Origin of the sequence: Corynebacterium sp. HMSC11D10, assembly GCF_001806995.1 — a bacterium.
GTDB classification, from domain to species: domain Bacteria; phylum Actinomycetota; class Actinomycetes; order Mycobacteriales; family Mycobacteriaceae; genus Corynebacterium; species Corynebacterium coyleae.
The window spans coordinates 65,080-118,927 of the sequence record NZ_KV787052.1 but is presented as its reverse complement, the minus strand read 5'-3'; the positions used below and the strand labels follow the sequence as shown (position 1 = coordinate 118,927).

The window sequence follows — 53,848 nt, the reverse complement described above, 5'->3', positions numbered from 1 at the left end:
AAGAAAGGTAGTGGACATGCTGGTCGTCTACTTCTCCTCCGCCACTGAGAACACGAAGCGGTTTGTGGAGAAGCTCGGCCTTCCTGCGAAGCGGATCCCCCTGCGCAGAACCGATCCGGAACTCGTCGTCGACGAGCCATACATCCTCATCTGTCCCACTTACGGAGGTGGGGTGAGCGTGAGTGGTGGTAATTCCAGGCCGGTGCCGGCGCAAGTGATCCGCTTCATGAACAATGAGGGCAATCGCACCTTGATGCGGGGTGTGATCGCCGCCGGAAACTCTAACTTTGGTGCGGATTACTGCCTTGCTGGGCCGGTGATCGCTGACAAGTGTAAGGTCCCGTACTTATACAGGTTTGAGCTCATGGGCTCGGCCGAAGATGTCGCGCATGTGCGCAACCAACTGATTGAAAACGCTGAACGATTGGGTTTGCGTGGGGGACCGGAGGTCGTCGATACGCAAGCGCACGTGCAGCAGGCTCCGGATGAGTCGGAGCGATTGGCAAAACTGCGCGAAAAATACGCCGGTAAATACAAAAGAACTACGAACTGAAAGGCCTCGAAGTGTCTACTCTGCCCCTCGGTAAGAATGTCCCGGAGCCGGCTCATGAAAAGGACCAGCTGGATTACCACGCGTTGAACGCGCTGCTGAATCTTTATGACGAGAACGGTCAGATTCAGTTTGATAAAGACCGTGAGGCTGCGAACCAGTTCTTCCTGCAGCACGTGAACCAGAACACGGTCTACTTCCACGATCTGGAAGAGAAGATCGATTACCTGGTTACGAACAAGTACTACGAGCCGGACACGATTGAGAAGTACGCGTGGGAGTTTATTAAGGACACGTTCAAGCGCGCCTACTCTTACAAGTTCCGCTTCAAGTCGTTCCTCGGCGCGTACAAGTACTACACCTCCTACACGCTGAAGACCTTTGACGGCCGCCGCTACCTGGAGCGTTTCGAGGATCGCGTGGCTATGACGGCGCTGTTCCTCGCCGATGGCAACCAGGATCTTGCATTCGCGCTTGTCGACGAAATCATGACCGGCCGTTTCCAGCCCGCCACCCCAACCTTCCTCAACGCAGGTAAGGCACAGCGCGGCGAACTTGTGTCCTGCTTCCTGCTGCGTATCGAGGACAACATGGAGTCCATCGGCCGCGCCATCAACTCCTCGCTGCAGCTGTCCAAGCGTGGCGGCGGTGTGGCGCTGCTGCTGTCGAACATTCGCGAGTCCGGTGCGCCGATTAAACACATTGAGAACCAGTCTTCCGGCGTCATCCCTGTGATGAAGCTTCTGGAGGACGCATTCTCCTACGCCAACCAGCTCGGTGCCCGCCAGGGTGCAGGTGCTGTGTATCTGAACGCGCACCACCCGGACATCATGCGGTTCTTGGACACCAAGCGTGAGAACGCCGACGAGAAGATCCGCATTAAGACGCTGTCGTTGGGTGTTGTCATTCCGGACATCACCTTCGAGCTGGCTAAGCGTAACGACGATATGTACCTGTTCTCCCCGTACGACGTCGAACGCGTCTACGGCGTGCCGTTCGCAGACATTTCTGTGACGGAGAAGTACGAAGAGATGGTCGAGGACCCGCGCATCCGCAAGTCCAAGATCAACGCTCGTAACTTCTTCCAGACCTTGGCGGAGATCCAGTTCGAGTCCGGCTACCCGTACATCATGTACGAAGACACCGCGAACCGTGCGAACCCGGTGAAGACCGGCCGCATCAACATGTCCAACCTGTGCTCGGAGATCCTGCAGGTTAACTCTCCGTCGGTGCTGAACGAGGACCTGACTTACGCGGAAGTCGGCCACGACATCTCCTGCAACCTGGGCTCGCTGAATATCGCAATGGCGATGGATTCCGAGGACTTCGGCCGCACGGTCGAAACGGCAATCCGTGCGCTGACAGCCGTGGCGGACAAGACCTCCATCGAGTCGGTGCCGCCGGTGCGCGACGGCAACGAGTCCTCCCACGCCATTGGTCTGGGGCAGATGAACCTGCACGGATACCTCGGCCGCGAGCACATTGAGTACGGCTCCGAGGAAGGCCTGGACTTCACCAACGCCTACTTTGCCGCGGTGATGTACGAGTGCATCCGCGCATCCCACAAGATTGCAGTGGAGAAGGGCAGCGCATTCAAGGACTTTGACAAGTCCGAGTACGCAACCGGTGAGTTCTTCGACCGCTACGATCCGGCTGATTTCGCACCGAAGACTGACAAGGTCAGGGCACTGTTTGAAAAGTCCAACATTGCTGTGCCGACGGCGGAGCAGTGGGCGCAGCTCAAGGCCGACGTGGCGCGTGACGGCATCTACAACCGTTACCTGCAGGCTGTGCCGCCGACCGGTTCGATTTCCTACATCAACAACTCGACCTCGTCGATCCACCCGATCGCATCCAAGATCGAGATCCGTAAGGAAGGCAAGATCGGCCGCGTCTACTACCCGGCGCCGCACATGAACAACGAGAACATCGAATACTTCAAGGACGCGTACGAGATCGGCTACGAAAAGATCATCGATACGTATGCAGTTGCCACGAAGTATGTGGATCAGGGCCTGTCGCTCACCCTGTTCTTCAAGGACACGGTGACCACTCGCGACATCAACCGCGCACAGATCTACGCATGGCGCAAGGGCATTAAGACCCTGTACTACATCCGCCTGCGTCAGATGGCGTTGGAAGGCACCGAGGTCGACGGTTGCGTCTCCTGCATGCTCTAAGCATGCGGGGGCTCGGGGGATAGGGGGTCCCGCCCGTAAAGGGCGGGAGCTGGGGGTTAAATTTCCATGAACTCGTTGACACCGCGCAGGAGTCGTCGAGAAGCATCTTCTGCACGATCCGGATCGTTGTTGGCGATCGCGTCAGCGAGCTCGATGTGAATCTTCATGGTGTTCATCTCCGGATCGTCCGGCATGATGCCGTACTCGGAGCGCCCCTTCATCACATCCATGATCGGCTGGGTCAACTGGACAAACATTTCGTTGCGTGACGCGGTAAGCAGCAACGAGTGGAAGCGGGCGTCGGCCTCTTGGAACTCCTCAGAGTTACCGGCGACCTGACCGGCGAGCTCCACGATGCGCTCGGCGAGGGCGCACAGCTCGCGTGCTTCCGCAGGGGTGGCATTCGTCGCGGCGAGGCGCGCGGCGGACGGCTCGATTGCGTCGCGAAGTTCGCGCAGGGAAGTGATTTGGGCGTGCCGTTGTTCGTCGCTACGCAAACGCCAAGAAATGATTTGGTGGTCGAACACATTCCACTCGGACTGGGGGAGCACCTTCAAGCCCACGCGGCGTGACGACGACACCAACCCCAACTGCTCAAGCGCACGCATCGCCTCGCGCGCGACCGTGCGAGAGATACCGAAACGCTCGGACAGATCATGAAGGGTGAACGTGTTGCCTTCCGGCTGGACACCCGAGACGATCTCTTCCCCTAACACATCCAGGATGGACGAGAGTAGGGGTTGCGTGGGTGAGCGCTTGTCGCTCGAAGTCACAGTGCCCTCCTTCAGGCAGCTAATTGTGTGTAATTCGTCAGTATCTTAGGCCATTGAGACGCTCATTCAATGCAATTTCAAGCCCGATTTCTCTTATGGGGGTCTCGGGTAGGATGGTCGCCATGACTGACGAATACGCGAGTTACCTTGAGTCTCACACCAAACCGGTGAAGGCGATTAACTGGAACAATGTGCCCGACGACAAGGATCTCGAGGTTTGGGATCGCTTGACGGGTAATTTCTGGCTGCCGGAGAAGATTCCGGTGTCCAATGACATTCCGAGCTGGAACACGCTGACTGAGGATGAAAAGGCCGCGACCATGCGTGTGTTCACCGGCCTGACGCTCCTGGACACAATCCAGGGCACGGTTGGTGCGGTGTCGTTGCTTCCGGATGCTACGTCGATGCACGAAGAGGCAGTGTTGACCAACATTGCCTTCATGGAGTCGGTGCACGCGAAGTCCTACTCCAACATTTTTATGACGCTTGCGGATACCCCTTCTATTAATGAGGCATTCCGTTGGTCTGAGGAAAACGAGTACCTGCAGCGCAAGGCGAAGATCATCCTGTCCTACTACGAGGGCGATGATCCGCTGAAGCGCAAGGTTGCTTCCGTGATGCTGGAATCGTTCCTGTTCTACTCGGGCTTCTACCTGCCGCTGAACTGGTCGGTGCACTCGAAGCTGACCAACACGGCCGACATTATCCGTCTGATCATTCGCGACGAGGCCGTGCACGGCTACTACATCGGCTACAAGTATCAGCTCGGTGTGCGCAACGAGTCCGAAGAGCGGAAGGAAGAGCTTAAGGATTACGCCTTCGATCTGCTGTACGACCTGTACGAGAATGAGAATCAGTACACCGAGGATATTTACGACCCGCTCGGCTGGACGGAGGACGTGAAGCGCTTCCTTCGCTACAACGCGAATAAGGCGCTGAACAACCTTGGTTATGAGGGTTTGTTCCCGGCGGATGAGACGAAGGTTTCGCCGGCAATTCTGGCGTCGCTGTCGCCGAATGCCGATGAGAACCACGACTTCTTCTCTGGTTCGGGTTCCTCCTACGTTATTGGTCGTGCGGAGGATACCCAGGACGACGACTGGGACTTCTAGGCGCACTTTGCTTGTCGACGACGCCTCGCCACCCGGCGAGGCGTCTCCCATTTGCAGACAACGCAGCAGGGTTGCCTGCATGGGTTCACCCCGCAAGGGGGAACAGTATTCGGAGAGGCTGGAAAAACAGTGTGCAGAACGTTATGCTGATCCGGTATCACTCGTGGCAGCTGTGCGTGATTCGAGGCAATTCGGGTCAAGTGCAGTTGTCGAAATCAGGAGGATTCAATGACCGCTGTGGCACCTAGGCTGGACAATCACGTCCCGCCGACACGCCCCGAGCCGACGGGCCATGCCCGCAAGGGTTCGCAATTTTATAAGCAACTCATCACGACCGACCACAAAGACCTCGGCATCATGTACATCATCATGTCGTTCGTGTGGTTCTTCGTGGCTGGCCTGATGGCCCTGCTGATTCGTCTGGAGCTCTTCAGCCCAGGCCTGCAGTTCCTGTCCAACGAGCAGTTCAACCAGCTGTTCACCATGCACGGCACCGTGATGCTTCTGGCATTCGGTACCCCAATCGTTTGGGGTTTTGCTAACTACGTTCTGCCGCTGCAGATCGGCGCCCCTGATGTGGCCTTCCCGCGTCTGAACGCATTCGGCTTCTGGGTCACCACCGTTGGTGTTATCGCCATGCTGGCCGGCTTCGTTACCCCGGGTGGCGCTGCTGACTTCGGCTGGACGATGTACATGCCGCTGGCTGACGCAACGCACACGCCGTCCGTTTCCGCCAACCTCTGGATTGTCGGTGTAGGCGCTACCGGTGTGGGCACCATTGCTTCCGCCGTGAACATGCTCACCACTGTGCTGACCATGCGTGCGCCGGGTATGACCATGTTCCGTATGCCGGTGTTCACCTGGACGGTGTTTGTTACCTCGATCATCGCGCTGATGATCTTCCCGCTGCTGACCGCAGCTGCAATGGGTGTGCTCTTCGACCGTCTCATCGGCGGCCACATCTACGACACCGCTAACGGCGGCACGATCCTGTGGCAGCACCTGTTCTGGTTCTTCGGCCACCCTGAGGTGTACGTCCTCGCACTGCCGTTCTTCGGCCTGGTGTCCGAGATCGTCCCGGTGTTCTCCCGTAAGCCGATCTTCGGCTACATCGGCCTGGTCTTCGCAACCCTGGCTATTGCAGGTCTGTCCATGGCTGTGTGGGCACACCACATGTTCGCCACCGGCGCTGTCCTGCTTCCGTTCTTCTCGTTCATGACCTTCCTGATTTCGGTTCCGACCGGTGTGAAGTTCTTCAACTGGCTCGGCACCATGTGGAACGGTCACCTGACGTTCGAGACCCCGATGCTGTGGGCAACGGGCTTCCTGTTCACCTTCCTCTTCGGTGGTCTGACCGGCATTATGCTGGCTGCTCCGCCGTTGGACTTCCAGCTGCACGACTCCTACTTCGTGGTTGCGCACTTCCACTACACCCTGTTTGGTACCGTGGTGTTCGCTTCCACCGCTGGCGTGTACTTCTGGTTCCCGAAGATGACCGGCCGCATGCTGGACGAGAAGCTGGGCAAGATTCACTTCTGGCTCGTTGTTATCGGCTTCAACCTGACCTTCATGGTTCAGCACTGGCTGGGCAACATGGGTATGCCGCGTCGTTACGCTGACTACCTCGACACCGATGGCTTCACCCTCCTGAACCAGGTGTCCACTGTTGGCTCCTTCATCCTGGGTATCGGCTTCCTGCCGTTCATCTGGAACGTGTTCAAGTCCTGGCGCTACGGCGAGATCGTCACCGTCGACGATCCGTGGGGCTACGGCAACTCCCTCGAGTGGGCAACCTCCTGCCCGCCGCCGCGCCATAACTTCACCTCCCTGCCGCGTATCCGCTCCGAGCGTCCTGCGTTCGAGCTGCACTACCCGCACATGGTGGAGACCCTGCGTCGTGAGGCCCACACTGGCCACCGCGAGGCATAACACCCCAGCCAAGTAGCAACGGACTACTGGCCTCCTGAACTCAGCCCCCGCTTCGGCGGGGGCTTTGTTGTGCCCACTACCCTGAACCAGGATGAATGCCGAGACAACCGAAATCACAAGCGCATACGAGCTGCTGCGGGAACGCGTCGCAGATGACTACCGCCAACGCAGCGAGGATCCAAACGACCCATCGACAGTGCAGGCGATGCAACTCGCCATCAATCTGCCCAAGCAGGATCCGCCCAGCCGCAACGCGGTGCTTGTTTGCGCCGCCCGCGCCGTCGTCGCCGTATGCCTCGACTCTCGTGCGGGCATCGATGGCTTCTGGCGCGACGGGGTAGAGCAGTGGTATTCACACCGCATCCGTAAGGTTGCCCGGAGGGCACGGAACAAGGCTTGGGATGACGTGCAGGCGTTACCTGGGGTGACAGTGGGATCGGTACGCGCGTTTGTTCCGTCTGCTGTAGGGGATGTGCCACATGCGATAGCCAAGTTGCAGATCAAGGGCACAGAACTCGAGGAGGGCGAAGACCTGCCGCTCGTCGAGGGTGCTCCGTTGATCGCAGTGGACAGTTCGCTTGCGATGTCCGCGGGCAAGGCGGCCGCACAGGTAGGACACGCCTCAATGTTGCTTGCTGCGGCGCAGGACCTCGAGTGGGTGCTGGACTGGGCCGAGCAGGGGTTCCCGCTAAACGTGCGTGAAGTGTCTGCTGATCAGTTCCGTGAGTACTGCGATCGGCCAGGTGCGGTCGCGGTGCGAGACGCGGGCTACACGGAGGTCGCGCCCGGTTCCACCACCGTGGTGGCTATCCCTTAGCCACCAACCTCTTCAACGCGCCGCGAACGACCTCGGGGTCGGTGGTATCCCAGAAGGCGGGGAGGCTGCGGCGGATAAACGAGCCGTAGCGCTTCGTCACTAAGCGATTGTCCAGCACTGCCACGACCCCGCGGTCATTGACGGAGCGCAGCAAGCGGCCGGCACCTTGCGCCATGAGCAGCGCCGCGTGGGTGGCGGAGACCTCCATGAAGCCCGACCGGCCGGCGGCATCGGCGGCGTTCGCTCGGGCCTGCAACAGGGGATCGTCGGGGCGGGGGAAGGGGATGCGATCGATGATGACCAGCGAGCACGAGCTCCCTGGAACGTCGACGCCCTGCCACAACGTCAGTGTGCCGAACAGACATGAGTTCTCTGACTTGGCAAAACTATCAACCAGTACACCGGTGGAGTCCTCGCCCTGCAACAAGATGTCGAAGGGGAGGCGGGCCCGCATGGCTTCGGCGGCCTGTTCGGCGGCTCGTCGAGAAGAAAACAGTGCCAGGGTGCGACCACCGGCGGCGGTGATAAGGTCCGCGATCTCATCGAGCGTTTCCTTCGCAAGCCCATCGCGGCCCGGGGTGGGCAGGTGCTTCGCGGTGTAGAGGATGCCCGACTTGGCGGGGTCGAACGGGGTGCCAGCGTCGAGCGAGTCCCAGGTGCCCTTCGGCAAGCCCCAGGCGCTGGCCATGGCGTTGAAGTTGCCGCCGACCGTCAACGTGGCAGAGGTAAGCACCACGGTGCGCTCCCCGAAAAGCCGTTCGTGGAGCAGCCCCGAGACCGACAGGGGCGCGACGGAGACGGAATCGCCGTGGCGGTCGGAGCGGGTGAGCCACACAACGTCGGTGTGCTTGGCCGGATCCGGCTCGTCGAACACACCGAGGATGCGCACGATCGCGTCGTGGAGATCCTCCAAGTGGTTGGTCAGGTTGCCACGCTCCGCAAACTTCTCCGGATCGTTCTGGGCCTCACCCTCGGGCGGTTCGCCGATGGACTGGCGGGTCTTCCACAACGCGTCGCGCAGAGCGACAAAACCACCACGTGCCGGGTCGGAAATGGTTTCCCACCGGCCGGGGGCTTCGAGGTCGATGGCGGCAGTGAAGTCGTCGATAACGTCCTCGAGTGTTTCGCGTTTCGCGCCAAGCTTGTCGGCACGGCGAGCTGCCATGGCGAGTGCGCGTGCGGAAATCTCCGCGGTAGCGACCGAGGTGATGCGTCCGTCGAGTTCGTGGGCCTCGTCGATAATCACAGCATCGTGCTGGGGGAGCACGTCCACATCGGCGAGGGCATCGATAGCCAGTAGTGCGTGGTTGGTGACCACGATGTCCACGTCCTTGGTGCGCTCCCGGGCGATCTCCGCGAAGCAGTCCTGGCCGTGCGGACAACGCGTCGCCCCCAAGCACTCACGGGAGGTCACCGAAACTTGGCGCCACGCCTGATCTGGCACACCAGGAACCAGATCGTCGCGGTCACCGGTCGGGGTGTCCTGTGCCCACTCGGCGACGCGCTTGACGTGTTTGCCCAGCCAGGTCAGATCCTCTTCCTCGATGAGGGTGTCGCTGGGGTCCTCCGCAAGCACCTTGTGCAAACAGACGTAGTTGTTACGGCCCTTTTGGATGGCAAAGGTTGGTCGCTGGGGCAGGAGAGGCTCAAGCGCGTCGGCAAGGCGCGGCAGGTCACGGTCGACCAGTTGGCGCTGCAGCGCGATCGTCGCAGTGGAGACCACAACGGTTGTGTCGTGCATCTGTGCATAACGGAGCGCAGGAACCAGGTACGCCAGGGACTTACCCGTACCAGTGCCTGCCTGAACGGCAAGGTGACGTTCGGAATCCAACGCACGAGTGACCGCGTCGGCCATCTTGACCTGGCCAGGCCGGCGCGAGCCGCCGAGCGACTCGATGGCAGCCGAAAGCAACTCACCTGTGCTGTGCGAAAGCGGTTCGTCTGCCACGGCCTACTCGGTGGGCTCCGGAAACCCGATAAAACGGGTCGGGATGGCAACCTCGCCGCGCGACAGAGCGAGGCCCTCCCAGGGCAGGGTGGTGCGTGCTTCGGCGTGCAGCTTTCGGCTGTCCTCGATGCTTGGCTGGTTGTCCAGGACCTCACCGTCGCGGATCATCGGCACGGTCAGCTCGCGGTAGTCCAGGTTCGGCTTGCGGGGGATTTCGGCGCCCATCGGGTGGATAATCTCGCCCACCGCAACGCCGGAGGAGCGGTACGCGCGAAGCGCAGACTTGCCGCCGCCGTAGGTGACCTTGCCGGAAGAACGCTTGGCCACGGGGTGGCCTTCGACCTCGACGAGCTTGTAGACCAGGCCAGCCGTAGGCGCGCCGGAGCCTGTCACCACAGAGGTGCCGACGCCGAAGCCATCGACTGGGTCGCCGCGCAGACCTGCGATGGCGAACTCATCCAAGTCGGAGGAGACGATGATCTTGGTGTTGAACGCACCTGCCTCGTCGAGTTGCTTGCGCACGCGGCGTGAGACGATGCCGAGATCACCAGAATCGATACGCACCGCGCCGAGTTCGGTGCCAGCAACCTCGAGCGCGTTGTCCACGCCCTTGGTGATGTCAAAGGTATCCACCAGCAGCGTGGTGTCCTTACCTAGGGACTTAATCTGGCCGGCAAAGGCGGCCTTTTCATCGGGCTGGCCGTTCTCGTCGACATGCAGCAGCGTCCACGAGTGGGCGGCAGTACCGGACGCCGGGATGCCGTGGCGTAGCGACGCCTCCATGTTGGAAGTTGCGTCAAAACCCGCGATGTAGGTCGCACGTGCAGCCGAAACGGCAGCCTCTTCGTGGGTACGGCGCGAACCCATCTCGATAATCGGCCGGCCGTCTGCCGCGGAGACCATACGCGACGCGGCGGAGGCAATCGCGGAGTCGGCATTCAGGATGGACAGGATGACAGTTTCCAAGATGACGCACTCGGCGAACGTGCCGCGCACCGTCATGATTGGGGAGTACGGGAAGTACAGATCGCCCTCCCGGTAGCCGTCCACCTGGCCGGAGAAGCGGAAGTTGCGGAGATATTCGCGTGCTGCATCGGAAAGGAAATCGGCGGTTGCGATCTGCTCTTCGGTGAAGCGGAAGCGGGTAATTGCGTCGAGGGCACGCGCGGTACCTGCGACGACGCCGTAGCGGCGCTCGTTGGGCATGCGGCGGCCAAAGACTTCGAAAACACACTCGCGTTCGGCTGTGCCATCTTGGATGGCGGCGTCGAGCATGGTGAGCTCGTACATGTCGGTTAAAAACGCGGTAGAGGGCAGCGGTTGGTTCATGGTGTGCAAGCGTACCCTCCCGTCCCCTCCCGTCCGACGGGGTAAGGTGGTTCACATGTTTGCTTCAGCTCGCAACGCTGCCGAACCGGCGCATATGAGTTCGCCGATGGCTACCCCGGAGCTCGACGAGGCCGTCGATGTCGAGGTGGCCACGAGCGAGAACCTGCCATGGTTGTGCATTGTGTGGGACGACCCGGTGAACCTGATGAGTTATGTCACCTATGTGTTCCAGACGGTGCTGGGCTACGACCGCAAGCGCGCCCAGGAGCTGATGATGCAGGTCCACACTGAGGGCAAGGCTGTGGTCTCTTCTGGCGAGAAGGACAAGGTAGAAACCGACGTGAAGAAACTGCATACCGCCGGTCTGTGGGCGACGATGCAGCAGGCAGGGTAGGGGAGACGAATGCAGCCTTGGCGTAAGAAGAAGGGGTTGATGCGTTCAACCCCGAAGTACACGACCACGTTTGATCCGATGGAGCGTGAGGTCATTGGGGATCTCACGGCGACGGTGTCGGAGGCGTTGATTGCACGTGCGCAGTCGGCTCCGAAGGATGAGTTCGCGGAGATGATGGGGGTTTCCACCGGGCACACGGAGGCGCCACAGGATCCGAAGTTGGCTCGTTTGTTGCCCGACTTTGAGCGTGAGGGCGACGAGGAGTTCGAGGGCGACAACGGTTTGTTGCGCAGCTTGCATGAAAACGACATCATTCGTGCGAAGTTGATCAATCTGCAGGTGGTCAACGAGGCGCTCGGCCCCACTGGTGGCGTTGAGGTCACCATCGAGGAAGAAGACGCGCACAAGTTCATCGCTGCGGTCAACGACATGCGCCTCTACATTTCCGCTGACACTTCGGGTGGCGAGGGCGCTCAGCAGGAGCGCGCGATGCTCGTGGAGTGGCTCGCGTACTGTCAGGATTCTTTGCTCGACGCATTGATGGGCTAGCTCGAGCGCATGCGTATCGACGACCCCTTGGCCCGCATCGGCCACATCTCACTCGCGGACACTGGCGTGACCGCGATCCTCGCACCGCACGAGGCGGGCATGGTTGCCGCCGTCGACGTGCGCGGCGGTGGCCCTGGTACTCGTGAGACTGACTTGCTCGAGCCGCACAATACGGTTGAGCGCGTCCACGCGATCATGCTGTGCGGTGGGTCTGCGTTTGGGCTTGCTGCCGCCGATGGAGCGATGGCCGAGCTGGAACGCCGCGGTTGGGGCTTTCCGGTGTTCGGCGAAGACATGCCGGGCCCCCGGGTGCCGATCGTGCCTGCGGCGGTGATCTTCGACCTTGTCGTCGGCGACCCGGCACACCGCCCCACTGCGGCCGATGGTGCAGCCGCGATCACCGCCACCTTCGACGGTGGTGCAGGAGCGACCGGCAGTGTCGGTGCTGGCTGTGGCGCAACCGCTGGCGTGCTGCGGGGTGGGTTTGGCCAGGCCACGGTGAGCACGATGAGCACGGACGGCTACACGGTTGAGGCGTATGTGGTTGCCAATCCGGTTGGGATGGTCGTCGATAAGCACACCGGGCTCCTCTACGGCGATGGCGCGAAACCCGCGGTGGACCTGGAGCGGTTTAACGCGCTTGAGCGCCCCACACCGAAACTGAACACCACGATCGGTGTGATTGCCACGAATGCGCCGCTCACAAAGCCACAACTCAAGCGCGTGGCAATGACCGGACACGACGGCATCGCGCGAGCCATTCGCCCCGCGCACTCGCCACTCGACGGCGACACGTTGTTCGCAGTGTCCACCGCTCAACCTGGTGCGCAGCCGGTCAGCGATGTTGAAGCTTTCGGACGCATCGGAGAAGCCGGCGCCCAAGCAGTGCAGGCTGCAATCGTGGACGCTGTAGTAAACGCAACCGGTGACTTTGGTATCACCGCCTGGCGCGACATCGCACGCGCCTAGCGCAGGCAGCTAAGCTGCACCACGATGAACAATAACAACCACCACACCCCTGAAGGCTGGGGCTACGGACGCACCGAACAGCCCGGCTACGGCAAGCCGTTCCAGCGTCCGTTCTCCCACCCAGAGACCCAACCGCCCGCGTTCGGCGGCATGCCTGCGCCGGGTGTGCCACACAACCCCTATGCCAACCAGCGTCAGCCGTACGGCCAGCCGGGCATGGGGTTGCAGGGACAGGGTTACCCGGCGAGCAGGTCGCTCAAACGCAGGCAGCAGCGCAAATCCGGGCTGCGCTTTGCAGGTGGCTTCCTGGCCCTGATTTGGGCTGTGTTTATTCTCCAGCTCTTCTTCCCGTGGCTGCAGGGCTTTGGCATACACCCGCTGGACATCAACGGTCTGCCGATGATTTTCACCTCGCCGCTGCTGCACGCGAATCTGGAACACATCATTTCCAACTCGCTGCCGGGTGCGCTGTTTGCCTACCTCATCGGTTACTCCGGCAAGCGCGTGTTTTGGGAGGTGACAACGTTCGTTCTGCTCATCGGCGGACTCGGCACCTGGGTGTTCGGCGGTATTGGCACGAACCACATTGGTGCATCCGGCCTGGTGTATGGCTGGTTGGCGTACCTGTTGGTGCGTGGCTTTTTCAACCGCTCGATTGGTCAGATTCTTACCGGCTTAATCCTCGGCTTCTTCTACTCCGGTTTGATTTGGGGTGTGCTGCCGGGCACTGAGGGTGTCAGTTGGCAGGCGCACCTCTTCGGCGCGATCGGTGGCATTGTCGCCGGCATGATCATCACGTCTGACGATCCGCCGGAGCTCGCCGCGAAAAAGCATGCGAAGAAGCAGGCGAAGGCTGCGGAAAAGCAGGCGCGCAGGTGAGTAACCAGGTAAGCAACCAGGTAAGTAACAACGCGCCGATTGGGTTGTTCGACTCCGGTGTCGGCGGGCTGACCGTGGCGCGTGCGGTGATGGATCAGTTGCCGGGCGAATCCTTGATTTATATCGGCGATACCGCCAATAGCCCGTACGGTCCGCAGCCGATCGCGGATGTGCGCGCTCATTCGCAGCGCATTGCTGACGATCTGGTGGAACGTGGCTGCAAGATGCTTGTCATTGCGTGTAACACCGCCACCGCCGCGTTTCTCCATGATGCCCGCGAGCGCTACAACATCCCTGTCCTCGAAGTGATCCAGCCTGCAGTACGCCGTGCGATGGCGACCACCCGAAACAACAAGATCGGCGTCATTGGCACCGAAGGCACCGTCACCTCTGGTGCGTACCAGGACTTCTTCGCGGTCAACCCGAATGTGGATGTCACCGCTGTTGCCTGCCCTGATTTCGTCCCCCTCGTGGAGCAGGGCGTGACCTCCGGCAAGCATGTGCTCGAGGTCGCCCGCGGCTATGTGGAGCCGCTGCGCGAAGCAGGCGTGGACACGCTTGTGCTCGGCTGTACGCACTATCCGCTGCTTTCCGGCGTGATCCAGCTTGCCGTTGGCGATGATGTCACGCTCGTGTCCTCAGCGGAGGAAACCTCGAAGGATGTGTTGCGCGTGCTCACGGAGAGCGATTTGCTTAGCGACGACACCACCGCCCCAATCCGCATCTTCGAATCCACCGGAGATCCTGGCACATTCGATGAGCTCGCCCGCCGATTCCTCGGCCCTCAGGTGCATGCGGTGGGCAACAGACTGTAAAACTCGCCGTGCGCTTCGGCGATCCAGTGTGAAATTAGGGCGCATTCATGGCACAGTGTTTCCATGAAGTTGACCATCCTTGGGTGCTCCGGAAGCCTTGCCGCGCCGGGGAACCCCGCCTCCTCCTACGTCATTTCGGTGCCGGGTGAAACCGATGTGGTGATGGACTTTGGTCCGGGGGCGCTCGCCGCGATGCAGGAACGGTTCGATCCTGCTGCGGCCCACGTGATCTTCAGCCACCTGCACGCTGATCATTGCTCGGATTTCCCGTCGCTGTTGGTGTGGCGCCGATACCACCCGGAGGCACCGGCGAAGCAGCGCCACCGCCTTATCGGGCCTTCATACGCGGTTGAGCACTTTGGCCGCATGAGTGCCGATGGTCCGGATGATGTCGACGATTGCACCGACACGTTCGAGTTCACCACCTGGCGCACCCGCGAGCCGGAGACGTTGAGTGGTCTGACGGTCACGCCGTTTGAAGTGATCCACCCGGCCCAGGAGTCGCATGCGCTGCGCGTGGAGGACGCTGACGGCAAGGTGCTGACGTTCTCGGGAGACTCGAGCTACACGCCGTCGCTTATCGACGCCGCCCGTGGCGCCGACCTGTTCCTCTGCGAAGCAGCCTGGGGTGCGTCGTCGGAAGGCAAAGCCGAAGGCATGCACATGTCTGGCAAGGAGGCGGGACGCCTCGCCCGCGAAGCCGGGGTGAAGACGCTGGTGCTGGTGCACATTCAACCGTGGACTGACCCGCACAGTGTGCTTGAGGCAGCCCGTACTGAGTTTGATGGCGAGATTCTGCTGGGGCAGGCCGGCGCCGTCTACGAGGTGTAAGGGTCGGGCCTTACTGCGTTACCCCTTTTAAGGGGTGGAAGGTGACCTAGGGGGTCGGGTGCGCTAAATTGGCCACCACAACGACCGGTTCCGCTAGGCTACATCTTGAGTAGTCAGTCCAGGGCCGGTTTTCAAAATCTTGGGGGTAGGGGATCGTGGTATCCACGAAACCGTTTCAGAACTATGAAGACTTGCTCACGCTATTGGGCGAACGGGGGATGCGAATTGCAGATCTTGCGTCTGCGGAAGAGTCGCTGCGAAACATCGGTTATTACCGTTTGAGCGGATACTGGTACCCGTTTAGAGAGCCATTCCCGAATCAACAAAAACTTCACGGATACGAACTCACACGCAAGAATGAATTCCGTGAGGGAACGAATTTCGACGACATCATTCGACTCGTGAGGTTCGATACCCGATTGCGTAAGGCAGCCTTGAGTGCGTTGGAGCCCGTGGAGATTTGGCTCCGTAACGCCATTGCACACACGATTGGTAGCGTGCACCCGCTGCTTCATCTTCATCTTGACGACCCGTCAATGCTTGACCTGCAGATGCAGCCTCCCATTAAGGAACCGAACCAGGTAGAGCGGTATGCAAAGTGGTTGGACCGCTTTGACGCATCTATTGGTTACTCCAAAGAGGATTTCGTACACCACTACCGGGATCGCAACGAAGATCTTCCAATTTGGGCTGCAGTGCAGACCTTCGAATGGGGAACGCTGCACAATCTGTACGATCTGCTTCCAAAGTGGATGCGCGAGCAGATCGCTGCTGATACCGGGCTCACGTTCAAGGAGCTCGGGTCATGGCAGCGATCGCTGGCTTATTTGCGAAATACGTGTGCACATTACGCGAGACTGTATAACCGTGTAGACGATGCACCGCTTGTGCCAAGAAAACCAAGTTCCACACTCAGCTGGATTCGGGCGTATCCGGAATCGTTGCGAGACCGGACATTCTTCAAATTGTCCATGTTGCAGTACCTGCACGGTGTGATCGAAGGAGAGCCACATTTCGGGCTCACCAAAATTGCTCACGAATTCCTGATGGCCAATTTCCCGGGACACGATCTTTCGACGCACTCACACTCGTTGCCCATCCTCACCGCAATGGGGTGCCCTCCGAACGTGATTAATAAATCGCCTTGGGTCTAGTTGGCTTGCAGGGACGCGACGCCCGCCTGCGTTACGCTTGGGGCTATGACTGATTTTTCGCGTTTTGACGGTCGCGCCGTCGACGAGCTTCGCCCTGTCCGTATCACTCGCGGTTTTACTTCGAACCCTGCTGGCAGCGTGCTGGTGGAGTTCGGTAACACCCGCGTGATGTGCACCGCTTCGGTGGAGGAGGGCGTTCCCCGTTTTAAGAAGGATTCCGGCGAAGGCTGGCTGACCGCCGAGTACTCCATGCTTCCTTCCGCGACGCACGAGCGTATGCCGCGTGAATCGATGCGTGGCAAGGTAAAGGGCCGCACGCACGAGATTTCGCGCCTGGTGGGTCGTTCCCTGCGCGCTGCGGTGGATCTTTCTGAACTCGGTGAGAACACCATCCAGCTCGACTGCGACGTGCTCCAGGCCGACGGTGGTACCCGTACCGCGTCGATCACTGGCGCGTACGTGGCACTTGCGGACGCGATCGCTGTGCTCAAGGAGCGCGGCGTGGTGCCGGGTGAGCCGCTGCTGAAGCCGGTAGCGGCGATCTCTGCTGGCATCATCGACGGCCACGTCTGCCTTGACCTGCCGTACGAGGAGGACTCCCGCGCGGAGGTGGACCTCAACGTGGTGATGCAGGAGGGTGGCAACTTCGTCGAGATCCAGGGCACCGGCGAGCACGGCCTGTTCGGCCGCGAGCAGCTCGGCGAGATGCTCGACGTGGCAGCCAAGGGCTGTGAGGAGCTTTTCGCAGCCCAGAAGGCGGCGTTGGGATGGTAAGAGTCCTCGTCGCTTCCCGTAACCCGGGCAAGGTCCGCGAACTCGACCAGGTGCTGCGCGAGCTGGCCATCGAGGGAGTGGAGCTTGTGTCGCTTGATAACGCCCCCGCCTACCCCGACCCTGTCGAGGACGGCCTGTCCTTTGAGGAAAACGCAGTGCTGAAGGCCCGGGCTGGTGCTGCCGCGACTGGTCTTCCGTGCGTCGCTGACGACTCCGGCCTAAGCGTCGAAGCCCTCAACGGCATGCCGGGCATCCTGTCCGCTCGCTGGTCCGGTAACTACGGCGACGACGCTGGTAACAACGCTCTGCTGCTCAAGCAGATGGAGGATATTAACCAGCGCCGCGCAGCGTTTGTGTCCTGCTGCGCGCTTGCCACCCCAGAAGGCGACGTGCACGTCGCGGAGGGACGCTGGGAAGGGGAACTGCTTCGCGAGCCCCGCGGCGACAACGGTTTCGGCTACGACCCGCTCTTCGCGCCGGATGACGCGCCGGGGCGTTCCTCGGCGGAACTGACCTCGGAGGAGAAGAACGCACGGTCCCACAGGGGCAAGGCGTTGCGGGAGTTGGCAAAGCACATCGCAGCGCTGGAGTGACGAATTTCGTTACAGTGGCGGTATGAAGAAAACAATCGCATTCGCAGCAACTGTTCTCGCTTCCAGCGCGCTTCTGACCGCGTGCGGGCAGGACGGTGACTTCGACGGCACCTGGTCGGGCGACGTCACCGCAACCCAGGAGGGGACCGGTGGTGGTCATGCCACCGTGACCATTGACGGTAAGGATTGCTCCTGGGAGCTGACCGAAACCGACGGTGAGACTAACGAAGCGAACTGCCTGCGCGACGATAAAGAGTTCAAGCTGGAAGATCCGCTGACGCACCAGGATCTGGAGTACGACGCTGAGCGTGCTGGCGACACGTTGACGCTGTCGCCACAAAACGATCAGGCAGAAAAGGTCGGCGTCATGGTGCTAACAAAAACCGACGACGAATAAGTTTCGCCGCCGGTTTCATCCCCCGAAGTTCCAGTTCGCCGGCGTTAGGCGAGCTGGAACTTTTCTTTAACTTCCTTGCGGCGCTTCTCTTCCACAAAGAAGGACATAAACGGCACAACGCCGGAGATAGCGGTTGCCACCCAGGTGCCGCCGGACCAGCGGGCCTTGGAGCCGAGATTCAGCGACGTCATCAAGAATGCGACGAAAGCAAAGCCGTGTACGCGCGCGACCCAGGACAAGTAGTCGACGTTCATGTCGAAGCCGTACTGCATGATCATGCGGGCAATCAGTAGAAGCAGCAGGACGCCGGTGACCCACGCCGCGATGGAGAACCACAGCAATGCCTGCTTGACGCGGCGCTGGCGCTCCGGGTGGATGCGCTCTGGCTGTGCTGCTGGCTGAGTTTGCTCGGTCATGCGTGTTCACCTTTACCTTCCGGGTGGGTTTCGCGGCGCGGTGCCACAAGTTTGTTGTATTCGTCGACGTCGATCTCCGGACGTGCGGGCAGGAAGTCCTCGTCGATTTCCGTGACGGGCTTGTGCTTGCCGTAGCGGGCGAGATCGGCCTCGTACAGGTCATCCATGGTCAGTCCTGCGTTCTCGGCGTCAATCTTGTCGTTTTCCATGCGCATACCTACGCGGTAGGCGTAGATGAAGAACAGTGCGAAGCATGGCCACTGCAGGGCGTAGCCCAGGTTCTGGAGAGTGCCGGTGCCGGATTGGTAGCGTTCCCACTGCCACCGGGCGAGCAGCAGGCACGTCACTGCGGCTGCGATGAGGAGCAGGATGTGCCACCATCGCACGCGGAGACGCTCACGCTGCGGAATCGGGGTGGTCCCGTCCGCGTCCGTGTGTTCCAACTTTTCGCTCACGAGTGGTGATCTTACCCGGTAAAACCATGGTGCCAAACTAAAGTTTGATACCGCGGTTTCTGTGGATGGGGGCGCGGCGTGTAATATCCGTTCTCGACGCGCCCGTGGCGGAATTGGCAGACGCGCTGGATTTAGGTTCCAGTGCCTTATGGCGTGAGAGTTCAAGTCTCTCCGGGCGCACCAGAACAAAACGCAGGTCAAACTACATAACCACCCGCAAATCAGGGGCTTGTGGCTGCAATTTGGCTACATCCGAAAAAAGATCACCCATACGCGCAGCCACCTCATCAAGATCCCCATCGAACAACTCCGCATACGTATCGAGCGTCAATGCCGCCGACTTATGGCCGAGCTGACGCTGCACCGTCTTCACAGACGCCCCCGACTGCACCATCAGCGACGCCGCAACATGCCGCAAACCGTGGAACGTAATCCGCTCCGGCAGCTCGCCACGCGCCACAAGACGGTTCACCGCCTGGGCGAAAAAATCATGCTTGCCAAGCGAGCCCCACAACCCACCGTTCGCCTTCGTGAAAATGAACTCGTCCGCTGCCAACCCCTCCGCAAGCGCGACCAGATCATCCATCACAAACCGCGGCACCGCAATCACCCGCGCCTCATGCCCCTTCAACGGCCCGACACTGATCTCCCCGCCGGAATCCTTCACCGCCCGCTGCAGTCGGATGCGTGACTGCTCCACCATGAGGTCTCGTGGCTGAATGCCCACCGTTTCGCCCCATCGGGTGCCGCACGTCGCCGCCAGCGCCACCGCCGTCTTCATCTGGGAGCACTCATCTACCAGGGTCCACACTTGCTCCGGCGTGTAGTACACCTTCTTAGCCTCGGGCTTGCGTGGCAGTTTCACCCCGCGGGCAGGGTTGACCATCAGCGCACCGTCTTCCACCGCCAGGTCAAGAATGCCGGCGAGAATGCCGAAAGCGCGCCGGGTTGTCGACGGTGTGGCCTTGTGCTCACCAAGCCACGCTTGCACCTCGGACTTACGTATCGATCCCACCCGCCTGTGTCCCCACACCGGCTCGACATGGTTCCTCCAGGACGGCTTCATCACCGCCAAGCTGCCAGGCTCAAGGTGCTGCTTCGACGCCCACCAGGCAGGCCAGAGATCAGCCACGGTGGTGTTACCCCGGTTGGGGTCGATCCAGCTTCCGTCCGCAACGGAGACCGCGTTTTTGTCTGCCCAGGTTTGGGCGTCTGATTTGCGGGTGAAGCCGCGTTTGGAGCGGACCTTGCCGGCGGGGTCGCGGTACTGCACCCGCCACTTTTTGCCGGATTTTGTGGTGTATGGCGAGACACTTGCCATGCTGATAGTCTCCTAATCGGTTCAACGGGAAAACCGCCACCCCCGGGCGGGTTGGACCACCCCCCCCAAATAAGGCGCCCCAGCGTCGAAGCTCCCCAGCTCCCGTGGGGCGCACCCCATTCACGCAGTTCTCTTTTCTAGATCAGCTCGCCAAGTGTCGAGGAGGGAAACAGTGACACCCAGGTCGGCCGCGATCGCACCAGCCTGGCCGTCGTACATCATCTCAAGCTCTCGATACTCGCGCGGATCGATGAGTAGCTCGGCGGCGTAGAGGTCCGCGCGGTGCTCGTAGCGCGGGTGGTGGCCGGCAGGGGCGCCATGCGCGGCATGCCCGAGCTCATGGGCGAGCGTGTGGACGCGGTTGCGTGGGCCCAGGGTGGGGCGCACCACGATCAACTGCTCGTCGGGGAACCACCCGCCGAGGTCGCCGGGGCGAAGCCGGCGCCCGCGGTCGTCCTCGACGCGTAGACCCAGGCGCTCGGCGTGCTCGAGCAGTTTAAGCTCCAGGTCCGTAATCGTCATCACCTTCCTCCGGCTCCACTTCGCGACGATTCGCAGCGTAGGGCAGCGAGTCGACATCACCGTCGCGAGTGTTCGAACGCCGCGCCGCTAGATCATCTTGGCCCAGTGCAGATTGCGCGAGGCCCAATTTTTCGCTCGGGCTCAACGTGTCCTCAGCGAGGCGGTAGATCAGTTGCTCCTGGGTTGCTGTCGATAGTGAGGTGCCGTCGCTGTCCATGAAGTCGAAGACGTCGTCCCGGGTGAGGTGGCCGAGTTCTACGAGCAGTTCGACGGGGTTGATGGCGAGGGCACGCGCTACCTGAATTGCATCGGCCGCGTCGAGACCTCGGTTCATCCGGTCGTTGGCAGCGTTTCGCGAGATGTGGAGGGCGTCGGCGATTTCCTGGGCGATAACGCGTCGGCCGGCCATGCTTCCGAGGATGTTCTTTACGTCTGCTGGGGTTGTCATGAACTTCACCTTAATGCACAAAAAACTTGTCAGCAAATGGGGAGAACCTGCATATATGACATGCCGGGTGCCCCTTTTTAAATCCTCCTCTTGTCATTTTCCGATGATATGACATACGATGTTGTCATTCCGAGCACGAAAGGAGGGAAAGTGACAATGTTCCTTATCAGTTTGGACGAGTTGGACCGCATCAAGCGACTGAATCATCTCTACACAGCAGTCGACCTTGCGGACCGCACAGGACTGTCCCGGAACACCTGGAATACAGCGATGAAAACGCGCCGGCCTACGCCCCAAGTTCTCGAGGCTCTCGCCCGACTTGGCGCCGACCCCACGCGCGTCCTCGTTCGTGCAGACGAATACATCGCCGCTTAGCGGCACCCAAAGACTTTTCCGCTCCCGGCAGCAGTCAGGCCGGTGAGCACGTTGATTGAAAACTCGATAGTGAAGCACCAAAACCTTTATGGAGGAGGTCCCCACCGCTCACCAGCGGGTGATGTGGGGCCAATGATGCCGATGGTAAGGCGTCTAGTCCGAAGAGATACAGGCCCAGTCGACTTGTCCTGGGCAAGACACGTCTCGTGTCAGGCACCCACCTCATCGGTGGAGGTACCGGTCGGACGATAAACACCAGCCCCGCTAGCTCAACGGAAGAGCGGCCGAGTCCTAATCGGCAGGTTCCAGGTTCGAATCCCGGGCGGGGCACCAGGGGTGGGTGGTGTCCGCAAGAGGTTCGCCGTTCTCTACCTCTTGCACCCGCGCATTCAAGGCAGCATCTGCAGGCTCGGCGTATGACCTGCGGCACTACTCGCCTGCACCATCCACCCCGCCAAAACTGTCCACCAGAGAGGAACCCACCTATGGACCCCATCACTGCCCAGCTGACCATTCACCAGATTCTCGACGTGATCTGGCCAATCCTGCCACCACAGATCTTGGAGCAACTCGCCTATGTCTAAACACACAATCGACGGGCTCACCATCGAAGCCAAGCCAACAGGCATCCACCTAAGCACGAACGATGCGCACGAAATCGTGATCCCCCACAACTCCGTGCGCATCGTCATCGCAGCTATCGAGACTGCAGCCGGCTAGAACACCACAGCGGCTGCCGGCTCACCTGACGGGAACTGCTCACCGCGCAGCGCAAACTGCACATGCTCGCTCAAGTTCAACGTCACAGCCCCGTGATTTGACTGCACCGTCACCAAGCCTGGGTACTTACCTGCACGAAGCCGAGTTACGACCTGGACAGAGCTCTCATCTTCTGCCAGGTAGTACTTCTCGCCTCCGTACTCAATTCGGTAATTCATTCCTGTTCACCTCCTTCCTGGGGCCGGTAGCCCCGAAGAATGAGTGAACCACGACAAAGGCCCCCGCTGTGCTGCAACCACAAGCGGGGGCCTGTTTTTTGGCCTCAAGAAAGGAAACCACCCATGAGTCTACGCACCATCATCTGCCGCCGAAAAGACCGGCACCACAAACCCCGCCCGTTCTGGATGTGGTGGGGCCGATGAACCACCGCATCACCACCAAGGAACTGCTCGACATGGTCGAAGCAGCCACCGGCACCCGCAAACTCGTGCTGACCGTGCCGGAGTTCGCCCAACTCGCCGGGCGTGATTACGACGAAATCCGCAAACGCGCCGGGCAGGACATTCCCGCGGAGCGTGACGGCGACCGCGGACGCTGGCGAATCCCCATCCAAGCCCTCAAACCATTCCTGGAAGGAAGGTGCGCAGCATGACCGACATCTTCAAAACGACACTCGCTACTCCACAGGTCGCCCGGTGGCAACACGAAGGCGTCGAGTGCGCCATCCACTACGTGCCGAAGTACGACATCAGGAACGGCTACTGCTTCATTCCTGACGGCCACCCCCTCGAACAGTCCGACGTCTGGGACGACCCGTTTACCTTCGACACACTGCTCGACGTCCACGGTGGCGTCACCTTCGGGCCTGAGAAAGCCGAGGGTGGGCACGTGGTCGGTTTCGACACCAATCACTTCCGCGACTACTCCGCGATCTCCAACCCGTACGGGCGCCGGTGGTCCATCGATGACGTCATCGAGGAGACGAACCGCATGGCCGCGCAGATCGCGAGAGCAGGGGAGCGTGCCGCATGACGGATATTGCTTCCGCTGTCGGTGTCCTGGACCAGGAGGTCGAGTACACGCACCGGCAGGCCGCGCTTGACGTCGTCGGCTTCCTGCTGATGGTCACCGTGCTGCTGATCGTTGGGGGGTGCCTGCTGTGACGCACCTAGCTGTTTGGCTGCTGCTCCTGCTGTGGCTGGTGCAGTTCATCGCGTGGCGCCGCGAAGTCGTCGCCCGCGAAAACCTCGAACTGCGCCTGCAGAAACTGCACGCCTACTACTCGATCACCGCGCACCCCGCGCTACGCAACCGCCCCGCACCCGACTGGGTGAAAGACCTCGAAGGAGACACCGATGAGCCTCACCAACGATGAAATGACCGCCAAGTTCAACGAGATCATCGACGACACGAAGAACCTCGCTGAACTGCTGATGGCCGCTTACAACTCGATGCGCAAGGAAATGCTCGACCACGGAGCACCGCGCGAACTCGCCGAAGACGCCGCAGAAACCCACGTGCGCACCATCCTGAAGGAAATGCTGAAGGACAACCAACGATGAGCAACGAGAAACTGGCCCGCCAGTGGGCGGAGTCCCGTAATCCGAACAGTCTGTCGGAAGACGCCCGTGCAGCCCGCGAATACATCCTGGCTACCACCACGAAGCCGACGATGGCGGACGTGGAGTGGGACGATAAACACTTCCTAGCCGGTGCAACTCTTGACACGGAAGAGAGCGCGGAAGAAATGGTCATGTGTGGCTTCACCCGTGACGGAGAGATTTACGTTGTGGAGCCGAACCCGGGGCGCGGTAAGCGCGGCTACTGGCCTATGCCGGGTGACCTCACCCCGAACGGCAAACGGTACGAGCTGGTGGAGGTCACGGAACACCCCGAGCACCTGGTCGACGAAGATGACTTCAAAGACGCACCGGAGGGCACGATCGTCGCCTCCGACGGCTACCTATCGACCCCGCTGGTCAAGCGCTACGGCAAGTGGTGCCGCGACCGTATCGAGTTCACCGCAGAAGAGCTCGATGCAGTTGCCGATCAGCTCCGCGTGTTGCGGTGGGGGTGGGGCGAGTGACTGACTGGACCAAACCACAACACTTCACCCTCGAATCGTTCTTCCGCCCCGGAAGAAAACACTGGCGCGTCAAAAAAGGAGGGTTCGGATTCTGGGAGGTCTACGGACCGCACATGATCTGGCCTGAAGCGCACTTCAGAACCATGGCGGAAGCCGTCGAATACGCGGACCGCCGCGCCCGCGAAAAGACTATCGTCCTGCCCCGGCCCGCGGTGAACGAGACGGACAAGATCGCGTTCGACTTCACAAAGTGGTCCGGCCTGGACTATCACCCCTGCATGGACGACGTCGCCATCTACCAAAGCGCGAAAGCATTCGACATGCACAACACGATCCCCCGCGCGCATTGGCGCCCGTTAGGTCTCGCGCTTCTCGCCCTCGCAGAAATGGAGGACCGTGATGGCTGCTGATCATGCCCGCATCGCGGAGCTCCTGGAGGACCTCGATGGCGCGACCACGCACCATGCGCGGTGGGTGGTGCTCGAAGCGCTCCGGGCGCACGCGGAGCCGATGGCCCGCGAACTACTCGCACCGGACGTACCCGCACCACTCACCGCAGCCAACGGAAACCCCGTATGGCGCGCCGACAACACCCTCATGGTCACCCGATACCCCGACGGTGAGATCGCCATGCTGCTCAACCCGAAGCAGGAAGCGCGCTACACCCCGCAAACCGCACGCACACAAGCAGCGCTACTGCTCGCCGCCGCCAACCACAAGGAGGCACAGCATGGTTGACCCCGACGCCCAGCGACTCCGGTGGGTGGAACGCCAGGCAGGCGTCTACGACAACGACGACGATCACGACGACGAAGAACAGGAGACCCCAGATTGGATCGCGACTTCCTCATAAAAACACTTCGCCGGTTCGTCACCGGCAAGAAAATCCCCACCGCCCAGCTCCAGCACCTGGAGGAGGGCGGTTTTATTTGCGCCACCGACGACGGCAAACACCACCTCACCAAACACGGCGCACTCACCATTGAAAGGAACCCGTAAATGGCTTGGATGACGAAAGACCTCGCCCTCGATCTCCTCGCGATCCTCATCGGCGCGACGGAGAACGCCTTCAACACGATCAAGGACGCGCCGGATGGTGATTGGCCGCCAGCAGTCGCGCAGCAGCCTGCCGATGCACCCGAGAAGCAGGCGTCGGCCGACGCCCCGGAGGAGCCGAAGCCGGATACCCCACCCGCAGCAGCACCGCATCAGCAAGAGACGCCCGCGCCGAACGCAAACGAACAGCTCGTGGAGGCGAAGAACCTGCTACAGGGCATCGTCGCTGCAGGGGGCCGCGAATGGGTCACCGGCACGCTCCTGCCGCAGTTCGGTGTCGCGAAGCTTTCCGACGTGCCGGCCGACAAGCTGCCGGAGCTCATTGAGACCGCGAAGCAGAAGAAGCAGAAGAAGCAGGAGGAAGGACAATGACCGAAGACCGTTACCTCAAGGCGTACGACCTCGACACACACAAGGACGTCACGTACGACCTCGAGACCTACAACCCCATCGAAAAAGCACCAGAAGGTGGATGGACGCACGAGGACCGCGATGCACTCCAGCGCGCGGCAAGCACGCGGAGTTACCTGATCTTCGCCCGCACGAAAAGCGACAAGGTCTGGAAGATTGAGCGTCCGCCGTTCAACGCGAAATCCATCCCGCTCAATGACCCACGCACACCACCGCACGGTGGGAAGCAGCGCCTCAAGTACGAGGAGCTCGAGTCCCTCGGCACCTGCTCAACCATCAACGACAACGACGACCAGGCGGACACCGTCGAAGCGACCGTGGCCAAGACCGAGCCGGTGGCGCATGCGGAGCGCGACCACGCACTTCTCTCCGCGTCCAGCGCCCACCGCTGGATCAACTGCACCCCCGCGCCCTACCTTGAGGCGCAGCACCCGGACAGCACATCCGACGCAGCAGCGGAGGGCACCGCAGCCCACGAACTCGCCGAACACAAACTCCGCCAGCACCTCGACCTGCCCACCACCCGGCCGGTGTCGGAGTGGGACAGCGAGGAGATGGACGACTACACCGACCAGTACGCCGACCACGTCATGGCCGAACTGCAACGCGCCCGCGAGGTAGACAAGGCAGCGTTCCTCGGCATCGAGGAGCGACTGGATTTCAGCCACATCGTGCCGGAAGGTTTCGGCACTGGAGACACGCTCATCGTCTCCGACGACACCCTCACCGTCGTGGACTTGAAATACGGAAAAGGCGTCGAAGTCAGCGCAGTCGGTAACCCGCAGATGCGCCTGTACGCACTCGGCGCACTCGCCACCTACGGCGCCATCTACGACGTCCAAACGGTGCGCACCGTGATCTTCCAGCCCCGCCTGGCGAACATCAGCACGGAGGAAATCAGCGTCGATGAACTCACCAAGTGGGCGGAGAACACCGTGCGCCCCGCCGCCGAGAAAGCCATCGCCGGCGAAGGCGAACTCCGCGCGGGGGAGTGGTGCCGGTTCTGCCGGCATGCCGCACAATGCCCCGAACGCGCACGCGAAATGTTCGCCCCAGTGCCCACCACTGCGGAGCACGTGCCGGCAGCCCCCGACCCGGACACCCTCACCGACAACCAGATCGCCACGATCGTCGCCCACTCCGGCGAACTCAAAAAGTGGCTCACCAAGGTCGAATCCTTCGCCCTGGCACAAGCCAACGAAGGTCGCGCCTACCCCGGTCTGAAACTGGTGGAGGGCAGGTCGGTGCGCAAGTACACCGACGAAGACGAAGTCGCCCGCGTCGTCGAAGCAGCGGGGGAGGACCCGCACAAGCCGCGCGAGGTCCTCGGCATCACCGCCATGACCAAACTCCTCGGCAAACAACGCTTCGAGGAGCTCCTCGGCGACTACGTCCACAAGCCGGAAGGCAAACCCGCCCTGGTGCCCGAGTCGGACAAGCGGCCAGCGCTCACACCCGTCAGCGCCGACACCGTCTTCGGACACATCGAAAAAGGAGCCTGAACCATGCCCATGTTCGAGGATGACCTGCCCCCGGGCAAGCAAATCCTGAGTGAGTCCGACCCAAGACGGGTTTCGCTCACCGACAAGCTACTCGCCGCAATCGCGGACGAGCTTCACCAGATCAACCAGCACATCGAATACCGAAATCTCTAGCCCTTTAGGAGGCACCCATCATGGCACTGACCGACCGCAACGTCACCGTCCGAGGCCGCCTGTCCTTCCCCGACCTGTTCAAGGCCCACAAAGCCAACGACCAGGCAGCCCCGAAATTCGGCGCCACCCTGCTCATCCCCAAGAGCGACACCGCCACCATCGCAGCCGTCCAAAAAGCCATCGATGCCGCAGTCGCAAAGGGCGTCAAAGACGGCAAGTTTAAGAACACCATCGACCCGTCCAAGACCAAGTCCCCGCCACTGCGCGACGGCGACAGCCTCACCGACTCCGGCGAGCCCCGCGGCTCCGAGTACGCCGGACACTGGTTCATCTCTGCGAAGTCCCCCGAGTCCCGCCCGCCGATGGTGGTCGACAAGCAGCGCCAGCCGATCTTCAACGAAGACGACATCTACCCAGGCTGCTACGTCTACATGGCCCTGGAGTTCTACCCGTACGAGAACACCGGAAACAAGGGCATCGCCCCAGCACTCATCGGCGTGATGTTCGACGCGGACGGGGAGCGCTTCGGCGACGCCCCGCTCGAGGCAGAGGACGTCTTCGGCATGGTCGCCGGCAACGGCGGTGCCGCAGCGTCGTCGGATGATGACTGGCTGTAAATGGGGCCGCGCAGCCCACACGAGGAGATCACCCGCGACCTGAAAGCAGCCCGGGCCCGCATCACCACCGCGCGCCGGGCGCTCGCAGGTCGCGACACCTACACGAAGAGCACCGGCACCAGCGGCCATGAGGACGGGCTGATCGAGATCAACGGGCAGCGCTACCTCCCCATGCGCCGTCTGCTCGGCTTGCCCGACCCGCCTGATTGGGGCCACCGCATGCTGCGCTACCACCTCGGCACCGCCTACCTCATCAAAGCAGCACAACACCCCGACTTCGACGTGAAGTACGTGCCGGACGAACTGCGCGGCATGCTGACCCACCCCATCTACGACCATCCGGCCACCAACCGGGAGCTCGTAGCGATCATCACCACCTACTCCACGAAGTAGACACCTATCGGCCCCTGCAGCATCACCGCGCGCAGAGGCCTCCCCAATCTTCCCCTCACAACTCAATACATCCCCGACCCCGGCAGAAAGCGAGGAGTGGCCCCCATGAAAAACCGCGAGCTGAAAATCAGTACCGCTCCGAGCAAAACATCTGCCCGGTGGACCAACACGCTCACAACCCTCCAAGACCTCACCGCCCGCGCCTACGACCCCGCAGTCGTGGACTGCACCGTCGCCGAATACGAAAAACTCCCAAAGGGGGAGCGGGACAAGCGCAAGGACGTCGGCGGATTCGTCGGCGGACACCTCAAAACCGGCCGGCGCCGCAAAGGCCACGTCCTCGCCCGCTCCCTGGTCACCCTCGACCTCGACAACCTCCCCGCCGACATCGACCTCGCCGAGGTGCTCGCGGACACCCTGCCGTACACATGGCTCGCCCACACCACACTCAGCCACACCACCGACAACCAACGCTGGCGCGTCTGGGTGTGGCTTACCCGCGACGTCACCGCCGACGAATACGGCGCCGTCGCCCGCCGCATCGCCCAAGACATCAACCCCGGACTCGACTGGTTCGACCCGTCCACCTTTGAGCCGGAGCGCCTGATGTACTGGCCGGCCACCCTCACCGACGGCGACTACCACGTCGAAGTCAGCTCCAAGAAGGACATCCTCAACCCCGATGATTTCCTCGCCCGCTTCGACGTATGGCAAGACGTCACCACCTGGCCCGGCATCACCCCCGACCAAGCCAAGGCATATCTGGACCGCGGGAAGCTCGACGACCCGCGCGACAAACCCGGCATGCTCGGCGCCTTCAACCGCGCGTACCCCATCACCCGCGCGATCGAAACGTTCCTGCCCGAGGTGTACAAGCCCGGCACCACGAAGGACCGCTACACCTACACCGGCGGCACATCCTCCAACGGCCTGATCGTCTACAACGGCGGCTTTTACGCCTACTCGCAGCACGCCACCGACCCCGCAGCCGACGGCCACTCCCACAGTGCGTTCGACCTCGTGCGCATCCACCGCTTCGGCGACCTCGACGCGGACACCACCGCCAGCACACCAGCAAACAAGCGCCCGTCGTATGTCGCGATGATGGACCTCGTCAACGACGACCCGGGCGCCCGCGCCGAGAACGCGAAAGCCACCGCCGCGATGATCGACGAAGTCTTCCAACCGATCACGAGTGATGGCGACGACGAACCTGCAGGTGAAGCCCAACAGTTTCACGAAACGAAACAGTTGCCAGAAGAGGACGCCGAGGCAGGGGAGAAGCCGACCTCCAGCAAGGACTGGCTCCTCAAACTCGAAACCAAAAAAGACGGCGGCTTCAAAGACACCATCGGCAACTTCGAAAAGATCCTCACCCACGACCCCCGCTTCAACCACATCGCCTGGAACAGCCACGCCAGCCAACTCGAAGTCCAAGACCCACAAAAACTCCCCTGGAAACAGGTGAAACCAGGCTGGACCGACAACGACGAAGCACGACTCAAAACCGAAATCGCCCGCACCTACGGCGGACTCTACGCACCCACCAAAATGAACGACGCACTCCTCTCCACCGCCAGCGCGCGCGCCTTCCACCCCGTGCGCGACTACTTCAACAACCTCCTGCCCTGGGACGGAGTAGGAAGACTCGACACCCTGCTCGTGGACACGCTCGGAGCCGACGACACCGACTACGTCCGCGCCGTCACCCGCAAAACCTTCGTCGCCGCACACCGCCGAACCTTCCAACCCGGCTGCAAATTCGACCACGTCCTCACACTCGTCGGACCCCAAGGGGTCGGAAAATCGACCATCTTCGCCCGCATGGCCGGCCAGTGGTTCTCCGACTCGCTGACCATCACCGACATGAAGGACAAGACCGGCGCGGAGAAACTGTTGGGCAACCTCGTCGTGGAGCTGTCCGAGCTCGCCGGCATGCGCAAGGCTGAGGCGGAGCCGGTGAAGGGCTTCATCTCGCGGACGGAGGATAAGTTCCGCCCCGCCTACGGCAGGGTGGTGCAGACCTACCCGCGCCAGTGCATCATCGTCGGCAGTACGAATGCGGACGAGGGTTTCCTGCGCGACACCACCGGCAACCGACGCTGGTGGCCCGTACACGTGACAGGGGAGGGCTGGCTCGGCAAACCCCACGACCTGGACCAGCACACCATCGACCAACTCTGGGCAGAAGCACGCGCACGCGACCTCGCAGGTGAAGACTTGTTCCTCACCGGTGAGGTGCTCGAGGTTGCCGAACATATCCAAGCCGAATCCGTTGAAGCGGACGACCGCATCGGCATCGTGCAGGAGTACCTCGACAAGGTCTTGCCCCCGAACTGGGACGGTCTATCGCTCAACGCGCGGCGCGTCTGGCTCGAGGACGGCACACTGCCAGACCACCTCCGCGAGGTCGGCATGTGGGACCACACGAAGCAGCGCACCACCGTCTCGAAGATCGAAATCTGGTCGGAGTGCTTCGGCCGCGACCCGGACGCAATGCGCAAAATCGACTCGCACGAGATCACCGCGATCATGCAGCAGGTCGACGGCTGGGAAGACACCGGACAACGGCAGCACCTTCCAATCTATGGACGCCAACGCGTTTACAGGCGCGCGCATGTTCGAGTGGCCTAAACGGCGGGACAAAGCCGGGACAAAGCCGTTCTGGACTTTGTCCCACGCGGGACAAACGGGACAAACTCAAAACTTTGTCCCGCACTTTGTCCCACACCTGGCACGGGGCGTGAGCCGGGGAAACACTGATTTTGGGACAAACGGGACAAAGTTTTTACCTAAAGAGTTTGTGGGCGTTTAGAGGTGCTTATGTCCAAAACTACAGACACGCCGCCTAAACCGAAGACCTAAGTAGAAGCGTTGTCCCGTTTGTCCCGCAACGCCCAGAAACGGAGCCGAAAATGTTAGAACGTCAGGTCGAACAAGCACTGGTCCGCGAGGTCCGCAAACACGGCGGAATCGCCCCAAAATTCACCAGCCCCGGAACCGCCGGCATGCCAGACCGAATCGTCATCCTCCCCGAAGGACGCATCTGTTTCGTCGAACTCAAACGGCCCGGACAAAAACCCCGCCCCATCCAAACCCGCCAAATGGACCGCCTCACCCAACTCGGCTGCATGGTCCGCACCATCGACCACCCCAACCAAATCCAGGAGCTTATCGATGAAATACGTACCGCATGACTACCAGCGGCACACCACCCAATTCATCATCGACCCCCCCGAAGCCGCCATCCTGTTAGGAATGGGCATGGGCAAGACGATCTCCACCCTCACCGCCATCGAAGCCCTCAAAAACGACTACTTCGACATCGACAAGGTGCTTGTCATCGCCCCGGTCCGCGTCGCCCGCGACACATGGCCCGCCGAGATCGAGAAGTGGAACCACCTCAAAGGGCTCACCGTCAGCCCCATCATCGGCACCGCGAAACAACGCGAAGCAGCCGCCAACCGTCAAGCGGACATCTACACCATCGGGCGAGAAAACATCCCCTGGCTGGTGAAGCATCACGGCAGCCGGTGGCCCTACGACATGGTCGTCATCGATGAACTGTCCAGCTTCAAAAACCCACAGGCAAAACGCTTCAAAGCCCTAAAAAAAGTACGCCCCAAGATCGCCCGGATCGTCGGGCTTACCGGCACCCCAGCACCCAACAGCCTGCTGGACATTTGGGCGCCGTTCCGCCTCATCGACAACGGCCAACGTCTCGGCCGCTTCATCACCCACTACCGCGACCAGTACTTCTTGCCTGACAAGCGCAGCGGGCAGGTCATCTACTCGTGGAAGATCCGCCCCGGTGCGGACCAGGCGATCTACGACAACATTGCCGACATCACCGTTTCCATGCGCACCACCGACTACCTCACGCTGCCGGAGGTCACCCGCCAGCACATCGAGGTCACCCTCGCCCCGAAGGAGCAGAAGATGATCGACACTCTCAAGCGCGACCTCGTCCTGGACCTCGGCGACGACACCATCGACGCCGCCAACGCCGCCACCCTGTCGCTGAAGTTGCAGCAGCTTGCCGGCGGAGCGATCTACAACGAGGACGGCACTGGCGTCATCGTTGTCCACGACCAGAAACTTAAGGCGCTGGCGGAACTGGTGGACCAGGCCGACGGCAACACCATCCTGGTGGCCTACTGGTTCAAGCACGAGCGTGACCGCATCCTGTCCACAATCCCCGGCGCGCGCGTCCTGGACACCACAGAAGACTTCCAGGACTGGAACGCCGGTAAAGTGCCAGTTGGGCTGATCCACCCCGCATCCGCCGGCCACGGCCTGAACCTCCAAGCTGGTGGGCACATCATGGTGTGGTTCACCACCCCCTGGTCCCTGGAACTTTATGAGCAGGCGAACGCGCGCCTGAACCGGCAAGGACAAACCGAGCCGGTCAGCATCATCCACATTGACACCGCCAATTCGATCGATCAAGACGTGCACGCAGCCTTAGCGCGCAAGGACACCACCCAGTCCGCACTGATCGCCGCTGTCGCCGCCGAGCTCGACCACGCAGAGAGGACCGCAGCATGACCACCCCCGATGAACTCGCCCACGCGGCGAAACGCCTCGCGAACACCTACGCCACCCTCGCCGAACTTAAGTGGGCACCCGAGCGGCCCCCGAACGTGAAAGTCATGCGGTCCCAAGACGGGCCCCGGTCGCCGAGTCCAGACAACGACCGCGCCTTCAACCTCGAGTACGAGCTGGAGCGCGAAACACCAGACGAACGCGTGCCCGGTGGACTCCGAGCCATGGCGCGCGACGCCCTCGGCTACACCACCGCGCGGCGCCACATGCCCGGCGGGCACGGCTACTGCGACGACCACGTCACCCCCGGAATGCTGTGCGCCCACATCGCGCGCCACGCCCAAGAAATCGTTGAACACTTCCCAGCAGCCGAAGAACTCGCCGAACTACTTGTCGACCAGGACCGGTACCTCACCCGGCGCGTCCACAACCACCGCGGCGAAACCCTCAAACCCCTACCGGTGGACACCGTCGCCACCGGGTTCGGTACCGCCGCCGACCTCGCCCCGATCGTCTCCGCCGCCGTCGGACGATCATTCACCCGCGACCAGATCCGGTACTGGGGCAGAAGCGGGCGCGTCACCCCGTACACCACCGCCGACGGCACGACGCACTACCGGCTCGGCGACCTCATCGAGACAGCGCGCGAGTACGCCGACAAGCGCGTCAGCCCTTGACCTATTTCCGCGACCGTATGCTATGCTGACGCACGAAAGACCTGTCACCACGTGGCGGGTCTTTTTTCATGCCCAGGTTTCGACGGCACACAACCCTGGGCACCCAAGTTCTCTGTGGTGTAACCGGCAGCACAGCAGACTCTGAATCTGCAGGTCTTGGTTCGACCCCAGGCAGAGAAGCAAAACCATTCCCTCTGGTGTACCGGCAGCACACCGCACTTTGACTGCGGAGGACGTGGTTCGACACCAAGGAGGGAAGCAACGAACAGCAGGGGAGGTACACCACCATGAGCATCCCCGAATGGACCGGCAGACGCCGACGTGAAGTCACCGCCGACTTCAAAACCAAAAGCCAAGCCGCAGACGCCCACTGCTGGCTCTGCGAACAACCCATCGACTACGCCGCACCGGCTGGCACCACCAACGCCTTCGAACTCGACCACTTCTACCCACGCGCCGACTACCCCGAACTCACCTGGGAAGAAACAAACTTCCGCCCCGCACACTGCGGCTGCAACCGCGCCCGCGGCAAACGCGACGCACCCACAGCCATCGGACCCACAACAATCAATTGGTGAACACCAACCATTGGGGGTAGGGGGGTAAAAATCACAACCACCCTGGTCAACGGCCAATGAGGGGGCGGGTGAGGGGCCTCTCTCCCCACGTGAGGTGGCGCCCCATCGCGCGCACGCGCGCGCGGAGAAAGGAGTGATGGTTTTGGCGACGTTGGAGGACGCTGTCCGCTCGGCCGTGGCCGCGGCCGGCGACCATATCGAGAAGAAGGACCGTGCTGGTGTGGAGCTGGCGTTGCGGTATGCCCGGGCGATTGATGAAGCTGGGCTCGAGGGTGGGCAGACGCTGACGAAAGCGCTCTATCTGGGGCCGCACCTGTTGAACACGCTGGTCGAGTTGGGGCTGACCCCTGCGAAGCCGGTGAAAGTTGAACATCAGGGTGGGCCGGAGACGGCGAAGGTGATGGACGAGCTTGGCGCGTTGAGGAAGCGGCACCGTGGCGGGGCGTAAGGGGAACCCGGAACCGCGGATTTTCACTCCTCCTCTTGTTGAGTTGACGCCGGAGACGTCGCTCGGGTTTGAAGCGATTGAGTTTTGTGAGTCGTTTCTCGGGTTGACGTTGCGCCCGTGGCAGAAGTTTGTGCTGATTCACGGCCTGGAGCTGGATATGCGCACGGTGCCGGGCAGGCCGGAGTTCGACTCGGATACGCCGGAGCGGCGCCTGTATGACTACCGGTTCCGGCAGGTGCTTGTGCTGGTGGCGCGTCAGAACGGCAAGACCGTTGTGATGGACCTGTTGGGGTTGTGGCGGCTGTTTTCTGATGGTGCGTCGGAGATTTTGTCGTCGGCGCAGAACTTGTCGAATGCGGAGCGGTCGTTGAAGGACGCGTTCAAGATGGCTGCTCGTAATCCGACGTTGGCGCGGTATTTGCCGTACAGGATGGAGCGTGGGAATTGGGTTCCGTACATGCGCCAGGCGAACGGTTCCAATCAGATCGAGTTGTCGACGGTGCCGCCCGGTTTAGAGGGGGTGCTCGATATTTCCGGCGCGATGCCGTCGTGGTACGTCATCGCCGCCGGCGGAGCTGGCCGCTCGTTTTCGGCCGACCTCGCAATGCTCGATGAGTTGCGTGAGCACAAGAAGTCCGACATGTGGGACGCGATTGAGCCGACCACGAGGGAGCGTCCGCGTAATCAGATCTGGTCGTTTTCGAATGCGGGTGATGTGCGCTCGGTGGTGCTTCGGCGTCTGCGCAATAACGCGTTGAAGGCGATCGAGGAGGGCACGACCGGGCGCGAGAAGCTGTGTTTGATGGAGTGGTCGGCGGAGCCGGAGCGTTCCATTTTCGACCCGGAGGGGTATTTCGAGGCGAACCCGTCGTTGGGGTGGGGTAATTCGACGGTGGAGGATATGGCGGCGCTTGCGCGCGCTGCGCTGGACCCGGAGGACGCGGACGCGGACGAATCGTCGTTTCGCGCTGAGTACCTGTGCCAGTGGGTGGAGTCGCTGGAGCCTGGCAAGTTCACCACTGCGCAGTGGGAGGTACTGGCGGACCCGCTCGATGGGCTGCCGGAGGGCACCGAGGTGCATGTCGGTATCGACTTGTCGTTGGAGGCGCGCAAGGCGCATATCGCGGTGGCGTTCGAACGGCCCGATGGGCTGTGGCATGTCGAGGTGGTCGCGTCGCGCGTCGGGTACTCGTGGGTGCCGGACTGGCTCAACGCCCGCCGTGGCGGGTGGTTTGACGGCACGGTTGGTTTGCAGTCGACGGGTAACGCTCCGGCGACGGTGCTCGTGCCGCTGCTTGCGGAGGCCGATATTCAGATTGCGGAGTGGCGCGGTGCCGCGATGACCGGTTCGGTGCTGGCGTACACGTCGGCGATTCGTGACGGGCAGATCCGCCACCCGGGGCGCGCGGCGGGGTCTGATGTGCCGACGTTGTTGGAGGCATCGGCGGTGGGGGTGAAGGACCGCAAGCTCGGCGACGTCGCTTTGTGGGATCGCGATAAGTCGACGGGTGATGCGTCGCCGTTTATCGCGACGAACGTGGCGTGGTGGATGGGGCACCGCGTCGAGGACACGTTCGTGTCCGCCTATTCGGATGAGGCGTGGGACGACGAGTCGGAGGAAACAGATGTGCCGCTAGTCGACGGTGACGGTGGCGATGAGGACGGTCTGCTGATCGTGTGAGAGGAGGTGGCCTGATGGGCCTGTTGGAACGTTTGGGCCTGGTGCGCCCCGCCTATGTGCTGCCGGAGCCGGACTTCGACCCTGGGCTGGCGCTGTTGGATTTGGCGGCGGCGGTGCCGAAGTTGTCGGTAGAGCAGCTGTGGCATCAGCAGCCGCACTTGCGCACGGTCACGAGCTTCATCGCGCGGATGGTCGCGACGGTGTCGCTGCACTGCTTCGAACGGCTGGAAGACGGTGGTCGTGATCGGGTGCGTGACTCGTTTGTGGCTGCGATGCTGCACAAGCCGAACCAGCACGAGACGATCTACCGGTTCCTCTACGACTCCGTGATGGATCTGTGTCTGTACGACGAGTTCATCTGGGTGCTCGAGGATAAGCCGGATCGGCCGGACCGGTTCAACCTGGTGAGGATTCCGCCGCGCTGGGTGGTGGACATGGAGTGGTCCGACCCGTGGACGCTGAAACACCTGGTGATCGACGGTGGTAACGGCAAGCGCATCTGGATTAAGGGCGACGATGTTATCCGCATGCACGGGTATTCGCCGTCGTCGGTGCGGTACGGCGACTCGCCGGTGAATGCGCTTCGTACGGTGCTTAAGGAGCAGATCGAGTCCGCGTCGTACCGCGAGCAGCTGTGGCACAACGGGCCACGCCTCGGCGGGGTGATCACCAGGCCGAAGGACGCGCCCTGGGACGGTGCCGCCAGGCGCCGGTTCAAGCAGGCGTGGCAGTCCACCTACGCGGGCGCTGGGTCTGGTGCCGGCGGTGTGCCGGTGCTCGAAGACGGCATGGAGTTCAAGCCGTTCCACCTGTCGGCTGAGGACGAGCAGGTCGTTGAGATGACGAAGTTGTCGTTGTCGACGGTGGCGCAGGTGTACCACATTAACCCGACGATGGTGGGCCTGTTGGACAACGCGAATTACTCCAACGTTAAGGAGTTTCGCCAGTCGTTGTACGGCGACAGCTTGGGGCCGGTGATGAAGCAGATCGAGGAGCTGCTCAACTTCGAGCTGTTGCCGAGGTTGGCGAAGCTCGACCACACGCTGGACCCGGAGCTGGTGTACGTGGAGTTCAACGTCGAGGAGCGTCTGCGCGGCCGGTTCGAGGAGCAGGCTGCGGTCACGTCGACGGCGGTGGGTGGTCCGTGGATGACGCGCAATGAGGCGCGCGTGATGAACAACCTGCCGCGCGTGGCTGACGGCGACGAGCTCATCGTCCCGCTCAACGTCTCTACCGGCAGTGCTGGGGAGGACGAGGCGGAGTTGGAAGCGCCGAGCACTGGGGAGGAATCGTGATTCAGTTCGTGTCCTTTGGCATGGCTAATGGTGATGCCCCGGCGTGTGACGTGCTTATCGACTGTTTGGATTTGCCGGACCCGTCGCCGGTGGTGTTCGACACCCCGGGTACGTCACCTGTGGTTGCTGAGGTGATCACGGAGTCGAACCAGCTGGTGCTGGCTTGGGTGGAGCTTGCGGCGGCGCTGGTGTGGGAGCGGGCGAAGAATCAGCCGTCGTTCACCGTCGCGTTCGCGTGTTCTGCCGGGTGGCATCGTTCGCCGTTCGCGGCCGAGCACGTCGCAGCGGTGGTGCGGCGTATGGGGCTTGAGGTGGCGGTGTGCCACCGAGACCTGGAGGTGATCGAGTGACGGTTCACGTTGTTGTGGGCCCGCCGTGTTCTGGCAAGTCCACGTTCGTCGAAGAGTCCGCCGCACCCGGGGTGCCACGGTTCGACTTCGACCATGTCGTCCGCACCGTGGGCGCGGGTAAATCCACCACTGGCGTGGTGGACACCGCGCTCGCGATGCGGCGCGGGCTGATGGGGTGGCTACTCGACCCCGAAACCGAAGTGGACGAGCTATGGATCATCAATGCTCGGCCGTCCGAAGCCACCATCGAGCGGCTTGTCGGTATTGGCGCCGAGTTCCACGTGTGCGACCCCGGCCTGGACGAGTGCTTGGCGCGGGCGATTCGCGACCACCGTCCGCCAGAAACTGTGGAGCGTATCCGCGCGTGGTACGCGAACCCGCCGGAGATACCCGGCCACCAGATGAAGGGAGGGCCCATGCGGCTCAAAAACTACAGCGCCGAAGTGCGCGTGAAATCCGCCCCCGAAGACGCGGACACGGGCTCCACCGTCGCGGGCCGGATCGAGGCGTACGCCTCCGTCTTCGACACCGTCGACTCCTACGGCGACGTGGTGCGCCGCGGCGCGTTCACGGACACGCTCAAGGAGTGGGCCGACAGCGGCAAAACCATCCCGCTGCTCTACGGCCACAACTTCAACGACCCGTTTATGAACATCGGCGGCGTTGTTGAAGCAGCCGAGGACGAGCGCGGGTTGAAGATCACCGCCGATTTGGACATGGACAACTTGGCGGCTGTGCAGGTGCTCAACCTGATCAAAAAGGGCCGGCTGTCCGAGATGTCGTTCGCGTTCAACTACCGCGACGCCGGGCCTGTCACCGTCGACGGGGAGGACTTCTACGAGGTCCGCGCCGTCGAGCTGTACGAGGTGTCCGTCGTGCCGATCGGTGCGAACCGTGAGACCGAAATTTTGTCGGCGAAGTCCGCACGCGAGCTCTTGACCGCTGTGAAGCAGGCCAACCTCGACGCCGAGACCGAAGCCGCTGTTGTCGACGCGCTCACACGCGCGGCCGGCGACGCAGGTGACGCGGAGGCGTCTCCGCCCCCCACCCCAACCCATGAGGGTGAGGAAGACGAAAACGACGCGCTCGGGCTGCATGCCCGGGCGCGTCTCGCAATTATGGAAAGGATGGGCAAGTAATGCCGCAGTCTCTTATTGAGCAGCGTTCCGCTCTGCTGGCGGAGGCGCGTTCCCTCGTCCCGGCTGAGGGCGAGAAGATGACCCCCGAGACCTTCGAGAAGGTCGAGGACCTTATGGCCAAGCACGACCAGGTCGACGCGGAGATCCGCGCCGCCGAAAAGGCCAACGACCTGATGGAGCGACTTAAGGGTGCGGAGCTGGAGCAGCGCGCGCCGGAGGACACCCCGGCTGATCGTGCTGCAGCGTCGCTGGGTTCCCACTTCGTCAAGCACGGCGGTGACGTGCTGCGTCGCCAGGCGCTCGGCGCGCACATCGAGTCCGCGACCCCGGAGTTTGAGACCCGTGCTGCGGATGATCCGGTGCTGTCTCCGAACGCTGAGGGCTCCGAGCTGGCGAACGTGGCGCCGTGGGCGACTGAGTTCCGTCGCGGCATCGTCAACGCGAAGCGCGACAAGCTCGTCATCGCTGACCTGATGGGTGCTGCCCAGGTGTCTCCGCAGACGCAGACGATTTCCTACCTTGTGGAGAAGACTCCGCGCGTCGCGGAGGGCGGCGCCGCCACTGTGGCTGAGGGTGCGCGTAAGCCGTACGTGCGGTTTAACCTGTTCGACATCGAGTCGGAGAAGATCCACAAGATCGCGGCGCTGACGCGCATCACCGAGGAGACCGCCGAGGACCTGACCTTCGTGCGCTCCTGGATCAACAACCAGCTCACCTACGAGCTGTCCGTGGTGGAGGAGGAGCAGCTGCTTCGCGGCGACGGCACCGGTGCGAACCTGACCGGCCTGCTCAACCGCGAGGGCATCCAGCAGTACGACATCACCGGCGACCTGTTCGATGGTGTGTTCCTTGCTTCGCAGAAGGTGCCGGAGTTCACCGACCTGCAGGCCGACGCTTTGGTGATGAACACCGCCGACTACGTTCGCGTGCGCCTGGCGAAGGACGCCAACGGCCAGTACCTGGCTGGTGGCCCGTTCCAGAACCAGTACGGCAACGGCGGCATCAAGATCAACCCGGAGATGTGGGGTCTGCGCACCGTGGACACCCCGGCGATCGAGCGCGGCACCTACGTGCTGGGCAACTTCCGCCAGGGTGCGACCGTGCTGCGCAAGGGCGGTGTGCGCGTGGATTCCACGAACACCAACCGCGACGACTTCGAGTACAACCTGATCACCCTGCGCGCCGAGGAGCGCCTGGGCCTGATGGTGGAGCGCCCCGCCGCGTTCGTCACCGGTTCGCTTGCTGGCGCGGACATTCCGGGTGTTGCTGCACCGGCTGGCGCTGCGGATGCCTAACGACGAGGAAGGAGAAAAGTTATGGCGACGTTGAAGCCGTACCGTGTGCGCATCGGTGGTCGTGAGACCGTGCTGCGCCTGTCCGATGAGACAGTGAAGCGCTCCTACCCGGACGCGGAGGAGCTCAAGGTCGGTCCTGCGCCGACTACGCCGGAGGACCCGAAGCCGGCGACCCGCTCCCGCAAGACCGCGTCGAAGTAAGGGGTGTGCCGTGACCGAACCGACAGTTGAGGTGCCGGATCACGGCATCACCGCCGAGCAGTTCCCCCTCGAGGCGAAGGTCACCCAGGAGCAGGTGGATGCCGCTGTTGCGACGGTGCGCCGATTGGCTGGGTGGCACATTTGGCCGGAGCGTGAGGAAACACTGAAGGTGGACGCGCCAGGCGACCCGATGGTGTTCTTGCCGACCAAGATGCTCACCGAGGTCTACTCGCTGGCCATTGACGGCAAGACCATCGACGTCGGCGAGCTGGACTGGTCCCAGGACGGCATGGTGTGGATTGCCGGGTTGCGGCCGAACTGCACTGGCCGCCCCCGCCGAGTCGTCGCCCAAGTTCGCCACGGCTACACAGGTCCTGGTGACCTGCTGGCGTTGGTGAAGGTGATGGCGGGCCGTGGTGGTGCGCCGAACCAGTCGCTGCAGGTGGGGCGGATCAGTGTCGGCGCGCCAGGTGCAATGACACCGCAGTCGACGGAGTGGCGCATCATCGACCAGTTCAAGCTAGGACCGATGCCATGACCCGCGCGCTTATCTTCACCGAGCGGATCACGATCATCCGCGCCCGCATGGTGCCGGGTGAGTATGGCGGGCTCGAGGAAGACTGGGGCAACCCGGAGGAAATCGAGTTCCCGCATGCGGTGTCTGTGCAGCCGGTGGAGTCCATCGAGGACACCGACGGGCGGTCTCACCTGATCAGTGACCGGTGGCGGGTGTTTACCGAGCCGCCGCACCTGATCGAGGACCTCCGTCCGACCGACCGGGTGCGCGTCGACACATGGGGCCAAACGTTGTGGGCGGTGGCGCGTCCGCTGCACTGGCGCACCGCGATTCTGCCGCACTCCGAATTCGACATCGAAGAGATCCGCGGCACCGATCGCACCGGAGGAAGGAGACGCTGATGACACGTATCGACATCGACACCGACGCCATTTTCCAGCAGGTGATGGGCACCGAGCGTGTCCAGGCCAAGGTGCAGGAAAAAGCCACCCGCATCGCGGCACGCACCCGCCGTGACCTCGCACGCGCAGGAATCGACGCCACCGTGAAAGTGGTCGAGCACCCGCAGCCCAACGGCCGCGCGGGGTTCGACGTCGTGGGCAAGTCTGCCGACCCGGAGCAGGCGCGCAAAGCCGGTCGCATCGCGCGCCGGGCAGGAAGGAGCGTCCGATGATCTCGGAGCTTGCCGAGGTTGATGTGCTGAAGATGGCGCTCGATGCGGTCCGCGAAGTCGTCGGCAACGACACGTGGGTGGCCGACCGGCTGCCAGACGCGGACAATCTCACCGACAACCTCCCGGCGGTGGTCATCGACCTGCTGCCGGGTGAGGAGACCACCCCGTGGGGCGGGCGCGCCAGCCCGTCGCTGCTCGACGCGGTCCCCCTCGATGTTGAAGTTGTCGCCCGCTCCCGCGGCGAAGCCACAAGGGTCGCCGTGGTGGTGCGCCAAGCGCTCCACCAACTGCCGTACCTGGAAGGCACAGGCGTGAAGCAGGTCGACTGCCCACGCCTGTCCACACGTGAGGACATCAACCCCTACGTGAAAGTCCTGGGGGTCGTGGCGGATTTGACCGTCGCGCACACCTAACCCCCTACCCGTTCAATCCAAAGCCCTGCCTGCCTGGTGGGGCTATTTTCGTACCCCTTTTAAGGAGGGAAAATGGTTACCACCCAGTCCACTCTGCAGGGCTTCAACGCCCGCGCAGCCCGCGTCGGCATGACCGGCTCCGTACGCCGAGCCGAACTCGGCACCGCAATCGTGCCGATGGGCATCAAGTACGACACCGCCACCCACACCAACAAGGGCTACCTGTCCCCGGACGGCCTGGAAATCTCCTTCGACGAGGAGAAGCAGGAGTACATCCCGTGGCAGGAGGTCTCCGCCATCCGATCCGACATCACCAAGGCCGTAAAGTCGATCAAGTACACCCTGTGGGAGACCGACCTGAAAAACATCGCGGACCACCTCGGCGTGCGCGAAGAGGACATCGTCTTCGACAACAACGGCACCGCGGCGTTCTACGAGGAGTCGCTGCCGACGTTCCCGTACGAGCAGCAGGTCCTCGACGTGGTCGACGGCGACACCGCGATGCGCCTGACCCTGTTCAACGCGCAGATCACCTCGCGCGGCTCGATGGTGTTCAAGAAGGACCAGATCTTCGGCCTTGAGCAGACCATCACAGCGTTCCCGGCGGGTGCCGAGTACGAGGGCGTGGACACCACCGCGCTGGGTAAGACCGCGCACTGGCAGTTCAACGCCGCGTGGGCCAAGGGCAAGGAAGCAACCTCGTCCACCACCGACGGTGTCAAGCCGCTCGTGATCACCACCGGCGCCGCACTCGGCACCTCGAAGCCCGCGGTGAACCAGAAGATCGCCGTGCAGGGCGGCACCGCCCCGTACACCTTCGAAGTGTCTGGCGGTGCGCTGCCGAAGGGCGTGACGCTCGACAAGGCGGCCGGCACCCTGTCCGGCACCGCGACCGAGCAGGGCGACTTCACGTTCACCGTGAAGGCCACCGACGCGGCCGGTCTTGTGGCGTCGCGCCAGTTCACGACGACCATTTCCAGCTAACAGCGCTGGGGGAGTGGGGTGCGGGAAGCACCGGGCAGGCTCGCCCGCACTCCTCCCAACGTTTCCGCACAAAAGAGCCTGCCCCCCACCAACTTTTTCTGTAAAGGAGCCAGCCCCAAATGTCTATCAACCTCAACGAGCTCATTGAGCAGCGTGCAGAAGCCACCGGTGTGGCGGGTGATCGTATCCCGTTCGAGTTCGGCGACAAGACCTTCACCTTCAAGGACCCTCTGATGCTCTCCGACGAGGAGAAGGACGAGCTCGTGTTCCTGGACTACGACGCCGACGTGGCGGAGTGGTACATGGGAGCCGAGCAGTACGAGGAGTTCATCACCACCGAGGCCGAGTTCACCGGCCCGAACGGTAAGAAGTTCAAGAAGAACGGCTCCTCATCGTTCTTCAACCTGGTGCTGCAGGAGCACATTCGTAACGCGCGAGGTGTTGATGAGGAGGGAAACCCTACGATGCCGAATCGCTCCTCGCGTCGTGCGGCGGCGCGGAAGCGGCAGAAGCGTCGCTAGAGCAAACCTACGGGTGGGACGTGCTCGCCGCGTACTGGCGCGGCGAAATCACCCTGCGCAAACTCCGCGTGCTCATCGAGTACCTGCCGGAGGACTCCCCCGCGCGGTGGCAGGCCACCGACGGCAGACCGTTCACGATTCGTGACGCCATGATGTGGCGCGCGCTGTGGGCGGTCGCCTCCGTCGCGCAGGGACTTGCCGGCAAGGACAACAACGCGTTCGAGAACATGCCGGCCTACCCGTGGTCGAAGCCGCTCAACCAGAACACCTATGGCTCCTTCGGTGACCACACGCCGGAGGAAGTCATGGATTACCTCGACTCGCTTTAAGGAGGCTTCGCCATGTCTGATGCAGTATGGGTTCCCGTCAACGCCGAAATGAAGGGTTTCGTCGCAACCCTGATGAAAGAGGCCGGCGGGGCCGCGCAGAAGGCAGGGCAGAAAGTCTCGAGCGAGTTCGACAAGGCCGGTAAGGACGCTGGCCAGGCTATGGCGAGTGGGTTGTCGTCGCAGGCGGCGAAGATTGAGCAGGTTACTGCCAAGGTGGCGAACGCGCGCAAGGTGGAAGCGAAGGCGTCTGCCGACGTGACAGCTGCCGAGCAGGAACTGCAGGCAATGCGGTCGCGCTCTGACGCGTCCGCGTCGCAGATCGCGGCGGCCGAGCAGAAGCTCACCACGGCGAAGAACCAGCACCAGGACGCCACCCGCCCCCTCCCTCGCGTCGAGGGCGACCTGGAGGCGGTTCGCGCCGGGGAAGAAGCATCTTCAACGGCGCTCGCGCGCTCGGAGGACAACCTCGCGAAGGCGAAGACCCAGGCGCAGACCGCCACCGACAAACTTAAGACCGCAGAGCTGCGCCTTGGTGAAGCCAAGGACCAGCAGCAGGCGAAGAACCAGGCCGTCGCAGACGCGGAACTGAACCTGATCAACGTGCGCGACCGTTACGGTGCGAACACGAAGGAGACCGCGCGGGCGGAAAAGCAGCTCGAGACGGCGAAGAACCAAGCGGCGAACGCGGACAAGCGGGTGGCTTCGGAGACGGGCAACGTCGCCAAGAAACGCGCGGAGCTTGCGTCCGCCACGGACAACGTCGCCGCGAAGTCGCGCACCCACAAGGCCACCCAGCAGGACGTGGCCGCAGCCGAGCGCCGAGCCGGTAATGAAGCGGAGACCGCGCGCGGGAAGATCCGCGGCCTGGGTGACGACATGGACGGCGCCGCACGCTCCGGCGGCGGATTCGTCTCCTCGCTCGGCGGGTTCGCGAAGAAAGCTGCACTCGCTGGTGGTGCGTTCCTCGGCGTGTCTGGGGCAACCCAGGCGCTGTCCGGTGGCTTCGAGCGTCTGAACAACCTGGACCGGGCGGACATCATGTTCCGCAACATCGGCCTGTCCGCTGAGCAGGCTGGGTCCACCATGGACGACCTCAACGACCTCGTCACCGGCACCAGCGTCTCGCTCGCGGACGCCGCGGGCACCGCGTCGATGCTGATGCAGGCCGGTGTTGAAGCCGGTAAGCCGCTCAACGACTCGATTAAGGCGCTGACGAACATCTCCGCCATCGCCGGCGGTTCCGCCGAAGACGTCGGTCTGGTGCTGATGCAGATTAAGGCCGCGGGTCGCCTGATGGGTGGCGACGCGATGCAGCTGCAGCAGCGAGGTGTGAACATCTACGGCTACCTCGCGGAGTCGCTCGGCATGAGCTTCGAGGAAGTCAAGAAGCTCGGTGAGGAAGGCAAGATCACCTACGAGCAGGTGGTCGACGCGATCAACGCGAAAACCGGCGACCTTGCCAAGGAAATGGGTGAGACCCTGCCTGCGAAAATGGGGAACTTCCGTACCGCCGTGTCGTCTGCCGCGGCGGAATTCATCGGACCGTTCATCGACCCGGCCACCCGCGGGGTGGAGATGCTCACCCAGAAACTCAAGGACGCCAAACCCGCTATCCAGGGGTTTGCCGAGGGCATTAAGAACGTGTTTACCTGGCTGGGTGACCACCCGGCTCTGTTGGCGGGCATGGCGACGGCTGTGTCGTCGTTGGCTGCTGGTGCGGCGGCGGTGAAGGCCGTCGGCATCGCCAAGGAAGCCGCAAACGCCGCAAAGGCGATTAAGTCCGTCGCGGACGTGATGAAGATCCTGAACCTCACGTTCCTGACCTCACCGGTCGGCATGGTGGTCGCAGGACTAACGGCCGTCACTGTGGGCCTGACGTTGTTCTTCACCAAGACCGAAACCGGCCAGAAAATCTGGCAAGGATTCATGGACGGGCTACGCGCCGGGGGCGAATGGGTCACCGGCACCCTCGTGCCCGCCTTCGTCGACTTCGGCACCGCCGTCGGCGACGCCTTTACCTGGATCGGGGAGAAACTCGCCCCGGTGCGTGACGGCATCGGTGCCGCTCTCGACTGGATCGGTGGCAAGCTCACCGAGTTCGGCGTCGGCGTCGGCCAGTTCTACCAGACCTGGGTACACCCCCAGGTGGAGTTCTTCCGCTCCATATGGGCGCTCGGTGTGGCGAACTTCCAGGTGTTCATGGGCATGCTGGGCCAGGTCGCCGGATTCATCGGTGGGGCCTTCCAGCAAGTCGGCAATATCATCTCCGGTGTTACCTCGGCGCTGATCATGCCCGCATGGACGATGATTCAGGCGGGCGCGCAGGTGATGGCGACGATCGCGTCTGGCGCGTTCGACCTGATCAAGCTGGGGTTCCAGTTCGTCGGCCAGATGATTCAGTCCGTCTGGGCCAACATCATCGAACCTGTGTGGGGCTTGTTCCGCGACGGCGCCGGCCTGCTCGCCGACATCTTGACCGGCAACTTCACCAACATCGGTAACCGGTTCGAGTCGATGGGTACTCACCTGCACGAAATCGTCATGGGTCCGATTAACGTGGCTATGGACTTCTTCGGCAACCTCGTGTCTCTCATCTCGGATGCGTGGGTGTCGTTCCAGACCACCGTGGCGAACGTGGTGACCCAGGTGAAGAACAAGATCACCGAGATGGTCACGAACATTGCGGAGATTCCCGGCAAGATCAAGGGCGTGTTCGCGGACGCGGGTTCGTGGCTGCTGTCCGCGGGCCGGAACATCATTTCCGGCTTGTGGTCGGGCATGCAGCAGATGTGGGACAACGTCACCGGCTGGCTATCCAGTCTGCCGGGGCGTATCCGCAACTCGATCGGCTCTATTTCCTTCGGATTCGGCGGTGGCACCTCGAACGCTGACGGCTCGTTCTCGCAGTACGTCGCCGGTGGTATCGCCGAGGCAGAGTCGTACGCGAACGGTGGCGGCAGCCTGCCAACGCGAGCGGTGATCGAACGTCCGCACGGTAAGCGCGGCCTGGTCCAGTGGGCCGAGGCCGAAACCGGCGGCGAGGCATTTATCCCTCTTGCGCCGGGCAAGCGCGAGCGCTCCACCGCCATCCTTGACCGGGTGGCCGACACGTTCGGTTACGCGCTCGTGGACCAGGTGACCGGCGTGCCGTACCAGTCCACCTACCGGGGCCACCTTGGCCCGCAAGTAGTCGGTGTGTTCGCTAACGGCGCTATTACTGGCGATGACCTGGACTTGTTCTACAAGGGCGGGTCCGTCAATGGTTACAAAGCGTCGCGTCCACTTCAGTCTGCCCCTTATGTATTTGGGGGGTCGAACTGGGGTGACTGCAGCGGAACGGTGTCTGCCGGCGCTGGTCTCGCGGTGGGGATGAACCCGTTCCCGAGGAAGTTCTACACCGGTGACGAGGCTGCTTGGCTGTCGTCCCATGGGTTCCTTCGGGGCCGTGGCGGAGCCGGTGATTTCCGCATCGGGTTCAAAAACGGAGGTCCGGGCGGTGGGCACACTGCGGCCACCTTGCCCAACGGTGTGAACATCGAGATGGGCGGGTACCCGTCCGAGGGGCACTACAACACCGGAGCAGGCGCGTGGGACAAGTACTTCGACACCTTCTTCTACCTGCCGATGCAGGAGCAGAAGTGGGTTGACCCGGAAGTCACCGGGCTGAAGGACCTGTCCGCGGACGAGCGCCAGGTCGTGGTCGCCGCGGTCGATACTGCGGGGCTGTCTACGACGGCGGCGGTGCAGCAGGGCCCGCAGACCCCGTACGAGGCGTTCGCCACAACGTTCGCCGCCGAGATGGGCAACCGGTCGGTTGCGCAGATCGGCTTCGACGCGGTGGCGGACTTCTTCGGGGTAGACCCGAAGGTGACGCGCAAGGTGCTGTTTACCCCGATGGACGAGCTCCTCGGCGTGGCCGACGTCAACCAGACCGCCGCGGTGGGCAACCCGTCCACCAGCGTCGCCGGTACGCATGCGGCGCAGATCCACGACGAAGCGGTCACGACCATGACCCCGCAGCAGCTCGCGAGCGACCCGCAGCTGTCGCGGGTCAAGGACGCGGACGTCGTGAAGCAGCCGAACGTGCCGGAGTGGGGGCCGCAGTTCTTCGCCCACGAGATCGCCAACCAGGCGAAGACCATGGGGCTGGACAAGTTGGCCGCCAAGATCGGTATCGCGACCGCGCTGGTGGAGTCGGGCAACCCGCTGAAGATGTACGCGAACCGCGCAGTGCCGGAATCCTTGAGCTACCGGCATGATGCGCTGGGGTCGGACTACGACAGCGTGGGCCTGTTCCAGCAGCGCAACAACGGCGCGTGGGGCACGGTGAAGGACAGGATGACGCCGGCATCGTCGGCGAAGATGTTCTTCGCCAAGCTCCAGGGCTTCGACTACCGATCGATGGACCCGGGCGCTGCTGCGCAGAAGGTGCAAGTGTCTGCGTTCCCGGACCGGTACGGCAAGCAGATGGCCGAGGCGGAGCGCCTGCTCTCCTCGACCGGCGTGTTTGACCTCGGCGGCATCGCGGGCGGCATGGGGTGGATGCGCAAGGCCGTTATCGAGCCGGAGCGCACACTGTCCCCGCGGCAGACCGTGGCGTTCGAGAAGATGGTCGACCGCGACTTCGTCGCCCTCGACGGCACCCGCAGCGCGGGCCGTGGTGAGGGTACGACCGTGGTGATCAACATCGACGGCCAGGAGGTCATGCGCCAGCGCCTCGATGAGGCGGAGGAGCGTATCGACGTGAACACCGATGAGATTCTGGGACTGAAGGCTCCGCGTAGGCCGCGTCCGATGGCCGTGACCCGAGGAGGTGCGATGTGACAACCCCGCAGCTGACCCACTTTTGGGAGGGGGACTACAAGATCACCCTGTCCAGTGGACAGCAGGTGTTCAACATCGCCACCCCTCACGGCCACGAGCGCGCCGACCAACCGGTAATGCTGCTGCAGGGCGGCACGGACGGCTTCAGTGTGAACCCGGATGTGTCGCGCAAGGCGACGGCGAACAGGTACGGCGAGCGCGTGGTGGGGAAGAAGCTCCCGCCGTTCGGCGGCACCATGAAGGTCGTAGTCGGTGATCCTGCGCTACGGGTGCCGTTGGCGCACATTGATCGGCAGTGGCGTCGGGCGTGGTCGCCGTTCGAGGACACCATCTGCACGGTGGCCGCGACGGACGGCGGCAACGCCTGGGCGCGCTTCCGCCTGGTCGACATGACCGACGTGCCGAACAATTTGCGAGGCCGGCCGTCGTATCCGTGCGACGTTTCGTGGGTGTGCCTCGATGGTGTCTGGTTCGGAAAGTCTCGCACCTACACCGGCTCTGCGGAGGTGCGCGATACTTCCGATTCGGGGCTGTCGCCGGTGGTGTCGTTGGAGTGGGACACCACCCAAGACCTCGACGTGACGTTCCCGGACGGGCGCCGGATCACCTTCCCGCGGTCAACGGCCACGGGCAGCTTGCCGCCAACCGTCTACTTCGACCTAGAGCCGGGGATGATGGGGCACCCCACCGATGCCCCAGACGGCGACACGGTGTTCACGCTGTGGCCCGTGTTCCAAGGGAAGATGCGCGGCGTCGAGCTCAACCCGCGCCAACCGTCGTACTGGACTCTGTCGGGCTGCACGCTGCGCGTCACGCCCCGATACCTGCACCCGTGGAGGTGATCGCTCATGGCTGACGCTATCGAGGGGATCCTCGAAGCCCTCGGGCTCGACGACACCCGCCGAATCCTTGCCGTCGACTGGGAAGGGGAGAAGCGGCGCCGCGAGAACATCGTGTACTCCCGCGGCCAGTACGTCGGCATCCTCGACAAGGACTTCGTTCCGGTGATGGATATCGAGGACTGGGAGTCCGCTTCGTGGGGCGAGACGTACCAGGACACCGGCAACATGCAAATGGTGCTGCCGGGCGAGATCGCGCCGGGTGTGCAGAACCCGGTGGTGCGGTGGCTGATGCAGACCGGGTCGAACGACCCGGACGGCGTGTTCCACGACGCGGTGACGATCATTGTGGAGCGCCGCGGGTACAGCGGCACTCTCCGGCGGTTTTATCGGGTGCTCGACATTGTCGCGGAGGGCGGTCGCGATTACCCCGCGCGGGTGACCGTGACCGGACTGGACGGCATCGAGTACCTGAAGCACCTTCCGCTCTGGGCCGACCCGTCGAACCGGAGCAAGGTGGTGCAGGCCCAGTTCGAGGACAAGCAGCAAGGCTCCGCCGAGTGGGTCTCCCGCAAGCTCATTGGCCGCAACCTTATCGGGTATCAGCAGACGAGCATGCTGCACCAGCTTCTCGACGGCTCCGCGACCGGATTGACGGCCATGACCGACGACTACGACGACCCGAAGCGCTGGCGCGCGATGGTGCCCGAGCGACACCGTCTCATCTGCTCGCCGATCAGGTCGGGCCTGCCTTCCGAGTGGTGCATCGTCTCCGCCCGGTGGGATAACGCCTGGGATTTGCTCAAGCCGACGTGGGAAGCGGCGGGCATTCTGCCCATCGTTACCCTGTGGCTGCCCGGCGACCCCCAGCCGTTCCCCGACCACACCACGCTGACGATGCCCACGGTGCTCGTGGACTTCCGGCCGGTGTCCATGCTGACCGGGTCACGCACCCTGCTCGGCCAGGGGATCCGCTCGCTGTCGCGCAAAATCGACGCCGGCGACCGCTTCACCTCCGTCACCCAGTTTTCCGACCAGGCCACACCCACCCGTGCTGGGAAGCAGCCGTGGGTGGTGTTCGACTGTGAGGAAGCGCCGCGCATGACGCTGCGGAAGTCCACCGACGCGAGGTTCTTGGTCGGAGGCAAATCGCCGAAGATGGTCAACGCAGCGACCAAGGCGGCGATTAAGGGCGCGGGTGCCGCGTTCGCGTTCTTCTTCCCCCGCACCGCCGCCGTGGTCGAATACGTTGCGGACACTGCCGCCGACCTCTCCGCCGACAGGTTCCTCAACCTCAACGAGATGGAGGACCGGGACCGCCGCCGTCGGCATGGCCGATCCGGCTACATAGCCGTCGCAAAGCAAGGCGAAGCCAACTCGATTGACGCCATCCAGAAAGCCTGGCAAGCGAAAACCGAAACCAACGGCGGACTGTCGATTGAATTCACCATCGACGACGCCTACCCGTACCTGCCCGGCCGCGACTTCCAGCTCGGCGACCTCGTCGGCATCGGTGCATGGGGCGAAGTCTGGGCGGCTTACGTGTCGTCCATCGAGTGGACCTCCGCGCCGGGCGAGCCGGTGGGCTTCAGCATCGTCGTTGGCGATCTGCGGCAGGTGCAGGACCCGGAGGCGCTGTTCGCCTCCAACGTCGAGACCATCCGTGGGCGTTTGTCCCGGCTGACAGCAACCGTGAACTAGGAGAACTGCGATGAAGCTTTACCCGTTTGATGTGCCGAAGGGCGCGCACCCGTACGCCTGGGTGTTCTACGGCTTCGGCCTGGACGCCGCCACCATCAATCTGTTGTGTAGGCATGTTTTTGACCAGTTGGGGGCGCGCCTGGCAACCCCGGACGCGCACGAGGTCACGCTCGCGTGGGCGGTGGACTGGCCTCTCGACGTCTCCGCCCGCGACGTCGTCAGCGTCGGCGACGACCTGGACGTCGGCGTAGGCTTCGACACCGCTGTCACCATCATCGACGGAGCACTCCCGCCCGGTATCCGGCTTGTGCCGCACACCGGCCGGCTGGTGGGCACGTTCAAGCAGGCGGGCCTGTATTCGGTGACGTTCCGTCTGGCGCCGAAGGTGAAATACGACCCGCTCGGCGGCCCCGGCGGGCCGGACACCGCCGGCGTGTGGATCCCGATCGAGCAGCCGCGGCAAACCCCGCCCGCAGGCGACGCCCCCACGACACCGCTGGAGGACATGTCGCCGCAGGAACTCGAAGAGCTCGTCCAGCGGGCGCAGGCTGCGCAGCGCGCCCAGTTCATCCGCGCAGCCGAACAAGCCGCGGGGGATGGGGGCGAGCGTGGGGATTAGACCCAAGGCCGACGGCGAGAACATCGTCCTCACCGACACCCACCGCGATCTTGTCGACGACGTCACCGCCACCACCGACGAGTTCGGCACGGTGCTCGGCGAGGGCATCAACGAGATCGCGGCGACGGCGAAGTCCGCGAACGACTCCGCAGGTGAATTGGCGTCGAAGGTGAGCGAGTTGGAGCGGAAGTCTCCGACGTTGGTGACGTACGCGCCGGGGACTGCGTCGGGGTGGACAACCTTGAAGTTCGACGGGGTCACTTACCTGTATCTCGGTGTGGGTTTGTGGCATGTGACGGTGACGGTTGCGGGGGCGAGTGGTCTGCGACTGTACAAGCGGTCTGGGAATACGAACGCGTGGGTGGCTGAGCTTGCCAATACCAGCACTGTGAATGGGAAGCGGGCGACGTCGTTTTCCGGGATCGTGCAAATGGGGGAGGGTGACCGGCTGTTTCTTCAAACGCTTGATCCGTCTGATGTAGAGGCGTACCTCGTCTACTTCCCGCTCTAGCTGCTCGATTCATCTTTATCGGCCCTGCCTGGTGGTGGGGCTTTTCTTCTACCCAGATTTGGAGGGTTTGTCATGGCTGTAACCTTGTCCGGCACGCTTGCCGATGTGACCACCAGCCCGATTGAAACAACAACGTCCGTGACGGTGAAAGCCCCGGCGATCCGCCCCGACGGATCTCAAGTGACCACCACGAAACCCCAGCAGGTGAAAGTCGCCGCGAACGGCGCGTTCAGCATCACCGTGGTGCCAGGTGTGGGCTGGCTGTATATCGACGGTGATGGTTGGTCCGACACCATCCGTTTCGTCGCTGCGGAGGGCATGACCACGATGTGGCAGGCGATCGTGAACGCGCTGCCGGTCACGGGTGATATGCGGGCTTATCTTGAATCTTTGAACGATGCTCGTGCTGAGGTGCGCAAAGCCCTCGATGATGCGCTGAAGACCGTCGGTTCGAGTGTCGATAAGGCCGTTGCGGACCGGCTGTGGGAGAAGGGGACCGTCGCCCAAGGGATGGACCTGAACACGCTGACGAGGTCTGGTTTCTATGCCGTCCCGTCGAATGTGGTGGCTGATTCGTTGAAGAACGCACCGGCGGATCTGTCGGCCAGGACGATCGCGGCGGTGACGGTGAAGTCGTACGGGTCTGCGGTGGAGCAGGTTTGGTCTGCGATTCATTCCCGCGACCGTGGTGATTTCCCGGTGTATCGGCGTACCTCGGACACGTACGGGAACTGGTCCGCGTGGGTGCCGGTGTCGCCGCATGTGGTGAACTTGCCGGCCGGTGCGAACCCTCTCGCGTTGGGTGTGGGTTCGTATTCGGTGGCGACGCAGACTATCGCGGAGTCGATTAGTGCGCGCCCGTCGGATGTGGATGCGTGGGGCGCGGCGCGCGTCGAAGTCACCACCGGGCCCGGTGGTTTGAAGTTTCTTACGTGGGAGTCGATGCAGCCTGCGGCGTCTGGCAGGTCTGGTATTTGGCGTCGCCAGCAGGACTCGTCCGGCACCTGGTCGGACTGGCGACGGTTGGACCAGGTGCAGACGATTGCGCTTGGTGGCACGGAAAACCTCACCGCGCTGCGCGATGGTGAGTACCTGGTGCAGTCGCAGAAGATCGCTGAGACGATCAGCACCCGCCCCGCCGATACTGAAGCGTGGGGGCCGTCCCTCGTCACGGTGAAAACCGGCGCAGCCGGGAACAGGTTCCTGACGTGGGAGTCGATGCAGCCTGCGGCGTCTGGCA

At 62.7% G+C, this 53,848-nt stretch carries 66 protein-coding genes and 3 tRNA genes; 60 read left to right on the top strand and 9 right to left on the bottom strand.

Going from position 1 to position 53,848, the window contains the following annotated elements:
- The first annotated feature begins 16 nt into the window (after nucleotides 1-16).
- Together nrdI and nrdE are read left to right on the top strand one after the other, a co-directional pair.
- Nucleotides 17-553: a class Ib ribonucleoside-diphosphate reductase assembly flavoprotein NrdI gene (nrdI, locus tag HMPREF3120_RS05570; protein ID WP_083279447.1), complete on the top strand. Its 537-nt coding sequence runs from the start codon at nucleotides 17-19 to the stop codon at nucleotides 551-553.
- An 11-nt stretch (nucleotides 554-564) separates the two neighbouring features.
- Nucleotides 565-2,730: a class 1b ribonucleoside-diphosphate reductase subunit alpha gene (nrdE, locus tag HMPREF3120_RS05565; protein ID WP_083284793.1), complete on the top strand. Its 2,166-nt coding sequence runs from the start codon at nucleotides 565-567 to the stop codon at nucleotides 2,728-2,730.
- A 56-nt stretch (nucleotides 2,731-2,786) separates the two neighbouring features.
- Here the strand turns inward: nrdE and HMPREF3120_RS05560 are convergent, their stop codons facing one another.
- Entirely contained in the window at nucleotides 2,787-3,503 is a 717-nt protein-coding gene (locus HMPREF3120_RS05560; protein WP_070422597.1) for a FadR/GntR family transcriptional regulator, read from the bottom strand.
- A gap of 122 nt (nucleotides 3,504-3,625) precedes the next feature.
- Here HMPREF3120_RS05560 and nrdF point away from each other — a divergent pair, with 122 nt between their 5' ends.
- From nrdF to HMPREF3120_RS05545, 3 genes are all read left to right on the top strand, one after another.
- Nucleotides 3,626-4,615, top strand: coding sequence for a class 1b ribonucleoside-diphosphate reductase subunit beta (nrdF, locus tag HMPREF3120_RS05555; RefSeq protein ID WP_186806827.1), 990 nt, complete (start codon nucleotides 3,626-3,628; stop codon nucleotides 4,613-4,615).
- A gap of 228 nt (nucleotides 4,616-4,843) precedes the next feature.
- Nucleotides 4,844-6,544 (top strand): aa3-type cytochrome oxidase subunit I, encoded by a 1,701-nt coding sequence (gene ctaD / locus HMPREF3120_RS05550; RefSeq protein ID WP_070422595.1) that lies wholly within the window; start codon nucleotides 4,844-4,846, stop codon nucleotides 6,542-6,544.
- A 91-nt stretch (nucleotides 6,545-6,635) separates the two neighbouring features.
- A complete protein-coding gene (locus HMPREF3120_RS05545) occupies nucleotides 6,636-7,361 on the top strand; it encodes a peptidyl-tRNA hydrolase (protein WP_070422594.1) in 726 nt (241 codons plus the stop codon).
- Here HMPREF3120_RS05545 and HMPREF3120_RS05540 read toward each other — a convergent pair.
- Both HMPREF3120_RS05540 and HMPREF3120_RS05535 read right to left on the bottom strand, forming a co-directional pair.
- Nucleotides 7,351-9,309 carry an ATP-dependent DNA helicase gene (locus HMPREF3120_RS05540; RefSeq protein ID WP_070451236.1) on the bottom strand — a complete coding sequence of 653 codons (1,959 nt, stop codon included), beginning with the start codon at nucleotides 9,307-9,309 and terminating at the stop codon, nucleotides 7,351-7,353. The genes HMPREF3120_RS05545 and HMPREF3120_RS05540 overlap by 11 nt on opposite strands.
- A gap of 3 nt (nucleotides 9,310-9,312) precedes the next feature.
- Entirely contained in the window at nucleotides 9,313-10,638 is a 1,326-nt protein-coding gene (locus HMPREF3120_RS05535; protein WP_070422592.1) for a nicotinate phosphoribosyltransferase, read from the bottom strand.
- Nucleotides 10,639-10,732: 94 nt separating this feature from the next.
- Here HMPREF3120_RS05535 and clpS point away from each other — a divergent pair, with 94 nt between their 5' ends.
- The 10 genes from clpS (at nucleotide 10,733) to HMPREF3120_RS05485 (ending at nucleotide 17,993) form a co-directional block, all read left to right on the top strand.
- Complete coding sequence (gene clpS / locus HMPREF3120_RS05530; RefSeq protein WP_070422616.1) at nucleotides 10,733-11,032, top strand: ATP-dependent Clp protease adapter ClpS; 300 nt, start codon at nucleotides 10,733-10,735, stop codon at nucleotides 11,030-11,032.
- A gap of 9 nt (nucleotides 11,033-11,041) precedes the next feature.
- Nucleotides 11,042-11,581, top strand: coding sequence for a DUF2017 domain-containing protein (locus tag HMPREF3120_RS05525; RefSeq protein WP_070422591.1), 540 nt, complete (start codon nucleotides 11,042-11,044; stop codon nucleotides 11,579-11,581).
- Nucleotides 11,582-11,590: 9 nt separating this feature from the next.
- Nucleotides 11,591-12,550, top strand: coding sequence for a P1 family peptidase (locus HMPREF3120_RS05520; protein WP_070451234.1), 960 nt, complete (start codon nucleotides 11,591-11,593; stop codon nucleotides 12,548-12,550).
- A gap of 216 nt (nucleotides 12,551-12,766) precedes the next feature.
- Nucleotides 12,767-13,429, top strand: coding sequence for a rhomboid family intramembrane serine protease (locus HMPREF3120_RS05515; RefSeq protein WP_070451271.1), 663 nt, complete (start codon nucleotides 12,767-12,769; stop codon nucleotides 13,427-13,429).
- The gene (gene murI, locus HMPREF3120_RS05510; protein WP_070451231.1) at nucleotides 13,426-14,244 is read left to right on the top strand and encodes a glutamate racemase; all 819 of its coding nucleotides are present in this window, start codon (nucleotides 13,426-13,428) and stop codon (nucleotides 14,242-14,244) included. Before HMPREF3120_RS05515 ends, murI begins: the two co-directional genes overlap by 4 nt.
- Before the next feature lie 63 nt (nucleotides 14,245-14,307).
- On the top strand, nucleotides 14,308-15,075 hold the full coding sequence (locus HMPREF3120_RS05505; protein ID WP_070451229.1) for an MBL fold metallo-hydrolase: 768 nt from the start codon (nucleotides 14,308-14,310) through the stop codon (nucleotides 15,073-15,075).
- A gap of 155 nt (nucleotides 15,076-15,230) precedes the next feature.
- Nucleotides 15,231-16,229 (top strand): Abi family protein, encoded by a 999-nt coding sequence (locus HMPREF3120_RS05500; protein WP_070451227.1) that lies wholly within the window; start codon nucleotides 15,231-15,233, stop codon nucleotides 16,227-16,229.
- A 45-nt stretch (nucleotides 16,230-16,274) separates the two neighbouring features.
- Nucleotides 16,275-17,003 carry a ribonuclease PH gene (rph, locus tag HMPREF3120_RS05495; protein WP_070422586.1) on the top strand — a complete coding sequence of 243 codons (729 nt, stop codon included), beginning with the start codon at nucleotides 16,275-16,277 and terminating at the stop codon, nucleotides 17,001-17,003.
- Nucleotides 16,997-17,596, top strand: coding sequence for an RdgB/HAM1 family non-canonical purine NTP pyrophosphatase (gene rdgB, locus HMPREF3120_RS05490; RefSeq protein WP_070451226.1), 600 nt, complete (start codon nucleotides 16,997-16,999; stop codon nucleotides 17,594-17,596). The genes rph and rdgB overlap by 7 nt, the downstream gene beginning before the upstream one ends.
- 22 nt (nucleotides 17,597-17,618) lie before the next feature.
- The gene (locus HMPREF3120_RS05485; RefSeq protein WP_070451224.1) at nucleotides 17,619-17,993 is read left to right on the top strand and encodes a hypothetical protein; all 375 of its coding nucleotides are present in this window, start codon (nucleotides 17,619-17,621) and stop codon (nucleotides 17,991-17,993) included.
- Nucleotides 17,994-18,037: 44 nt separating this feature from the next.
- Here HMPREF3120_RS05485 and HMPREF3120_RS05480 read toward each other — a convergent pair whose 3' ends face one another.
- The gene (locus HMPREF3120_RS05480) at nucleotides 18,038-18,409 is read right to left on the bottom strand and encodes a DUF3817 domain-containing protein (protein ID WP_070451222.1); all 372 of its coding nucleotides are present in this window, start codon (nucleotides 18,407-18,409) and stop codon (nucleotides 18,038-18,040) included.
- Entirely contained in the window at nucleotides 18,406-18,864 is a 459-nt protein-coding gene (locus HMPREF3120_RS05475) for a hypothetical protein (RefSeq protein WP_224213568.1), read from the bottom strand. The genes HMPREF3120_RS05480 and HMPREF3120_RS05475 overlap by 4 nt, the downstream gene beginning before the upstream one ends.
- A 98-nt stretch (nucleotides 18,865-18,962) precedes the next feature.
- Between HMPREF3120_RS05475 and HMPREF3120_RS05470 the strand changes: the two genes are divergently transcribed.
- A tRNA-Leu gene (locus HMPREF3120_RS05470) sits at nucleotides 18,963-19,047 on the top strand.
- Nucleotides 19,048-19,066: 19 nt separating this feature from the next.
- On the opposite strand, the gene HMPREF3120_RS05465 is transcribed toward HMPREF3120_RS05470, so the two are convergent.
- The 3 genes from HMPREF3120_RS05465 to HMPREF3120_RS05455 form a co-directional block, all read right to left on the bottom strand.
- Entirely contained in the window at nucleotides 19,067-20,185 is a 1,119-nt protein-coding gene (locus HMPREF3120_RS05465; RefSeq protein WP_070451220.1) for a tyrosine-type recombinase/integrase, read from the bottom strand.
- Between the two features lie 120 nt (nucleotides 20,186-20,305).
- Nucleotides 20,306-20,707, bottom strand: a complete 402-nt coding sequence (locus HMPREF3120_RS05460) for an ImmA/IrrE family metallo-endopeptidase (RefSeq protein WP_070451218.1) — start codon at nucleotides 20,705-20,707, stop codon at nucleotides 20,306-20,308.
- Nucleotides 20,682-21,155, bottom strand: coding sequence for a hypothetical protein (locus HMPREF3120_RS05455; RefSeq protein WP_070451215.1), 474 nt, complete (start codon nucleotides 21,153-21,155; stop codon nucleotides 20,682-20,684). The genes HMPREF3120_RS05460 and HMPREF3120_RS05455 overlap by 26 nt, the downstream gene beginning before the upstream one ends.
- Nucleotides 21,156-21,311: 156 nt before the next feature.
- Between HMPREF3120_RS05455 and HMPREF3120_RS05450 the strand changes: the two genes are divergently transcribed.
- From HMPREF3120_RS05450 to HMPREF3120_RS12140, 3 genes are all read left to right on the top strand, one after another.
- Entirely contained in the window at nucleotides 21,312-21,530 is a 219-nt protein-coding gene (locus HMPREF3120_RS05450; RefSeq protein ID WP_070451214.1) for a transcriptional regulator, read from the top strand.
- Nucleotides 21,531-21,788: 258 nt separating this feature from the next.
- Nucleotides 21,789-21,863: transfer RNA gene (locus HMPREF3120_RS05445), tRNA-Arg, on the top strand.
- A 243-nt stretch (nucleotides 21,864-22,106) separates the two neighbouring features.
- Nucleotides 22,107-22,250, top strand: a complete 144-nt coding sequence (locus HMPREF3120_RS12140) for a hypothetical protein (RefSeq protein ID WP_168156414.1) — start codon at nucleotides 22,107-22,109, stop codon at nucleotides 22,248-22,250.
- On the opposite strand, the gene HMPREF3120_RS05440 is transcribed toward HMPREF3120_RS12140, so the two are convergent.
- Nucleotides 22,247-22,468: a hypothetical protein gene (locus HMPREF3120_RS05440; RefSeq protein WP_070451211.1), complete on the bottom strand. Its 222-nt coding sequence runs from the start codon at nucleotides 22,466-22,468 to the stop codon at nucleotides 22,247-22,249. The two genes, HMPREF3120_RS12140 and HMPREF3120_RS05440, sit on opposite strands and share 4 nt — an antisense overlap.
- 200 nt (nucleotides 22,469-22,668) lie before the next feature.
- Between HMPREF3120_RS05440 and HMPREF3120_RS05435 the strand changes: the two genes are divergently transcribed.
- The 41 genes from HMPREF3120_RS05435 to HMPREF3120_RS12125 all read left to right on the top strand — a co-directional run.
- On the top strand, nucleotides 22,669-22,902 hold the full coding sequence (locus tag HMPREF3120_RS05435) for a hypothetical protein (RefSeq protein ID WP_070451209.1): 234 nt from the start codon (nucleotides 22,669-22,671) through the stop codon (nucleotides 22,900-22,902).
- Nucleotides 22,899-23,282 (top strand): hypothetical protein, encoded by a 384-nt coding sequence (locus HMPREF3120_RS05430; RefSeq protein ID WP_070451207.1) that lies wholly within the window; start codon nucleotides 22,899-22,901, stop codon nucleotides 23,280-23,282. The genes HMPREF3120_RS05435 and HMPREF3120_RS05430 overlap by 4 nt, the downstream gene beginning before the upstream one ends.
- The gene (locus HMPREF3120_RS12455; RefSeq protein WP_256365998.1) at nucleotides 23,279-23,413 is read left to right on the top strand and encodes a hypothetical protein; all 135 of its coding nucleotides are present in this window, start codon (nucleotides 23,279-23,281) and stop codon (nucleotides 23,411-23,413) included. Before HMPREF3120_RS05430 ends, HMPREF3120_RS12455 begins: the two co-directional genes overlap by 4 nt.
- Nucleotides 23,410-23,625, top strand: a complete 216-nt coding sequence (locus HMPREF3120_RS05425; RefSeq protein ID WP_070451204.1) for a hypothetical protein — start codon at nucleotides 23,410-23,412, stop codon at nucleotides 23,623-23,625. Before HMPREF3120_RS12455 ends, HMPREF3120_RS05425 begins: the two co-directional genes overlap by 4 nt.
- Nucleotides 23,606-23,812: a hypothetical protein gene (locus HMPREF3120_RS05420; RefSeq protein WP_070451203.1), complete on the top strand. Its 207-nt coding sequence runs from the start codon at nucleotides 23,606-23,608 to the stop codon at nucleotides 23,810-23,812. Before HMPREF3120_RS05425 ends, HMPREF3120_RS05420 begins: the two co-directional genes overlap by 20 nt.
- Nucleotides 23,809-24,336: a hypothetical protein gene (locus HMPREF3120_RS05415; RefSeq protein ID WP_070451201.1), complete on the top strand. Its 528-nt coding sequence runs from the start codon at nucleotides 23,809-23,811 to the stop codon at nucleotides 24,334-24,336. The genes HMPREF3120_RS05420 and HMPREF3120_RS05415 overlap by 4 nt, the downstream gene beginning before the upstream one ends.
- Entirely contained in the window at nucleotides 24,333-24,746 is a 414-nt protein-coding gene (locus tag HMPREF3120_RS05410) for a hypothetical protein (RefSeq protein ID WP_141739379.1), read from the top strand. Before HMPREF3120_RS05415 ends, HMPREF3120_RS05410 begins: the two co-directional genes overlap by 4 nt.
- Nucleotides 24,736-25,074: a hypothetical protein gene (locus HMPREF3120_RS05405; protein ID WP_070451196.1), complete on the top strand. Its 339-nt coding sequence runs from the start codon at nucleotides 24,736-24,738 to the stop codon at nucleotides 25,072-25,074. Before HMPREF3120_RS05410 ends, HMPREF3120_RS05405 begins: the two co-directional genes overlap by 11 nt.
- On the top strand, nucleotides 25,067-25,189 hold the full coding sequence (locus tag HMPREF3120_RS12450; protein WP_256365997.1) for a hypothetical protein: 123 nt from the start codon (nucleotides 25,067-25,069) through the stop codon (nucleotides 25,187-25,189). Before HMPREF3120_RS05405 ends, HMPREF3120_RS12450 begins: the two co-directional genes overlap by 8 nt.
- Entirely contained in the window at nucleotides 25,168-25,335 is a 168-nt protein-coding gene (locus HMPREF3120_RS12135; RefSeq protein WP_168156413.1) for a hypothetical protein, read from the top strand. Before HMPREF3120_RS12450 ends, HMPREF3120_RS12135 begins: the two co-directional genes overlap by 22 nt.
- Nucleotides 25,336-25,764 (top strand): hypothetical protein, encoded by a 429-nt coding sequence (locus HMPREF3120_RS05400; RefSeq protein ID WP_070451194.1) that lies wholly within the window; start codon nucleotides 25,336-25,338, stop codon nucleotides 25,762-25,764.
- Nucleotides 25,761-27,305 (top strand): DUF2800 domain-containing protein, encoded by a 1,545-nt coding sequence (locus HMPREF3120_RS05395; RefSeq protein ID WP_083284791.1) that lies wholly within the window; start codon nucleotides 25,761-25,763, stop codon nucleotides 27,303-27,305. Before HMPREF3120_RS05400 ends, HMPREF3120_RS05395 begins: the two co-directional genes overlap by 4 nt.
- Nucleotides 27,306-27,308: 3 nt before the next feature.
- On the top strand, nucleotides 27,309-27,458 hold the full coding sequence (locus HMPREF3120_RS12130) for a hypothetical protein (protein ID WP_168156412.1): 150 nt from the start codon (nucleotides 27,309-27,311) through the stop codon (nucleotides 27,456-27,458).
- Between the two features lie 20 nt (nucleotides 27,459-27,478).
- Nucleotides 27,479-28,075, top strand: coding sequence for a DUF2815 family protein (locus HMPREF3120_RS05390; protein WP_070451192.1), 597 nt, complete (start codon nucleotides 27,479-27,481; stop codon nucleotides 28,073-28,075).
- Nucleotides 28,076-28,468, top strand: coding sequence for a hypothetical protein (locus HMPREF3120_RS05385; protein WP_070451190.1), 393 nt, complete (start codon nucleotides 28,076-28,078; stop codon nucleotides 28,466-28,468). It begins immediately after the preceding gene.
- 105 nt (nucleotides 28,469-28,573) lie between these two features.
- Nucleotides 28,574-31,102, top strand: a complete 2,529-nt coding sequence (locus HMPREF3120_RS05380; RefSeq protein ID WP_070451187.1) for a virulence-associated E family protein — start codon at nucleotides 28,574-28,576, stop codon at nucleotides 31,100-31,102.
- Between the two features lie 281 nt (nucleotides 31,103-31,383).
- The gene (locus HMPREF3120_RS11725; RefSeq protein ID WP_083284790.1) at nucleotides 31,384-31,665 is read left to right on the top strand and encodes a PDDEXK family nuclease; all 282 of its coding nucleotides are present in this window, start codon (nucleotides 31,384-31,386) and stop codon (nucleotides 31,663-31,665) included.
- On the top strand, nucleotides 31,646-33,016 hold the full coding sequence (locus HMPREF3120_RS05370; protein ID WP_070451184.1) for an SNF2-related protein: 1,371 nt from the start codon (nucleotides 31,646-31,648) through the stop codon (nucleotides 33,014-33,016). The genes HMPREF3120_RS11725 and HMPREF3120_RS05370 overlap by 20 nt, the downstream gene beginning before the upstream one ends.
- On the top strand, nucleotides 33,013-33,690 hold the full coding sequence (locus HMPREF3120_RS05365; protein WP_070451182.1) for a MerR family transcriptional regulator: 678 nt from the start codon (nucleotides 33,013-33,015) through the stop codon (nucleotides 33,688-33,690). The genes HMPREF3120_RS05370 and HMPREF3120_RS05365 overlap by 4 nt, the downstream gene beginning before the upstream one ends.
- 108 nt (nucleotides 33,691-33,798) lie before the next feature.
- Nucleotides 33,799-33,870 (top strand) — tRNA-Gln (locus HMPREF3120_RS05360).
- 107 nt (nucleotides 33,871-33,977) lie between these two features.
- Nucleotides 33,978-34,268 (top strand): hypothetical protein, encoded by a 291-nt coding sequence (locus HMPREF3120_RS05355; protein ID WP_070451181.1) that lies wholly within the window; start codon nucleotides 33,978-33,980, stop codon nucleotides 34,266-34,268.
- A gap of 142 nt (nucleotides 34,269-34,410) precedes the next feature.
- Nucleotides 34,411-34,716, top strand: a complete 306-nt coding sequence (locus HMPREF3120_RS05350) for a terminase small subunit (protein WP_141739378.1) — start codon at nucleotides 34,411-34,413, stop codon at nucleotides 34,714-34,716.
- Nucleotides 34,703-36,397 (top strand): hypothetical protein, encoded by a 1,695-nt coding sequence (locus tag HMPREF3120_RS05345; protein ID WP_070451178.1) that lies wholly within the window; start codon nucleotides 34,703-34,705, stop codon nucleotides 36,395-36,397. Before HMPREF3120_RS05350 ends, HMPREF3120_RS05345 begins: the two co-directional genes overlap by 14 nt.
- A 14-nt stretch (nucleotides 36,398-36,411) precedes the next feature.
- Nucleotides 36,412-37,692 (top strand): phage portal protein, encoded by a 1,281-nt coding sequence (locus HMPREF3120_RS05340; protein ID WP_070451177.1) that lies wholly within the window; start codon nucleotides 36,412-36,414, stop codon nucleotides 37,690-37,692.
- Entirely contained in the window at nucleotides 37,689-38,042 is a 354-nt protein-coding gene (locus HMPREF3120_RS05335; RefSeq protein WP_083284789.1) for a RapZ C-terminal domain-containing protein, read from the top strand. Before HMPREF3120_RS05340 ends, HMPREF3120_RS05335 begins: the two co-directional genes overlap by 4 nt.
- A complete protein-coding gene (locus tag HMPREF3120_RS05330) occupies nucleotides 38,039-39,181 on the top strand; it encodes an HK97 family phage prohead protease (RefSeq protein WP_070451175.1) in 1,143 nt (380 codons plus the stop codon). The genes HMPREF3120_RS05335 and HMPREF3120_RS05330 overlap by 4 nt, the downstream gene beginning before the upstream one ends.
- Nucleotides 39,181-40,476, top strand: a complete 1,296-nt coding sequence (locus tag HMPREF3120_RS05325) for a phage major capsid protein (protein ID WP_070451173.1) — start codon at nucleotides 39,181-39,183, stop codon at nucleotides 40,474-40,476. Before HMPREF3120_RS05330 ends, HMPREF3120_RS05325 begins: the two co-directional genes overlap by 1 nt.
- Nucleotides 40,477-40,497: 21 nt before the next feature.
- Nucleotides 40,498-40,677, top strand: coding sequence for a hypothetical protein (locus HMPREF3120_RS05320; RefSeq protein WP_070451172.1), 180 nt, complete (start codon nucleotides 40,498-40,500; stop codon nucleotides 40,675-40,677).
- Between the two features lie 10 nt (nucleotides 40,678-40,687).
- Nucleotides 40,688-41,215 carry a hypothetical protein gene (locus tag HMPREF3120_RS05315; protein ID WP_083284788.1) on the top strand — a complete coding sequence of 176 codons (528 nt, stop codon included), beginning with the start codon at nucleotides 40,688-40,690 and terminating at the stop codon, nucleotides 41,213-41,215.
- Nucleotides 41,212-41,595, top strand: a complete 384-nt coding sequence (locus HMPREF3120_RS05310; RefSeq protein WP_070451171.1) for a hypothetical protein — start codon at nucleotides 41,212-41,214, stop codon at nucleotides 41,593-41,595. Before HMPREF3120_RS05315 ends, HMPREF3120_RS05310 begins: the two co-directional genes overlap by 4 nt.
- The gene (locus tag HMPREF3120_RS05305; protein ID WP_070451170.1) at nucleotides 41,595-41,867 is read left to right on the top strand and encodes a hypothetical protein; all 273 of its coding nucleotides are present in this window, start codon (nucleotides 41,595-41,597) and stop codon (nucleotides 41,865-41,867) included. Before HMPREF3120_RS05310 ends, HMPREF3120_RS05305 begins: the two co-directional genes overlap by 1 nt.
- Nucleotides 41,864-42,280, top strand: coding sequence for a hypothetical protein (locus HMPREF3120_RS05300; protein ID WP_070451169.1), 417 nt, complete (start codon nucleotides 41,864-41,866; stop codon nucleotides 42,278-42,280). Before HMPREF3120_RS05305 ends, HMPREF3120_RS05300 begins: the two co-directional genes overlap by 4 nt.
- 72 nt (nucleotides 42,281-42,352) lie before the next feature.
- A complete protein-coding gene (locus HMPREF3120_RS05295) occupies nucleotides 42,353-43,264 on the top strand; it encodes an Ig domain-containing protein (protein WP_070451168.1) in 912 nt (303 codons plus the stop codon).
- A 119-nt stretch (nucleotides 43,265-43,383) separates the two neighbouring features.
- Nucleotides 43,384-43,785 carry a hypothetical protein gene (locus HMPREF3120_RS05290; RefSeq protein WP_070451167.1) on the top strand — a complete coding sequence of 134 codons (402 nt, stop codon included), beginning with the start codon at nucleotides 43,384-43,386 and terminating at the stop codon, nucleotides 43,783-43,785.
- A 20-nt stretch (nucleotides 43,786-43,805) separates the two neighbouring features.
- Nucleotides 43,806-44,114 (top strand): hypothetical protein, encoded by a 309-nt coding sequence (locus HMPREF3120_RS05285; protein ID WP_070451166.1) that lies wholly within the window; start codon nucleotides 43,806-43,808, stop codon nucleotides 44,112-44,114.
- Nucleotides 44,115-44,126: 12 nt separating this feature from the next.
- Nucleotides 44,127-48,938, top strand: a complete 4,812-nt coding sequence (locus tag HMPREF3120_RS05280; protein WP_070451165.1) for a tape measure protein — start codon at nucleotides 44,127-44,129, stop codon at nucleotides 48,936-48,938.
- A complete protein-coding gene (locus HMPREF3120_RS05275) occupies nucleotides 48,935-49,780 on the top strand; it encodes a hypothetical protein (RefSeq protein ID WP_070451164.1) in 846 nt (281 codons plus the stop codon). Before HMPREF3120_RS05280 ends, HMPREF3120_RS05275 begins: the two co-directional genes overlap by 4 nt.
- A 6-nt stretch (nucleotides 49,781-49,786) precedes the next feature.
- The gene (locus HMPREF3120_RS05270; RefSeq protein ID WP_246815425.1) at nucleotides 49,787-51,478 is read left to right on the top strand and encodes a Gp37-like protein; all 1,692 of its coding nucleotides are present in this window, start codon (nucleotides 49,787-49,789) and stop codon (nucleotides 51,476-51,478) included.
- A 10-nt stretch (nucleotides 51,479-51,488) separates the two neighbouring features.
- Nucleotides 51,489-52,097, top strand: coding sequence for a hypothetical protein (locus HMPREF3120_RS05265; RefSeq protein WP_070451163.1), 609 nt, complete (start codon nucleotides 51,489-51,491; stop codon nucleotides 52,095-52,097).
- Nucleotides 52,087-52,608, top strand: coding sequence for a hypothetical protein (locus tag HMPREF3120_RS05260; protein WP_141739377.1), 522 nt, complete (start codon nucleotides 52,087-52,089; stop codon nucleotides 52,606-52,608). The genes HMPREF3120_RS05265 and HMPREF3120_RS05260 overlap by 11 nt, the downstream gene beginning before the upstream one ends.
- 72 nt (nucleotides 52,609-52,680) lie before the next feature.
- A partial coding sequence (locus tag HMPREF3120_RS12125) for a pyocin knob domain-containing protein (RefSeq protein WP_168156411.1) occupies nucleotides 52,681-53,848 on the top strand: 1,168 nt, incomplete at its 3' end.

Excerpts from the sequence above, each read along its gene's own strand:
- HMPREF3120_RS05370 (WP_070451184.1), top strand. The coding sequence starts at position 31,646 with ATGAAATACGTACCGCATGACTACCAGCGGCACACCACCCAATTCATC.
- HMPREF3120_RS05355 (WP_070451181.1), top strand. The coding sequence starts at position 33,978 with ATGAGCATCCCCGAATGGACCGGCAGACGCCGACGTGAAGTCACCGCC.
- HMPREF3120_RS05455 (WP_070451215.1), bottom strand. The coding sequence starts at position 21,155 with ATGACAACCCCAGCAGACGTAAAGAACATCCTCGGAAGCATGGCCGGC.
- HMPREF3120_RS05365 (WP_070451182.1), top strand. The coding sequence starts at position 33,013 with ATGACCACCCCCGATGAACTCGCCCACGCGGCGAAACGCCTCGCGAAC.
- HMPREF3120_RS05480 (WP_070451222.1), bottom strand. The coding sequence starts at position 18,409 with ATGACCGAGCAAACTCAGCCAGCAGCACAGCCAGAGCGCATCCACCCG.
- HMPREF3120_RS05460 (WP_070451218.1), bottom strand. The coding sequence starts at position 20,707 with ATGACGATTACGGACCTGGAGCTTAAACTGCTCGAGCACGCCGAGCGC.
- HMPREF3120_RS05435 (WP_070451209.1), top strand. The coding sequence starts at position 22,669 with ATGAACCACCGCATCACCACCAAGGAACTGCTCGACATGGTCGAAGCA.
- nrdI (WP_083279447.1), top strand. The coding sequence starts at position 17 with ATGCTGGTCGTCTACTTCTCCTCCGCCACTGAGAACACGAAGCGGTTT.
- HMPREF3120_RS05440 (WP_070451211.1), bottom strand. The coding sequence starts at position 22,468 with ATGAATTACCGAATTGAGTACGGAGGCGAGAAGTACTACCTGGCAGAA.
- HMPREF3120_RS05535 (WP_070422592.1), bottom strand. The coding sequence starts at position 10,638 with ATGAACCAACCGCTGCCCTCTACCGCGTTTTTAACCGACATGTACGAG.
- HMPREF3120_RS05465 (WP_070451220.1), bottom strand. The coding sequence starts at position 20,185 with ATGGCAAGTGTCTCGCCATACACCACAAAATCCGGCAAAAAGTGGCGG.
- HMPREF3120_RS05325 (WP_070451173.1), top strand. The coding sequence starts at position 39,181 with ATGCCGCAGTCTCTTATTGAGCAGCGTTCCGCTCTGCTGGCGGAGGCG.
- HMPREF3120_RS12450 (WP_256365997.1), top strand. The coding sequence starts at position 25,067 with ATGGTTGACCCCGACGCCCAGCGACTCCGGTGGGTGGAACGCCAGGCA.
- HMPREF3120_RS05280 (WP_070451165.1), top strand. The coding sequence starts at position 44,127 with ATGTCTGATGCAGTATGGGTTCCCGTCAACGCCGAAATGAAGGGTTTC.
- HMPREF3120_RS12455 (WP_256365998.1), top strand. The coding sequence starts at position 23,279 with ATGACGGATATTGCTTCCGCTGTCGGTGTCCTGGACCAGGAGGTCGAG.
- HMPREF3120_RS11725 (WP_083284790.1), top strand. The coding sequence starts at position 31,384 with ATGTTAGAACGTCAGGTCGAACAAGCACTGGTCCGCGAGGTCCGCAAA.
- HMPREF3120_RS05400 (WP_070451194.1), top strand. The coding sequence starts at position 25,336 with ATGGCTTGGATGACGAAAGACCTCGCCCTCGATCTCCTCGCGATCCTC.
- HMPREF3120_RS05340 (WP_070451177.1), top strand. The coding sequence starts at position 36,412 with ATGGGCCTGTTGGAACGTTTGGGCCTGGTGCGCCCCGCCTATGTGCTG.
- HMPREF3120_RS05290 (WP_070451167.1), top strand. The coding sequence starts at position 43,384 with ATGTCTATCAACCTCAACGAGCTCATTGAGCAGCGTGCAGAAGCCACC.
- clpS (WP_070422616.1), top strand. The coding sequence starts at position 10,733 with ATGAGTTCGCCGATGGCTACCCCGGAGCTCGACGAGGCCGTCGATGTC.
- HMPREF3120_RS12130 (WP_168156412.1), top strand. The coding sequence starts at position 27,309 with ATGCCCATGTTCGAGGATGACCTGCCCCCGGGCAAGCAAATCCTGAGT.
- HMPREF3120_RS05420 (WP_070451203.1), top strand. The coding sequence starts at position 23,606 with ATGAGCCTCACCAACGATGAAATGACCGCCAAGTTCAACGAGATCATC.
- HMPREF3120_RS05270 (WP_246815425.1), top strand. The coding sequence starts at position 49,787 with ATGGCTGACGCTATCGAGGGGATCCTCGAAGCCCTCGGGCTCGACGAC.
- rph (WP_070422586.1), top strand. The coding sequence starts at position 16,275 with ATGACTGATTTTTCGCGTTTTGACGGTCGCGCCGTCGACGAGCTTCGC.
- HMPREF3120_RS05300 (WP_070451169.1), top strand. The coding sequence starts at position 41,864 with ATGATCTCGGAGCTTGCCGAGGTTGATGTGCTGAAGATGGCGCTCGAT.
- HMPREF3120_RS05390 (WP_070451192.1), top strand. The coding sequence starts at position 27,479 with ATGGCACTGACCGACCGCAACGTCACCGTCCGAGGCCGCCTGTCCTTC.
- HMPREF3120_RS05295 (WP_070451168.1), top strand. The coding sequence starts at position 42,353 with ATGGTTACCACCCAGTCCACTCTGCAGGGCTTCAACGCCCGCGCAGCC.
- HMPREF3120_RS05505 (WP_070451229.1), top strand. The coding sequence starts at position 14,308 with ATGAAGTTGACCATCCTTGGGTGCTCCGGAAGCCTTGCCGCGCCGGGG.
- HMPREF3120_RS05515 (WP_070451271.1), top strand. The coding sequence starts at position 12,767 with ATGGGGTTGCAGGGACAGGGTTACCCGGCGAGCAGGTCGCTCAAACGC.
- HMPREF3120_RS05485 (WP_070451224.1), top strand. The coding sequence starts at position 17,619 with ATGAAGAAAACAATCGCATTCGCAGCAACTGTTCTCGCTTCCAGCGCG.
- HMPREF3120_RS05520 (WP_070451234.1), top strand. The coding sequence starts at position 11,591 with ATGCGTATCGACGACCCCTTGGCCCGCATCGGCCACATCTCACTCGCG.
- HMPREF3120_RS05380 (WP_070451187.1), top strand. The coding sequence starts at position 28,574 with ATGAAAAACCGCGAGCTGAAAATCAGTACCGCTCCGAGCAAAACATCT.
- HMPREF3120_RS05305 (WP_070451170.1), top strand. The coding sequence starts at position 41,595 with ATGACACGTATCGACATCGACACCGACGCCATTTTCCAGCAGGTGATG.
- HMPREF3120_RS12140 (WP_168156414.1), top strand. The coding sequence starts at position 22,107 with ATGTCTAAACACACAATCGACGGGCTCACCATCGAAGCCAAGCCAACA.
- HMPREF3120_RS05265 (WP_070451163.1), top strand. The coding sequence starts at position 51,489 with ATGAAGCTTTACCCGTTTGATGTGCCGAAGGGCGCGCACCCGTACGCC.
- HMPREF3120_RS05430 (WP_070451207.1), top strand. The coding sequence starts at position 22,899 with ATGACCGACATCTTCAAAACGACACTCGCTACTCCACAGGTCGCCCGG.
- ctaD (WP_070422595.1), top strand. The coding sequence starts at position 4,844 with ATGACCGCTGTGGCACCTAGGCTGGACAATCACGTCCCGCCGACACGC.
- HMPREF3120_RS05405 (WP_070451196.1), top strand. The coding sequence starts at position 24,736 with ATGGCTGCTGATCATGCCCGCATCGCGGAGCTCCTGGAGGACCTCGAT.
- HMPREF3120_RS05310 (WP_070451171.1), top strand. The coding sequence starts at position 41,212 with ATGACCCGCGCGCTTATCTTCACCGAGCGGATCACGATCATCCGCGCC.
- HMPREF3120_RS05450 (WP_070451214.1), top strand. The coding sequence starts at position 21,312 with ATGTTCCTTATCAGTTTGGACGAGTTGGACCGCATCAAGCGACTGAAT.
- HMPREF3120_RS05415 (WP_070451201.1), top strand. The coding sequence starts at position 23,809 with ATGAGCAACGAGAAACTGGCCCGCCAGTGGGCGGAGTCCCGTAATCCG.
- HMPREF3120_RS05385 (WP_070451190.1), top strand. The coding sequence starts at position 28,076 with ATGGGGCCGCGCAGCCCACACGAGGAGATCACCCGCGACCTGAAAGCA.
- rdgB (WP_070451226.1), top strand. The coding sequence starts at position 16,997 with ATGGTAAGAGTCCTCGTCGCTTCCCGTAACCCGGGCAAGGTCCGCGAA.
- HMPREF3120_RS05525 (WP_070422591.1), top strand. The coding sequence starts at position 11,042 with ATGCAGCCTTGGCGTAAGAAGAAGGGGTTGATGCGTTCAACCCCGAAG.
- nrdF (WP_186806827.1), top strand. The coding sequence starts at position 3,626 with ATGACTGACGAATACGCGAGTTACCTTGAGTCTCACACCAAACCGGTG.
- HMPREF3120_RS05320 (WP_070451172.1), top strand. The coding sequence starts at position 40,498 with ATGGCGACGTTGAAGCCGTACCGTGTGCGCATCGGTGGTCGTGAGACC.
- HMPREF3120_RS05545 (WP_070422594.1), top strand. The coding sequence starts at position 6,636 with ATGAATGCCGAGACAACCGAAATCACAAGCGCATACGAGCTGCTGCGG.
- HMPREF3120_RS05395 (WP_083284791.1), top strand. The coding sequence starts at position 25,761 with ATGACCGAAGACCGTTACCTCAAGGCGTACGACCTCGACACACACAAG.